Annotated in this window: 50 protein-coding genes and 2 pseudogenes (1 of these 52 only partly in view); 26 read left to right on the top strand and 26 right to left on the bottom strand. The window is 66.1% G+C overall.

All coding sequences use genetic code 11. The annotated features are described in order from the left end of the window. Both AC1DQQ_RS00260 and AC1DQQ_RS00255 read left to right on the top strand, forming a co-directional pair. Positions 1-1,916 carry the 3' portion of a sensor histidine kinase gene (locus AC1DQQ_RS00260; protein ID WP_478043929.1) on the top strand. Its footprint begins 1,198 nt before the window's first position, so the window shows 1,916 of its 3,114 coding nt (coding positions 1,199-3,114); its start codon lies off the left edge, out of view; its stop codon occupies positions 1,914-1,916. Continuing rightward, positions 1,906-2,544, top strand: coding sequence for a response regulator transcription factor (locus AC1DQQ_RS00255; protein ID WP_478027572.1), 639 nt, complete (start codon positions 1,906-1,908; stop codon positions 2,542-2,544). Before AC1DQQ_RS00260 ends, AC1DQQ_RS00255 begins: the two co-directional genes overlap by 11 nt. Positions 2,545-2,590: 46 nt before the next feature. Here the strand turns inward: AC1DQQ_RS00255 and AC1DQQ_RS00250 are convergent, their stop codons facing one another. Next, the gene (locus tag AC1DQQ_RS00250; protein ID WP_478043928.1) at positions 2,591-3,340 is read right to left on the bottom strand and encodes an SDR family NAD(P)-dependent oxidoreductase; all 750 of its coding nucleotides are present in this window, start codon (positions 3,338-3,340) and stop codon (positions 2,591-2,593) included. A gap of 312 nt (positions 3,341-3,652) precedes the next feature. Here AC1DQQ_RS00250 and AC1DQQ_RS00245 point away from each other — a divergent pair, with 312 nt between their 5' ends. The 3 genes from AC1DQQ_RS00245 (at position 3,653) to AC1DQQ_RS00235 (ending at position 5,736) form a co-directional block, all read left to right on the top strand. Beyond that, positions 3,653-4,618 (top strand): hypothetical protein, encoded by a 966-nt coding sequence (locus AC1DQQ_RS00245; RefSeq protein ID WP_478043927.1) that lies wholly within the window; start codon positions 3,653-3,655, stop codon positions 4,616-4,618. Positions 4,619-4,629: 11 nt separating this feature from the next. Continuing rightward, the gene (locus AC1DQQ_RS00240; protein ID WP_478039722.1) at positions 4,630-5,013 is read left to right on the top strand and encodes a VOC family protein; all 384 of its coding nucleotides are present in this window, start codon (positions 4,630-4,632) and stop codon (positions 5,011-5,013) included. Between the two features lie 177 nt (positions 5,014-5,190). Then, positions 5,191-5,736, top strand: a complete 546-nt coding sequence (locus AC1DQQ_RS00235; protein ID WP_478032702.1) for a hypothetical protein — start codon at positions 5,191-5,193, stop codon at positions 5,734-5,736. Here the strand turns inward: AC1DQQ_RS00235 and AC1DQQ_RS00230 are convergent. The 4 genes from AC1DQQ_RS00230 to AC1DQQ_RS00215 form a co-directional block, all read right to left on the bottom strand. Then, positions 5,635-6,579 (bottom strand): aldo/keto reductase, encoded by a 945-nt coding sequence (locus AC1DQQ_RS00230; RefSeq protein WP_478043925.1) that lies wholly within the window; start codon positions 6,577-6,579, stop codon positions 5,635-5,637. The two genes, AC1DQQ_RS00235 and AC1DQQ_RS00230, sit on opposite strands and share 102 nt — an antisense overlap. An 89-nt stretch (positions 6,580-6,668) precedes the next feature. Further along, on the bottom strand, positions 6,669-7,820 hold the full coding sequence (locus AC1DQQ_RS00225) for a glycoside hydrolase family 88 protein (RefSeq protein ID WP_478032706.1): 1,152 nt from the start codon (positions 7,818-7,820) through the stop codon (positions 6,669-6,671). Between the two features lie 11 nt (positions 7,821-7,831). After that, entirely contained in the window at positions 7,832-9,094 is a 1,263-nt protein-coding gene (locus AC1DQQ_RS00220) for an oligosaccharide MFS transporter (protein WP_478032707.1), read from the bottom strand. A gap of 115 nt (positions 9,095-9,209) precedes the next feature. Continuing rightward, complete coding sequence (locus tag AC1DQQ_RS00215; RefSeq protein WP_478032709.1) at positions 9,210-10,295, bottom strand: LacI family DNA-binding transcriptional regulator; 1,086 nt, start codon at positions 10,293-10,295, stop codon at positions 9,210-9,212. A gap of 76 nt (positions 10,296-10,371) precedes the next feature. Between AC1DQQ_RS00215 and AC1DQQ_RS00210 the strand changes: the two genes are divergently transcribed. Continuing rightward, positions 10,372-10,611 carry a hypothetical protein gene (locus AC1DQQ_RS00210; protein WP_478043924.1) on the top strand — a complete coding sequence of 80 codons (240 nt, stop codon included), beginning with the start codon at positions 10,372-10,374 and terminating at the stop codon, positions 10,609-10,611. A gap of 141 nt (positions 10,612-10,752) precedes the next feature. Here the strand turns inward: AC1DQQ_RS00210 and AC1DQQ_RS00205 are convergent, their stop codons facing one another. After that, complete coding sequence (locus AC1DQQ_RS00205) at positions 10,753-13,668, bottom strand: TonB-dependent receptor (protein ID WP_478032712.1); 2,916 nt, start codon at positions 13,666-13,668, stop codon at positions 10,753-10,755. A gap of 534 nt (positions 13,669-14,202) precedes the next feature. Between AC1DQQ_RS00205 and AC1DQQ_RS00200 the strand changes: the two genes are divergently transcribed. Then, positions 14,203-15,288, top strand: coding sequence for a LacI family DNA-binding transcriptional regulator (locus tag AC1DQQ_RS00200; RefSeq protein WP_478032714.1), 1,086 nt, complete (start codon positions 14,203-14,205; stop codon positions 15,286-15,288). 3 nt (positions 15,289-15,291) lie between these two features. On the opposite strand, the gene AC1DQQ_RS00195 is transcribed toward AC1DQQ_RS00200, so the two are convergent. Further along, positions 15,292-17,259 carry a glycoside hydrolase family 97 protein gene (locus AC1DQQ_RS00195; protein WP_478032715.1) on the bottom strand — a complete coding sequence of 656 codons (1,968 nt, stop codon included), beginning with the start codon at positions 17,257-17,259 and terminating at the stop codon, positions 15,292-15,294. 276 nt (positions 17,260-17,535) lie between these two features. Here AC1DQQ_RS00195 and AC1DQQ_RS00190 point away from each other — a divergent pair, with 276 nt between their 5' ends. Further along, the gene (locus tag AC1DQQ_RS00190; protein WP_478032717.1) at positions 17,536-17,679 is read left to right on the top strand and encodes a hypothetical protein; all 144 of its coding nucleotides are present in this window, start codon (positions 17,536-17,538) and stop codon (positions 17,677-17,679) included. Between the two features lie 55 nt (positions 17,680-17,734). On the opposite strand, the gene AC1DQQ_RS00185 is transcribed toward AC1DQQ_RS00190, so the two are convergent. Further along, on the bottom strand, positions 17,735-19,414 hold the full coding sequence (locus AC1DQQ_RS00185) for a glycoside hydrolase family 43 protein (protein ID WP_478032719.1): 1,680 nt from the start codon (positions 19,412-19,414) through the stop codon (positions 17,735-17,737). Next, complete coding sequence (locus AC1DQQ_RS00180; RefSeq protein WP_478043923.1) at positions 19,411-20,814, bottom strand: glycosyl hydrolase family 28 protein; 1,404 nt, start codon at positions 20,812-20,814, stop codon at positions 19,411-19,413. Before AC1DQQ_RS00180 ends, AC1DQQ_RS00185 begins: the two co-directional genes overlap by 4 nt. Positions 20,815-20,932: 118 nt before the next feature. On the opposite strand from AC1DQQ_RS00180, the pseudogene AC1DQQ_RS00175 reads away from it, so the two are divergent. Both AC1DQQ_RS00175 and AC1DQQ_RS00170 read left to right on the top strand, forming a co-directional pair. Beyond that, a pseudogene (locus AC1DQQ_RS00175) lies at positions 20,933-21,176 on the top strand (DDE-type integrase/transposase/recombinase); the annotation flags it as partial. Between the two features lie 362 nt (positions 21,177-21,538). Continuing rightward, positions 21,539-22,645 carry a nucleotidyltransferase family protein gene (locus AC1DQQ_RS00170; protein WP_478043922.1) on the top strand — a complete coding sequence of 369 codons (1,107 nt, stop codon included), beginning with the start codon at positions 21,539-21,541 and terminating at the stop codon, positions 22,643-22,645. On the opposite strand, the gene AC1DQQ_RS00165 is transcribed toward AC1DQQ_RS00170, so the two are convergent. From AC1DQQ_RS00165 to AC1DQQ_RS00150, 4 genes are read right to left on the bottom strand one after another with little or no spacing between them, the layout of a single operon-like run. Further along, complete coding sequence (locus AC1DQQ_RS00165) at positions 22,619-24,148, bottom strand: B12-binding domain-containing radical SAM protein (RefSeq protein ID WP_478043920.1); 1,530 nt, start codon at positions 24,146-24,148, stop codon at positions 22,619-22,621. The two genes, AC1DQQ_RS00170 and AC1DQQ_RS00165, sit on opposite strands and share 27 nt — an antisense overlap. Then, positions 24,145-24,936: a class I SAM-dependent methyltransferase gene (locus AC1DQQ_RS00160; RefSeq protein WP_478039705.1), complete on the bottom strand. Its 792-nt coding sequence runs from the start codon at positions 24,934-24,936 to the stop codon at positions 24,145-24,147. The genes AC1DQQ_RS00165 and AC1DQQ_RS00160 overlap by 4 nt, the downstream gene beginning before the upstream one ends. Then, on the bottom strand, positions 24,933-25,733 hold the full coding sequence (locus tag AC1DQQ_RS00155; RefSeq protein WP_478032726.1) for a class I SAM-dependent methyltransferase: 801 nt from the start codon (positions 25,731-25,733) through the stop codon (positions 24,933-24,935). Before AC1DQQ_RS00155 ends, AC1DQQ_RS00160 begins: the two co-directional genes overlap by 4 nt. Positions 25,734-25,736: 3 nt before the next feature. Beyond that, complete coding sequence (locus AC1DQQ_RS00150) at positions 25,737-27,125, bottom strand: B12-binding domain-containing radical SAM protein (protein ID WP_478032728.1); 1,389 nt, start codon at positions 27,123-27,125, stop codon at positions 25,737-25,739. 54 nt (positions 27,126-27,179) lie between these two features. On the opposite strand from AC1DQQ_RS00150, the gene AC1DQQ_RS00145 reads away from it, so the two are divergent. From AC1DQQ_RS00145 to AC1DQQ_RS00130, 4 genes are all read left to right on the top strand, one after another. Further along, positions 27,180-28,067: a hypothetical protein gene (locus AC1DQQ_RS00145; protein WP_478032730.1), complete on the top strand. Its 888-nt coding sequence runs from the start codon at positions 27,180-27,182 to the stop codon at positions 28,065-28,067. Further along, positions 28,064-29,176 (top strand): glycosyltransferase family 4 protein, encoded by a 1,113-nt coding sequence (locus AC1DQQ_RS00140; RefSeq protein ID WP_478032732.1) that lies wholly within the window; start codon positions 28,064-28,066, stop codon positions 29,174-29,176. The genes AC1DQQ_RS00145 and AC1DQQ_RS00140 overlap by 4 nt, the downstream gene beginning before the upstream one ends. Continuing rightward, positions 29,173-30,276: a glycosyltransferase family 4 protein gene (locus AC1DQQ_RS00135; RefSeq protein WP_478032734.1), complete on the top strand. Its 1,104-nt coding sequence runs from the start codon at positions 29,173-29,175 to the stop codon at positions 30,274-30,276. Before AC1DQQ_RS00140 ends, AC1DQQ_RS00135 begins: the two co-directional genes overlap by 4 nt. A gap of 80 nt (positions 30,277-30,356) precedes the next feature. Next, the gene (locus AC1DQQ_RS00130) at positions 30,357-30,674 is read left to right on the top strand and encodes a hypothetical protein (protein WP_478043918.1); all 318 of its coding nucleotides are present in this window, start codon (positions 30,357-30,359) and stop codon (positions 30,672-30,674) included. A gap of 61 nt (positions 30,675-30,735) precedes the next feature. On the opposite strand, the gene AC1DQQ_RS00125 is transcribed toward AC1DQQ_RS00130, so the two are convergent. After that, positions 30,736-32,679: a polysaccharide biosynthesis protein gene (locus tag AC1DQQ_RS00125; RefSeq protein WP_478043916.1), complete on the bottom strand. Its 1,944-nt coding sequence runs from the start codon at positions 32,677-32,679 to the stop codon at positions 30,736-30,738. Between the two features lie 180 nt (positions 32,680-32,859). Here AC1DQQ_RS00125 and AC1DQQ_RS00120 point away from each other — a divergent pair, with 180 nt between their 5' ends. Genes AC1DQQ_RS00120 through AC1DQQ_RS00105 form a run of 4 tightly spaced genes read left to right on the top strand, consistent with a single transcriptional unit; the run spans position 32,860 to position 37,329 of the window. Next, positions 32,860-33,897, top strand: coding sequence for a polysaccharide biosynthesis protein (locus AC1DQQ_RS00120; RefSeq protein WP_478043914.1), 1,038 nt, complete (start codon positions 32,860-32,862; stop codon positions 33,895-33,897). Next, on the top strand, positions 33,887-34,999 hold the full coding sequence (locus tag AC1DQQ_RS00115) for a polysaccharide biosynthesis C-terminal domain-containing protein (protein ID WP_478043912.1): 1,113 nt from the start codon (positions 33,887-33,889) through the stop codon (positions 34,997-34,999). Before AC1DQQ_RS00120 ends, AC1DQQ_RS00115 begins: the two co-directional genes overlap by 11 nt. Beyond that, positions 34,996-36,117 carry a non-hydrolyzing UDP-N-acetylglucosamine 2-epimerase gene (gene wecB / locus AC1DQQ_RS00110; RefSeq protein WP_478043910.1) on the top strand — a complete coding sequence of 374 codons (1,122 nt, stop codon included), beginning with the start codon at positions 34,996-34,998 and terminating at the stop codon, positions 36,115-36,117. Before AC1DQQ_RS00115 ends, wecB begins: the two co-directional genes overlap by 4 nt. A 9-nt stretch (positions 36,118-36,126) precedes the next feature. Beyond that, complete coding sequence (locus AC1DQQ_RS00105; RefSeq protein WP_478043909.1) at positions 36,127-37,329, top strand: glycosyltransferase family 4 protein; 1,203 nt, start codon at positions 36,127-36,129, stop codon at positions 37,327-37,329. On the opposite strand, the gene AC1DQQ_RS00100 is transcribed toward AC1DQQ_RS00105, so the two are convergent. The 3 genes from AC1DQQ_RS00100 to AC1DQQ_RS00090 are packed head-to-tail and all read right to left on the bottom strand — an operon-like array spanning position 37,304 to position 41,228. Beyond that, positions 37,304-38,554, bottom strand: a complete 1,251-nt coding sequence (locus tag AC1DQQ_RS00100) for an oligosaccharide flippase family protein (protein ID WP_478039682.1) — start codon at positions 38,552-38,554, stop codon at positions 37,304-37,306. The two genes, AC1DQQ_RS00105 and AC1DQQ_RS00100, sit on opposite strands and share 26 nt — an antisense overlap. 17 nt (positions 38,555-38,571) lie before the next feature. After that, complete coding sequence (locus AC1DQQ_RS00095) at positions 38,572-39,999, bottom strand: hypothetical protein (RefSeq protein ID WP_478043907.1); 1,428 nt, start codon at positions 39,997-39,999, stop codon at positions 38,572-38,574. Next, positions 39,996-41,228, bottom strand: a complete 1,233-nt coding sequence (locus AC1DQQ_RS00090) for a glycosyltransferase family 4 protein (protein WP_478043905.1) — start codon at positions 41,226-41,228, stop codon at positions 39,996-39,998. Before AC1DQQ_RS00090 ends, AC1DQQ_RS00095 begins: the two co-directional genes overlap by 4 nt. Before the next feature lie 109 nt (positions 41,229-41,337). On the opposite strand from AC1DQQ_RS00090, the gene AC1DQQ_RS00085 reads away from it, so the two are divergent. From AC1DQQ_RS00085 to AC1DQQ_RS00065, 5 genes are read left to right on the top strand one after another with little or no spacing between them, the layout of a single operon-like run. After that, entirely contained in the window at positions 41,338-42,468 is a 1,131-nt protein-coding gene (locus AC1DQQ_RS00085) for a DegT/DnrJ/EryC1/StrS family aminotransferase (RefSeq protein ID WP_478043903.1), read from the top strand. Continuing rightward, on the top strand, positions 42,465-43,304 hold the full coding sequence (locus AC1DQQ_RS00080) for a transketolase (protein WP_478043901.1): 840 nt from the start codon (positions 42,465-42,467) through the stop codon (positions 43,302-43,304). The genes AC1DQQ_RS00085 and AC1DQQ_RS00080 overlap by 4 nt, the downstream gene beginning before the upstream one ends. After that, positions 43,297-44,205, top strand: a complete 909-nt coding sequence (locus AC1DQQ_RS00075; RefSeq protein WP_478043899.1) for a transketolase family protein — start codon at positions 43,297-43,299, stop codon at positions 44,203-44,205. Before AC1DQQ_RS00080 ends, AC1DQQ_RS00075 begins: the two co-directional genes overlap by 8 nt. After that, a complete protein-coding gene (locus AC1DQQ_RS00070) occupies positions 44,205-44,921 on the top strand; it encodes a sugar transferase (RefSeq protein WP_478043897.1) in 717 nt (238 codons plus the stop codon). The genes AC1DQQ_RS00075 and AC1DQQ_RS00070 overlap by 1 nt, the downstream gene beginning before the upstream one ends. Further along, positions 44,921-45,448 (top strand): GNAT family N-acetyltransferase, encoded by a 528-nt coding sequence (locus tag AC1DQQ_RS00065; protein ID WP_478044500.1) that lies wholly within the window; start codon positions 44,921-44,923, stop codon positions 45,446-45,448. Before AC1DQQ_RS00070 ends, AC1DQQ_RS00065 begins: the two co-directional genes overlap by 1 nt. Here the strand turns inward: AC1DQQ_RS00065 and AC1DQQ_RS00060 are convergent. Genes AC1DQQ_RS00060 through AC1DQQ_RS00035 form a run of 6 tightly spaced genes read right to left on the bottom strand, consistent with a single transcriptional unit; the run spans position 45,435 to position 52,750 of the window. Next, entirely contained in the window at positions 45,435-46,619 is a 1,185-nt protein-coding gene (locus AC1DQQ_RS00060; RefSeq protein ID WP_478043896.1) for a hypothetical protein, read from the bottom strand. The genes AC1DQQ_RS00065 and AC1DQQ_RS00060 overlap by 14 nt on opposite strands. A 12-nt stretch (positions 46,620-46,631) precedes the next feature. Next, positions 46,632-48,833: a GumC family protein gene (locus tag AC1DQQ_RS00055; protein ID WP_478040598.1), complete on the bottom strand. Its 2,202-nt coding sequence runs from the start codon at positions 48,831-48,833 to the stop codon at positions 46,632-46,634. Beyond that, positions 48,833-49,558 (bottom strand): polysaccharide biosynthesis/export family protein, encoded by a 726-nt coding sequence (locus AC1DQQ_RS00050; RefSeq protein ID WP_478043895.1) that lies wholly within the window; start codon positions 49,556-49,558, stop codon positions 48,833-48,835. The genes AC1DQQ_RS00055 and AC1DQQ_RS00050 overlap by 1 nt, the downstream gene beginning before the upstream one ends. Next, on the bottom strand, positions 49,555-51,015 hold the full coding sequence (locus tag AC1DQQ_RS00045; protein WP_478043893.1) for a hypothetical protein: 1,461 nt from the start codon (positions 51,013-51,015) through the stop codon (positions 49,555-49,557). Before AC1DQQ_RS00045 ends, AC1DQQ_RS00050 begins: the two co-directional genes overlap by 4 nt. Continuing rightward, a complete protein-coding gene (locus tag AC1DQQ_RS00040) occupies positions 51,015-52,070 on the bottom strand; it encodes an amidohydrolase family protein (RefSeq protein WP_478039667.1) in 1,056 nt (351 codons plus the stop codon). Before AC1DQQ_RS00040 ends, AC1DQQ_RS00045 begins: the two co-directional genes overlap by 1 nt. Before the next feature lie 2 nt (positions 52,071-52,072). Next, on the bottom strand, positions 52,073-52,750 hold the full coding sequence (locus AC1DQQ_RS00035) for a class I SAM-dependent methyltransferase (protein WP_478039665.1): 678 nt from the start codon (positions 52,748-52,750) through the stop codon (positions 52,073-52,075). 197 nt (positions 52,751-52,947) lie between these two features. Here AC1DQQ_RS00035 and AC1DQQ_RS00030 point away from each other — a divergent pair, with 197 nt between their 5' ends. The 3 genes from AC1DQQ_RS00030 to AC1DQQ_RS00020 all read left to right on the top strand — a co-directional run bounded on the left by AC1DQQ_RS00030 (position 52,948) and on the right by AC1DQQ_RS00020 (position 55,329). Then, positions 52,948-53,205 carry a hypothetical protein gene (locus AC1DQQ_RS00030; protein ID WP_478039663.1) on the top strand — a complete coding sequence of 86 codons (258 nt, stop codon included), beginning with the start codon at positions 52,948-52,950 and terminating at the stop codon, positions 53,203-53,205. A gap of 67 nt (positions 53,206-53,272) precedes the next feature. Further along, a complete protein-coding gene (locus AC1DQQ_RS00025; RefSeq protein ID WP_478043891.1) occupies positions 53,273-54,634 on the top strand; it encodes an O-antigen ligase family protein in 1,362 nt (453 codons plus the stop codon). Continuing rightward, complete coding sequence (locus AC1DQQ_RS00020; protein WP_478039660.1) at positions 54,631-55,329, top strand: TylF/MycF/NovP-related O-methyltransferase; 699 nt, start codon at positions 54,631-54,633, stop codon at positions 55,327-55,329. Before AC1DQQ_RS00025 ends, AC1DQQ_RS00020 begins: the two co-directional genes overlap by 4 nt. Here the strand turns inward: AC1DQQ_RS00020 and AC1DQQ_RS00015 are convergent, their stop codons facing one another. The 3 genes and pseudogenes from AC1DQQ_RS00015 to AC1DQQ_RS00005 all read right to left on the bottom strand — a co-directional run. Beyond that, on the bottom strand, positions 55,330-55,680 hold the full coding sequence (locus AC1DQQ_RS00015; protein WP_478039658.1) for a cupredoxin domain-containing protein: 351 nt from the start codon (positions 55,678-55,680) through the stop codon (positions 55,330-55,332). It lies immediately after the preceding gene. 71 nt (positions 55,681-55,751) lie between these two features. Then, the gene (locus AC1DQQ_RS00010) at positions 55,752-56,504 is read right to left on the bottom strand and encodes a TorF family putative porin (RefSeq protein WP_478039656.1); all 753 of its coding nucleotides are present in this window, start codon (positions 56,502-56,504) and stop codon (positions 55,752-55,754) included. After that, positions 56,458-56,718: pseudogene (locus AC1DQQ_RS00005) on the bottom strand (S8 family peptidase); the annotation flags it as partial. The gene AC1DQQ_RS00010 and the pseudogene AC1DQQ_RS00005, both read right to left, overlap by 47 nt.

Genomic DNA, 56,718 nt, shown 5'->3' with positions numbered 1-56,718 from the left:
CGTTGTGCGAGGCGCCCGACGGCGCAATCTGGATCGGTCTGAACAACGCAAACGCGCCCGGCCCGAACCCGGGCAAGCCGATCATGATCTGGCGGAACGGCAATATCCGCGCCGGTCCGCGCATTCCGCTCGGATATGTCGTCTATGATTGCGCCTTCGACGGGCGGGGCGACTTCTGGGTGACCGCGTGGCACGGGGGTATGGCACGCCTGCATCAGGGACGTTGGCAGCAGATCGCCGGCACGCCCGGTCTGCCCTTTGCGCCACGTTCGATGTTAACCGACGATCGGGGCCGGATCGTCGTGCATTGGAGCGATCGCGTGTTGAGCCGGCTCGATGGGCTCGCTCGGCAATCCTTTCGGCTTCCGTTCGGCGGATATGCGCCCAACGATATCTCGCTCAACCGCGATATCCCCGGCGCCCTTCTCGTCGCGGGGGAGTTCGGTCTCTCCCGCTTCGATGGCACGGGGTTTCGCACCGTCACTGCACGGCGATTGCCGCTATTCAGCGGGGTCAACGGCACGGTTCGCGCCCCTACCGGCGACACCTGGCTCGCCAGCCCGACAGGCATTTTACGCTTGCGTTCGGCCGACCTCGACCGCGCCCTTGCCGAACCGGCCTGGACACCGCCTATGCAAGTGTTCGACGCGGCCGACGGCCTCAGGAGCCGCCCACATTCGCACAGTCGCAACGCGATCGTGCAGGGCGGCGACGGGCGCCTCTGGATCGCCACGCAGACCGGCACCCTGTGGCTCGACCCCAAGGACGTGAAGCGCAGCACGACCCCGCCCAAGGTCGCAGTCGGCGCACTCGTCGCCGACCGGGTCTATCGCGACCCGACCAACGTGACGCTCCCCGCGGGCCGCTCCAATATCGAGATCGACTTTGCGGTGCTGAGCTTTTCCAACCCGCGCGCCACCCGGGTCCGCTACCGGATCGAGGGTCAGGACACCGATTGGGTGGAAGCCGGCACGCGGCGCCAGGCATTCTACACCAACCTCGCTCCTGGCACCTATCGCTTCCGGCTGATCGCGGCGAACGACAATGGCGTATGGAACGAGACCGGCGCCACGGTCGAGTTCACCATTCCGCCCACCTTCATCCAGTCCAGATACTTCCTCGCTTTGTGCGTCACGATCGTATTGGCGCTGCTATGGCTGGCCTATCGGCTGCGCATGGCGACGGTCGCGGGCCGGATCCGGGCGCGGCTGGAGGAACGGATGGGCGAACGCGAGCGCATCGCCCGCGAACTGCACGATACGCTGCTGCAAAGCGTGCAAGGCCTGGTGCTCCGCTTCCAATCGATCGCCAACAAGATGCCGCCGGAAGGGCCGGCGCGCGGCCAGCTCGAATCCGCACTCGCTCGCGCCGACGACATCATCGCCGAGGGCCGCGACCGCGTGCAGGACTTGCGCGGCGCCAGCGACAAGGGCGACCTGCCCGAGCTGCTCAAGGAGCGTGCCGTGGCGGCCGGCTTCGATCCCGCGATCGGGGTGCGCATCGTGGTCGAAGGCCGGCAGCGCCCGGTCGATCCGCTCGTCGCGGTCGAACTCGGGCGGATCGTCGATGAGGCGCTGTTCAACGTCTGTCGCCATGCCAATGCCAGCGCGGTCGAGATCGTCATCCGCTTCGGCAATCGCCAGCTCGGCGTGGAGATCCGTGACGATGGGGTGGGCATGCCGCCCGAGGTGGTCGCACAGGGTCACAAGCCCGGCCATTTCGGCCTTGTCGGGATGCGCGAGCGCGCCGAGCGGATCGGGTGCAGCCTCTCGATCGACAGCCGCGCGGGCATGGGCTGCGCAATCACCATGACGCTGCCTGCCCGCCTCGCCTTTGCCGACCACGCGCCCGGCCGGCGCTGGCGGTTTTTGTCCTGGCTTCTCCGCAAGAAGAAGGAACCGAGCCATGCCGCCTGACAAGGGCGCCTCGCCCGTCCGCATCCTGATCGTCGACGATCACCCGATCCTGCGCGAAGGCGTCATCTCGATCCTCGAGGACCGCACCGACATGATCGTGATCGGCGAGGCGCGTGACGGCGCCGAGGCAGTCGCGCGCTACCGCGAGTTGCGGCCCGATGTGACGCTGATGGATCTGCAGATGCCGGTCATGAACGGCGTCGACGCGATCACCGCGATCCGTACCGATTTCCCCGATGCGCGCATCCTGGTTCTCACCACCTATGCCGGCGATGTGCAGGCCGTGCGCGCGCTCAAGGCCGGGGCGACGGGCTATCTGCTCAAGAGCAGCCTCAGGACCGAGATGCTCGATGCGATCCACAATGTGCATCGCGGCCGCCGCCACGTGCATGGCGATGTCGCCGCCGAGATCGCCATGCACGTGGCCGATGACGATCTGAGCGGGCGCGAAGTCGCGGTGCTGCGCCTTGTCGCCGAAGGCAAGGCGAACAAGGAGATCGGGCATGCCATGTCGCTCTCGGAAGAGACGGTGAAGGCGCATCTCAAGAACATATTCGCCAAACTGGACGTCAGCGACCGCACCCATGCGGTGACGGTCGCCGCGCGGCGCGGGATCATCGAGCTCTAGAGTTTGTTTCAGCAAGGCTGAAACGGTGGCGAAGCTGAAAACGAGTCTAAAGCAGCGCCATCCCACCATCGACGCGCAGGGTCACGCCGGTGATGAAGCTGCTCATGTTGGACGCGAGGAACAGTGCCGCACTGGCCAACTCCTCCGGGCGCCCCAACCGCCCGAGCGGGATCGCCGCCGCCATCTGCGCCTCGAAGGCCGGGCGCTGTTCAGGTGTGACGCCAAGCTTGCCCAGGATTTCGGTATCGGTCGGCCCCGGGCTCAATACATTGACGCGGATGCCGCGGTCCTTGAGCTCAAGCGCCCAGCTGCGCGCGAAGGCACCGATCGCCGCCTTGGAACCCGCATAGACGGCATGACCGTCGAGCACCTTCTCGCTGGCCAGCGAGCCGGTGATCACGATCGCACCCTGATCGCGCAGGATCGGCGCGATCTTCTGCACGCCGATGAACACGCCGCGCGTATTGGTCGCGAACTGTGCATCATACTCCGCCTCGGGCACCTGGCCGGAATGACGGATCGTGTTGATCCCGGCATTGGCGACATAGATGTCGAGCCCGCCGAACCGCTTGGCGATCTCGTCGGCCGCCCTGGCGTGGAATGCAGGATCGGCGACATCGCCCAGGATGTATGCGGCCCCGGGCCCGATCTGCCGGGCCGCTTCCTTCGCCGCGTCTTCGCGACGCCCGGAGACGATCACCTGCGCGCCCTCGGATGCGAACAACCTGGCCATCGCGAAACCGATGCCGTTGGTGCCGCCCGTGATCATCGCCGTCTTGCCGGTGAGCAATGCCATATGTTCCTCCTGAACTGCCTTCATCCGGAGATGGGCGCGAGGGCTCCTACGCGTCACCTGTCCCTTGGTTCAGCCCCCTACCCCCCAAGGTCTTGGCCGCGCCCCTCCCCTGGCCAGATGCGGCAGCCGCGCAAACGCGCGACAAAGCGAGCCGAGGCTCCGGTCGAAACATTGGAGCAGCTTGGGGAGCCGTGTTAATCGGACGCGACAGGGATGATGAACGCAGGGGTTTTTCCGATTTCACCCTGCGGCCGACGAAATGGCAGTCGAGCGTCCCACCTGTCCGGCTCTTCCAATGCCCAGGAGGAATGAATGTTGTCGCCGATCCGTATCCTGCTCCAGACGACGATCCCGGGAACCGCGGACGACTGGAATATCGGCCGCTTCTCGATGCTGCGCGACTATCTCGCCGGGTTGACCGATGAGGATGGGGCACTGCTCTGCGACGTGACGGCCCGGGATCGCACCGCGCCGGGCAGCCCCGATCCGATACTCTCGACAATCGACCGCTCGGATTTCGACGAGCTCTGGCTGTTCGCAGTCGACACCGGCGACGGGCTCGATCCCGAAGACTGCGCGGCGATCGGCCGGTTCCGTGAAGCCGGGCGCGGCCTGCTGGTAACGCGCGACCATATGGACTTGGGCTGCTCGGTCTGCACGCTGGGCGGCGTCGGTGCCGCGCATTTCTTCCACAGCAGCCATCTCGACCCCGATCCCAGCCGCCGGGTGATCGACGATCGCGAGACCGGCTACATCCTCTGGCCCAATTACCACTCAGGCGCGAATGGCGACTTCCAGCAGGTCAGCGTGGTCGATCCGCCCCACCCAGTGCTGCAGGACCGGGGGGCGCCGGACGGGCTGATCCGCTATTTCCCCGCACATCCGCACGAAGGGGCGGTCGACGCGCCCGCCGAAGATCCTGCCGCGCGCGTCATCGCCACGGGCGTGAGCAAGGTGAGCGGTAGACAGTTCAACCTTGTGGTGGCCTTCGAGCCGACGCCGAACGGTGGGCCCGCGATTGCCCAGTCCACTTTTCACCATTTCGCCGATTACAATTGGGATCCGAACAAGGGTTGTCCGAGCTTTGTCAGCGAGCTGCCGGGCGACGGGCTCGCCCACTCGCCGGAAGCGCAGGCTTCGATCCGAACCTATGTGCGCAACCTGGCGCTATGGTTGGCCGGGCGGCCGACCGACGACCGGCAAATGCGCCTCGAGCATGAGCTCGATGAAGCGCTCGAGGAAAGCTTTCCGGCCAGTGATCCACCCGCGATCGGCTAACAGGATACGACATGCTCAAAAACTACGCTTCGTCGGCGATCGTGCCGTGTACCGATCTCGCTCGGGCCAAGGCCTTCTACGGCGAGATACTCGGCCTGCCGCTGATCGCCGATCACGGCAACGGCTTCGTTTTCGCGACCGGTGAGACCAAGCTCAATATCTATCGCAGCGATTTTGCCGGGACCAACCGGGCAGATGCCGTGATCTGGGCGGTCGGCGACGAAATCGAATTAGTCGCCGCCGCCTTGCGCGCTAAGGGGGTGACGCTCGACGAATATCCCGAGGGTTTCGACAAGGTGGTCGAGGGAGTCCATGTCAGGGGGGCGCTAAGCGTGATCTGGTTCAGGGATCCGGACGGCAACATTCTGCACATCACCAGCGGCCACGCGAATTAGTGTCGCCGGAGCCGGTAACGGCGGCTCGATGGCTAAAACCCGGGCGGCAGCCGTACGTTACGAGCGCCAAGGCGATGGCCGAAACATGCCGATGCTCGCGAATGGCCGCTTTTTGAGCCTTCGGTCGAAGCCAACTTCCAGAGACGAGTTCGCTTTGGACCGACGGCTCCTCTCTCGGTGCCCTTGGACAACGGCAAAATCTACGCGGTCTGGGGATATCGCAACCTGAAGCTGGCCGAGTTGAAACCGGACCTGAGCGGAATCGTGCCGGGCAATGAGCGTGAGCTCTTTCCGAAGGACTCGCAGATGGGCGAGGGATCGCACCGCTATAAAATCGGCGACCAATATTTCATCCTGAGCGCCTGGTCGGACGGGCGAATGCGGATGCCCGCGGCGCGGGCGAAGAACATTCTCGGGCCGTGGGAGGTGAACCCCGCGATCAGCGCCGACGAGGACTTCGGCCTGGCGCCCGGAAACCGGCTGGTGAACGATCGGTCCAAGACGGACTTCACGCTCAAGCCGCACGATCCGGCACAGATTGGACGGATGTCGATGCATCAGCCGCCGGGGGCCCGGACAACATCCACACGCCGGGACAATGAAATATGCCCGCCCGGCGCGTCAGACGGCGCCATCCGCCGATGGCACGGGAGCCGCGACCGACAGCAGGCCTGCGGCGCGGAGGTCTTCCCAGAATTCAGGCGGTATCGGCCTGCGCAATAGCGCGATCGTCTCGGCACAGCGCGCCGCACTGCCGATGCCCGGAAGGACCGAGGCGACAGCGGGGTGACCCAGGGGAAACTGCAGCGCTGCGGCCGCGATCAGCACACCGTGACGGTCGCAGACCTCTTCGATCCGCGTCACCCGATCGATGATATGCGTGGGCGCTGCGCCGTAATCGTAACGCAGAGCGCCTGCCCGGCGGGTGCCGCCGGCGAGAAGGCCCGTGTTGTAAGGCCCGCCCGCGATGATCGAGGTGCTCGCTTCCCAGCACCGGTCAAGCAAGTCGAGACTGTCCTGTTCCAGCAGCGTGTAGCGGCTCGCGAGGAGGATGCTGTCTAGCTCGGTTTCGTCCAACACTTGATGGCAGATCGCGGTCTCGTTCACGCCAAGACCAAATGCGTCGATGCGGCCCGCGGCCTTGAGTTCGCGAAGCGCAATCAGGCCGCCGTCCAGGAATTCCGCCAACCTTCGTCCGTGATCGGAACCATGTGCGAATTCGCCGATGTCGTGGACCAGAAGGATGTCGATACGCGCCAGACCGAGCCGCTGGAGGCTTGCGTCGTGCGAACGCATCACACCATCGTAGCTGTAGTCGAATTCGGGTCGGAAGGGCATGGCGCTGTGAAAGCCGCTGCGCGGCCGGGATGTGTCGAGGTCCGCATCGGGCACCAGCAGGCGGCCCACCTTCGTCGAAAGGAGGGCCCGGGAGCGGTCGGCCCGCCTCAGCGTATCGCCGAGGCGGCGTTCGGCCTGACCGAAACCGTAATAGGGGGCGACGTCGAAATACGTCGCGCCCTCGTCCAATGCCACGCCCACCAATGCGTCGGCATCCCACTGCGTCATTCTTTGGCCTCGGTCGCCGAGACTGCTGCAGCCCACGCCTAGGAGCGGCAGCTCGATACCCGTTCGGCCGAGTTGACGGGATTCGATCCTCATGCCCAGTAGGGCCGCCAAGGGTCGCGCAGCCGCATGAGCGCCTCGAGGTAGAAATAGTCGCCCCAGATGCAGCATTCGTCCACGCCGACGCCGTTCGGCCAGTGATACACCCCATGGGCGAGAATTCCGTTCGAGCCCTCAAGCGGCGCGAGGTATCCGCGGTCGAGTTCCGCCACCATGCGAACTGCGGCATCGGCGTATCGCCCACGTGCCGCATCAGAGACCGGAAGCGAGCCGGCAATCTCGAGGAGACCGCACGCGGCGATCGCCGCAGCGGAGCTGTCGCGCATGTCCTCATCGGCGGTGAAGACCAGATCCCAGCAGCAGATGCCGTCGCTCGGCATCCGTTCGAGCAAGTAGTCCGCGAGGCGGCAGGCGAGGTCGAGATAGGCCGGGTCGCCGGTGTGGCGGAAGGCGAGCGCGAATCCGTAGATGCCCCAGGCCTGTCCGCGCGCCCAGCAGCTGTCGTCGGAGAAGCCCTGGTGGGTAGACCCGAAGCGCGGCTTCCCCGTCTGGGTGTCCATATAGAACGTGTGATAGGTCGAGTGATCCGGGCGCACGAGATAGCGGGCTGCCTGGGCGACGTGAGCGTCCGCCGCCCGTCGATACCGATCGTCACCCGTCTCGGCCGCCGCCCACCAGAGCAGCGGCAGGTTGAGGTTGCAGTCGATGATCATGCGCCCGCGCTGATCGGGATCCGCCATGTCTCCCCACGCCTGGATGACCCGCGCCACCGGATCGTATCGCGCGAGCAGGAGGGCAGCCGCGTCCAGCGCCGCCCGCCGCGCGGTCTCATCGCCGGACAGGCGCCAGCCCGCCGTGCACGACAGCGTGTAGAGGAAGCCAAGATCGTGGTGGTCGACCGCCGTGCGAGTGTCGACCCGGCGCGCGAAGCTCGCGATCTGGTCCGTCGCCGCGTCCAGGTGGAGAGCCTGGCCCCGCAGCTGCCACGCGAGCCACAGCATGCCCGTCCAGAATCCGTTGGTCCACTCGACGTTGGCGATCGGCGGATAGAGGCCGCCGACGCTTGAGGGAGCGGGCCATGCGGTGCGGAAGTCGGGCATAGCCCGGTCGAGCCGGGCGAGGGCGCGGTCGATGATGGCGTCGACGTGCGACGGGTTGGAAAGGAAATCAGGCAAGGTGGACATCTGGGCTCCGGTCAGATCGTTTCCGTGCCACCAGCGGTCTGGGGCAGCGGCTCGCGTCCTGCGTGGCGCGCTTTCGCCGTCTCGGGCGGCGTGGGCGACAGCGTGAGGAATGAAAGCAGCCAGAACACCAGGGCGAACGCGGCGATAGCGAAGTAGGTTGGTTGGAAACCGATATGGTCGTAGAGCACCCCGGCGACCGGCGAGAGGACAGCAAGTCCGAGCGAGTGCCCAAAGCTAAATCCCACGAGATACACGGTCGACGCCACCCGCGCCTCGAAATGGTGCGCGATGTAGCGGAACACCGAGACGAGCAGGATAGGCAGCTCGATCGAGTGCAGCATCTTGCACATCGAGATGGTGACGGGGCCGACGGCCAGCCCCGACGCCGCGATACGGAGGATCATGATGCCGCTCGCGATCAGCAGGCCGCGCGTGGCGCCCGTCCGCCGCACGATGATCGGAGCCACGAACATCATCCCCGCCTCGACGAAGATCTGCGCGGAGTTGAGGTAGCCGAACATGGCGTTGCCCATCAGCCGGGTCGGGAACAGTGACGAGAAGTAGAAAGGGAACTGCTGGTCGTAGACCAGGTAAAGGTCGGTGACGCCCAGGATGAGCACCATGAACCCCCAGAACCGGGGCATACGGAGCACGGCAAGCGAATCACCCAGACGCAGAGAGGCACGAGGCGCATCGGACGAGACGCCATCCTGCGTTCTCGCGGCGAAAATGAGCGGAAGGAGCAGCAGTCCGGCGGCGGACGCCATGAAGAAGTTGATTCGCGGATCGAGGTTGTACAGGCGACCCGAGAACAGGGCGGCCGAGGCGAAGCCGAGCGACCCCCAGAGGCGCGCCCGGCTGTATTCGAAGCCGTCCCTGCGGCTGACCCGATCCACGTAGGATTCGACCGCGTAGCTGCCGGCAACGAAGGTGACGCCGATATAGGCACCGCCGACGACGGCGCCCGCCAGGACGTCGGTCCTGAGGAGCGGGCCGTAGACGAAGGTGAAGAAGACGCCAGCAAACACGACGAGGATCGCGATCGCGGCCGGCACGATGCGTCGGAATCCCATACGGTCCGAGATGTAGCCGTAAACGGGCTGACTGATCATTGCCGCGACGAAGTTCGCCGAGAACACGGTGCCCACCTGGACGCCGCTCAGGTGCAGTGTCTGCGTCAGCCAGATCGAAAGCAGCGAAATCGACGCCGCCTGCGCAAAGAAGAAGCAGAAAACGAACGCGCTTAGCAGAATGTAATTGCGGCGGCCCGCCAAGCTTCCCATCCGTCCCCTCGCGCCGCCCGCTGGCGGCTTTTTTGTGATCGATACCAGATCATGCGCCAGGCGGGCGGGCGACGCAAGGGAAGCCTGTCTTCAGAAAGCGTCGTTGCTACGAGCGCTTGGCCTTCACCTTGGGCGCGACACCGATCGATGCTCGCTCGACCAGTTCCAGGTCCGCGTGACGATGCATGATCGAGGCCGCCTCGCCCTCGCGACGTCGGCGGAGGCCTTCCAATGCGAGCAGGATTGCCTGCGCCGCCATGTCCGCGATCGGCTGGTGGATGGTGGCGAGTTCGGGCCAGACTGCAGTGGCGACCGGGGTGTCGTCGAAGCCGGCCACGCTCACGTCGCCCGGGATGGCGAGCCCCAGCCCGTGCGCGACCGCGAGTATGGCGGTCGCCATGTCGTCGTTGCTCGCGAACACCGCGCTCGGCCGCACCTTCGCGTCGAGCAGCCTGCGGCCGGCTTCGAGCCCGCCGCGATAGGTGAAGTCGCCGTCGACGATCCACTCGGGCCGTACCTCGATCTCGGCGTCGGCCATGGCCGCACGGAAGCCTTCCTCTCGCCGCACAGCGGTTGAATGCTTCATGTCGCCCCTAACGAAGGCGATATCGCGGTGGCCGAGGGCGATGAGCCGCTCGGTCATCATCGCAGCACCCTTGTAGTCGTCGATCAGTACCGCCGACGTGTCGGATCGCGGCTTGGCAGTCGTGAAAGCGACCGCCGTGACGCCGCGCTTGCGCAGCATCCTAAGTATCTCCTCGTCGTCGCACAGCGGCGGGGGCAGTATGAGGGCCTCCACCCTGTGCTCGACGAGCTTGCGGACGGCTGCGATATGGGTCGGATGCGTCGCCGTCGGCTCGACGAGAAGCTGGTAGCCAAGCTTTCCAGCCTGCAGGAACGCCCCCATCAGGAAGGCGCTTAGGTTGGACGAGTTCGGGTTCGAATATAGAAGACCGATCTGCAGGTTTCCGCTTCGTGCGGCCCTGGCGGCGAGATTGGGCTTGTAGCCGAGCGCGCGCACCGATGCCATTACGCGCTCGCGCATCTCTCCGCTCACGTGATGACGCTGGTTCACGACCCGCGAGGCGGTCATCGAAGAGACGCCCGCGTGTTTCGCCACGTCATGGATCGTGACCGCCTGGTTCCGGCCTGTTCCCGGCTCGTTGGTCCGCTTCTTCTTGTCGCCCTTCATCGCACCCCCGGTCCTTGCGGCCTGACGTTAGCCGACCTCGGTGCCTAGGACGAGTCGTCGTGGATACCAAAGGATCTTGGCCATCCGCGCGTTGCATAGATCGCCGGACATGCTATTTCCAGGTATCGATATCAGATCCATAGCGAAACGCCACCTGTCCGGTGCGGCAGCCTCGAGGATAAAGAGCGCGGCGCTGAAGCAGAACGAGCTGCCGCAGGTCAGCCCGCCCAATATCTACTCCGGCGCGTCGCACGGCGTGCACACCATGCATGCCGACGAGCTCAACGCAGACGTCCTCGCATTCATCCGGAGTTAGCCGGAACTTCGAAGTTCGGGCGGCGTCACGATGGTCTCAACGCCCGGGGTGGCCAGCGGATGTCTGAGGTTGCGACCTCAACAACCCGGCCAAAAAATAGGGGCGCCCGAAGGCGCCCCATCGGAAAGAGACCTGTCGGCGTCAGCCGCCAAAGGTATAGCGCAGCGTGGCGCCAAAGTTGCGTCCGTTCACAAAATGCTGGCGCAGGATGCGCGTCGCCAGGGCCGGCTCGCCGACATAGCGGTCGGCCGCATTGTTCGTGATGTTCGCCACGCTGAGCGCCAGCGACAGCCCCACCGGGAGCTTCACCGTCACCGATGCGTCCAGAAGGCCATACGCCTTGATATAGCGACCATCGATCGGGTTGGCCGAGATGCCGAACAGCACCGAAGGCGAGCGCCAGGTGTAGACGACACGCGCCGAGATGGTGCCGTTGTCGAAGAAACCCTGAAGAGAGTAATTGTACTTCGAGGTCAGCGGCTGCGGCGTGATCGTGCGGATGCCGTTCAGGACCAGCGGATTCTTGGTATCCGCATAGGTGAACGTCCCGCTGGCGCCGAACTGGTGCAGGAAGTCCGGCACGAAGGGATAGTCGAAGAAGGTCTGAACCGTCGCCTCCACACCCTTGGCCGAGCCCCGCTGCGCATTGATCGTCTGGGTCACGAAATACTGCCCACCGGTGCAGCTATTCGGCACGATCTGCGTATAGGCGGGTGCCGTTGGCACCGTCTGACACGTCGAGATGCCACTGAAGAAGCCATCGATCCGTTTGTAGAAGAAGTCGACCGCCGCATAGTTCACCGGCGACTGATAGTATTCGAACGAGACGTCGTAGCTGTCGGCACGCTGGGGCTTCAGGTTGGGATTGCCGACGCTGCCCGTGCCGTTCGTCGGGTTGACGATGATTGTCGGGTTTAGCGAACTGAGGTCAGGGCGCGTGAGACCCTTGCCGTAGCCCAAGCGGATGATCGCCCGATCCGTGATCTGCGCCTTGAGGTTCACCGTCGGAAGCACGTCCGTATAGGACGAGTTCGTCGAGTTCGGACGGATCACCGGGGTCGGCCCTGTGAGGTCGGTGACCTCGGCCCGGACGAAAGTATCGGTCTTGACGACGCGCACGCCGGCATTGCCCGTGATGAAGTCGTCAAAAAAGCCGAAGTCGGCGACCGCATAGCCGGCATAGGTCTTCTCGCTGAAATAGCGGCGGTTTAACAGATTTTCCGGGATGGCGTCATTTGCCGGAATGCCCGCCGCCGTAAAGCGGTCGCGAACCTGATTTCCGGTAAGACCGTCCGGGCTGTAAACGAGGTAGCCCCCCGAATAGCCGGCCTGGCCGTTCTGGAAATTGTCAGGCGAGAATTCGACGACATCCGGCGCGCTGGTGACCGGAATCGCGTTCGACTGGTTGGCGGTCAGCGCAAGGCCGTTGGTGGTCAGGTATTTTCCACCGTAGGAATAGTTCTTGTAGTGATCGCGCTGCGTGGCGAAACGTCCGCCGAACTTGATGTCCTTCAAGAAACTGTCATCGAAGCGATACTTGAGGTCAAGAGCAACGGAAACGCCGTTATCATTGAAGACCTGATTGGTGCTGTTGGAATACTGCCCATAAACCCACGTCGCGGGACTGGTAAGGTCCGGACCCGCGATAGACAGCTGAGGCACCTTGGTCGTGAGGTCGCGGGTGATGCTCCACGTCTCGCCGGCCTTCGGGAGAAGTGTGACCGACCGGTTGTCCTGGATCTGCCGCGCTTTGATGTAGGAGAAGTCGAAGTTCGCATCGAGATGATCGGTCGGCTTCCATTTGAACCCCGTCGCAACGATGCCGGTTTGGTAGCGATGGTGTTCCTCGCCACCCGTGGTGGATAGGCCCGAATTGAGGAACGTGCCGCCCCCCAGTCGCGCGTTGGCCAGCACGTCGTTGCTGCCGCCGTTCGAGTTCCGGTTCGCCAAGGCTTCGTCGATCGTGAACGGAATGGTCACGAGGTTCTGCACGTAGGCGCTGTCGGCCGTGTTCAGGAAGCGGTAGCGCTGGTGGTACAGGTAATCGTTGTAGGTCCCGTTGACGTAGAATTCGAGTTGCGGACTTGGCTTCCATTGAAAGGCGGCGCTGACACCCATGCGGGTGCGCATATAGTCTTCCTCGTTGTTGTTGTTCGTCTCTGCGACCGCCGAAATGACGTTTGCCCGCTGTGCTGCGGTGAGTGTGCTCGGATCGGCGACGGGAACCAGGACCGACACATCCGACCGTCCGGCATAGGCTTGGTTGTAGGCGGCATTGCCGACATATTCAGCGCTGTTCGCTGCGATCGCGCGCCGCAAGTTCAGGCCGCCGTTGGCAGGATCGTTGTCACCGCGGTTGAACGATTTCGAATAGTTGCCGGAGATCAGGAAACCCATCTCGCCATCGCCCGCCTTCCAGCGCGACGAGCCCAGAAGGAACACGTCGGGCGTGAGCTTCTTGCCAAGATCGTTGTAGTGGCCGCCGAGCGCGACCGTCACGGTCGTGCCCTTGAAGTCCAGTGGCTGGCGGGTGCGGATGTCGACGAGACCGCCGATCGCGCCCTCTATATGGTCGGCCGTCGGGTTCTTGTAGACGTCGATGCCAGCAACGGTGCCGGGCGAGGCGCCCTCGACGTTGAACTCGCGCTGGCCAGCGGTGAAGTAGGCGCGACCGTCGACGCGTGACGCCGTCTGCCCGGTGAGGCCGCGGATGGTGAGGCCACTGCCCTGACCGACGGGCGATGCCGCCTCGCCACCGAAGCGGTAGGCCTGGACACCCGGAACGCGGGTCAGCGTCTCGGCGACGTTGAGATCGGGCAGCTTGCCGATGTCGTCGGACGAGATGGAGTCGACCACCTCGGGCGCGTTGCGCTTGACGGCGGTGGAAGTCTTAAGGCTCTGGCGGACGCCAGTCACCACGATCTCGGCGGCCTGGTCCGCGGTGGGTTGGCTCTGGCTCGCCGCGGCGGCTACGGGCGCATCAGCCTTCTGAGCGAATGCGGGCGTAACGGCGGTCGTGCACAGCAGCACCGCGATCGTCGAAATCTTCGTATTCATCCTATCCCCTCCTCTGTTCTGGTCTTTTGCCAGTGCGGCGAAGCCGAAGCCAACCGAGGAGACGTGGGGCAGCCGCAATCAGCGACGCCCGGTTTCAACACCCTCTCGGCGGTTTCCGCTCTTCCACCGACCTAGATCGGTATTCGAATCTGGTAACGATAACTGACAATCCATGCAATAGGAAATTGTCTGACTTAATTTGAGGTCAATTGCGATGATCGCGTCGAGGCCGCTGAAAAGTCGCCCACCTTGGCGTTTGCAGAAGGTTCTCTGGGGAAAAAGCTGCTCTGACGAGCTTCTACTAGCCGCCAGCGTGACAGATTTGCCATGATCGCGTGCATACGTAAGTCCGCTTGCCATATGCGAAACGGTTGGTATCGTTATCTGATAATTGATATCGACGACGCGCGACGACATGTCGCGCGACCGCGAGAGGAAGCTAATAAGGCGGAAGCGGCGTGCGCCGACCTGCCTCGACTGTAGAACGCCATCCGCACCCGCGGACTGGCGCCGATGGGGAGCGGCAGTGGACTGATGGCGCGCAAGCAGGACGAAGCGACGACGGCCGGAGGCGAGGGGTCTGATGTGACCCGTCGGCACGGGGCGACCGTGCACGACGTCGCCCGGCACGCAGGCGTCTCCTCCATGACGGTCTCGCGCGTCGTCAACGGCGCCAAGGGTGTCCGCGCCAACCTGCGCGAGAGGGTGGAGGCCGCGATTCGCGACTTGAGCTACGTGCCCAACTTGGCCGCCCGCGCCGCGCGGTCGGGCACGGTCAAGCTCGGCGTGCTCTTCAGCAATCCTCGGTCCTCCAACCTCGGCGAATTCCTGATGGGCGCCTTCACCGAGAGCGCTCGTCTCGGCTGCCAGTTGGTCATCGAACCGACGGCCGGTCATCCGCGAGGCGTCGATGCGGTCCGCAAGATCGTCGAACTCGGCGTGGACGGTCTGGTCCTGCCTCCACCGCTCTGCGACGACATGGAGGCGATGGAGGTCCTGTGGAACGCGCAAATCCCCGCCCTCAGCTTCGCATCGGCCGACCCGCGCTCGTATTCCTCCTCGGTGTCGATCGACGACTTCGAGGGGGCACGGAGCTTGGCTCGCCATCTGCTCACGCTTGGCCATCGCGAGATCGCCTTCGTGCGCGGCGACCCGCTGCACTCCACGGCCAGGGCGCGAGAGGAGGGATTCCGCGCCGCGATGGCGGAGGCGGGGGTTCCGCCGAAGGACGACTTCATGGCCAACGGCGACTTCACCTACCGGTCGGGCCTCTCCGTCGGACGCGAGCTGCTCGAGCGCAAGGCGCGAGCCCGCCCTACGGCCGTGTTCGCAAGCAACGACGACATGGCGGCAGCCATCCTGGCGGTCGCGCACGGTCTCGGCATCCGGGTGCCGGGGGAGCTCAGCGTGGCCGGCTTCGACGACACGCCAATAGCCTCCACCGTGTGGCCGCAGCTCACCACCATCCATCAGCCGCTGGCCCAGATGGCATCGGCGGCTGTCGAGATCCTATTCGAGATGGCGCGTCAGCGCCGAACCGGCGAGCGGGTCGAGACGCATCACCGACGTTGCGACTTCACCCTTCAAGTCCGCGGATCGACCGCCAGACTGGACGCATAGGCCTCAGGCGGGCGTCAGGATTATTGCGGCGCCTCCGGAAGCGGCGAGCGTCAGCTCGAGCACATCGTTCGAATCGACCCGGCGTTCCGAGATCATGACCGGCGTTCTCCACGGCTGTTCCGCGGGTTCGCCATCAGAGAATATTCTTGCCGTCCAATGGCCGGCCTTCACGAAAGCGAGCGGGAGACGAAGTTTTCGCCCATCCTCGTTCGTCATGGCTCCGACGAACCAGCGGCTTCCGCTGCGGCGCGCGATCGCGACGTGCTCGCCGATAGCTCCGGACAGCGCGCGGGTTTCGTCCCACGTAGTCGGGCACGCGTCGAACCACTCGAGCGCGTCCCAATTGCCGGTCGCGAACTTGTCGGGTTCGTCATACCAATAGAGCAGCGTAAGCGGACTGTAATAGACCACCGCGGCCGCGAGTTGGTGCGCGTTTGTGGTTTGGTTTCGGTCGAGAGCGTAGCAAATCGTGTAGTCTATCGGGCCCGCGATGCAGCGGGTGAACGGGAGCGTCACGTTGTGACGCGCGGTTGGGAAGTGCTCGTTCCCTCTGACGCCTTCCAACGACAGGTAGTTTGGCCAGGTACGTTCGAGGCCTGCTGGGCGCAAATCGTCATGAAGGCTGACGACGAAGCCAGCGCGACCACACTTCTCCACGAGGCGGTCGACGAACCGCACGTCGCTCTGACGGCCTTCCCACATGAAGCCGAACTTCATGCCGGCAGCGCCCCATCGGCGGTAGGTCGACAGAAGCTGCGGCAACTGGCGCATCGCGGGGACGCGGTCAACGTAGAGCAGGGTTCCGACACCGGCTGCCCTTGCCTCGCGGATCACCCTTTCGATGTCGAGACCTACAACCGGGACGGACGCATCGCTGGGATCGGTGCCGTCACCATACCAGTGCGCGTCGAAGAGGACGTAGGAGAGCTTGCGACGTCTGGCGAATTCGACGCACGCGAGCGCCCGGGCAGTCGTATAGGGTACGCGCACTCGGACCGCCTTGCCGGGCCGGATCCAATCAGTGTTCCCGAGGCGGTTCGGCGCAGCGAACAATGCCGGCAGACCGGCCCTATCGATGAGTTCGACCTGACTGCGCGCAACGGCCACGACCCGCCATGGAGTCGAGAAGGGCACAGCGACATCGAACGACATCTCCGGCGGTGTGTCGCCAGGGCCCGACCAGCCCGTCGCACGACCGGGAAAACGCATCAGATGGGACAGGATGCAGTCTGCCGCCGGACCAGGACGAAACGCAAGGCGGGGATAGTCAAACCGGTCCGCCTCTGCGAGCGAAAGCGCGAGCCCATCGGGCGTCAGGACCGTCAGCGGAAGGTCCGCCATAGGGCCGGCGTCGGAACTGCGTGTGAGCGGGGGATCCGGGACCGGGTCCATGCGCAGCGCCGAGGACTTCAGATACTCCCCCTCGTCTCTGCTGCTCCATACCTTCGATCCCTGCGGCAATGCGAACTCGGTCTCTTCCGCGGATAGGCGGATCACCGCCTTTGCAGCCGTTTCGATCCTGTACCGGAGCGCGAAACCATGATCGTGCACCCGGATGATCACAGCAAAGCTGACCTGACGACGCGCGTCCCGAAAGAGCGCGGTCAACTCCTCGTAGCTTTCGTCGTATCTCGCGGCCGTTCCATAGGGTGGGGTCCAGACGCCACGGTGGCTTGCCCGCGACTGTCCGGTCAGGCTTGCATTCGGGCCCAGCAGCGAGCCGTCCTGAAGACGCAACGCCAAGCTTCCTTCGCGAAGCACCGAGCGCCCTTCGAAGGAAGCACTCCAGCGCGGCGGCAATTCCGGACGGGCCAGGTGCAGTTCGAGACGAATGCGTCCGTCTGGGGACCGGACCACCAAGCCGTGGGACACTTTCCCTTGGGCTGGGATCGCCAAAGCCGATCCGATCGCGGCCGTACCCAGACCGGCAAGAATGTCGCGCCGTCCGACTACCAGGTTCGTGTCGCCCATCTTTAGCCCTCCTCACCGGTCGATATGTCCGCCTGGCTTCCTTCGATCGTGCTGATATCGATATCCGTCAGGATCGCAACCGACCGCGCCTGTCGAACGGAAGGACGTGGCCCATGTGGCGCACCCCTCTCTCCGTCGGCGACGTTCTGGCGGATGACAATCCGAAGATCCATTGATATCGATAACTTATACCTGCACGATCTGCAGGGTTGGACGATGCGGCGAGTCCCGACGGTCGGCGCAACCCAACGATGAGAGAATGGAGAGGGGCACGTCTTGGCCGGCAGCATCGACCGCTCGTCCAACCCGTCGGGTTCCAACGTCATCATGTTCGTGCGCATCGCGGGGACCCGCTTGACCGGGCCTTCTCCCGACCTGCTCGCCATCGGACCGAACGTCTCGGGGATTTCCTATCGATGAGCGACAACGCCGGCCACCCTAGCGTCCGTGACAGGAGATGCCGGTCGGTCCCACCTCAGTTACCGATCCTGAACCAGTCGAAATCGGCATGGCCGGCCTTCGTCGCGACCGCTGCTGGCGTTCCATAGGGCGCCGTTGCGAAAAGCCCGATCTGCGCGCCGACCCACTTGCCCGCGGTCCCGATGAACGCACCGCCCAGATCGATGAAATGCTCTCCATCGAGACTATAGCTGAACCGCACCTTCGGCTCGACCGCCCGACGCATCGCCGGCTGATCGAATTCCGGATCCTTTGGCGGCTCCAACGCCTCCTCGACGGGCTCGACCCGCATCTTCAGCCATACCTGGCCGGTCGGCACCAAGGGTCCCCAAGCCTTCGTTTCCCCAGCCGCGCCCGACGAGGCCTCGACGACGCGGGTTCCGTCGGCGGTTCTTTCAAGACCTATGAAGGCATAGGTCTGGCCTGCGAGAGCAAGTCCGGTGCGCTCACCGACATGCTCAGCCGAGAAGACGACCTTCGCAGTCGCGGAAAACCGGACAGCGGGCAGCTTCTGCGACAGCAGGTTCCCGGCTTCATAGAGATCGGCCGGCGCCGTGACCGACTTGAGACGCAACGATCCATCGGCAATCGTCCACCAGTCGCTGGCGGGATTGCTGTTCCACTGCCATCCAAGGTGCGGCCTCGCCTCAAACTCATCGCTCGCTTGCGGCGTGCGGATCGGCTGAAGTGGGACGCGCGGCTTTGCGTGCGTCGTCACGGGTTCGCCCCGACCGTCGCCATCGGGATCGGCTCCGATCACCGGCCAGCCGTCGCGCCACGCCATTGGCTCCAGGTGGACCACCCGCCCATAGCCGTCGCGATCCTGGAAATGGATGAACCAGTCCTCGCCCTGTGACGTAGTCACCCATGCGCCCTGGTGAGGACCGTTAACGTCGGTCGTTCCCTGATCCATGACGTTGCGCGCTTCGTAGGGACCCTCGATGTTCCTGGATCGGAAGACTCCCTGCCACCCCTGCTTCACCCCGCCGGCAGGCGCGAAAACGTAGAACCACCCACCGCGCGCGTAGAGCTTGGGGCCCTCGATCACGCTCCAACGGCGAGCGCCATCACGGGTCTCGACGGGAGCGAGGTCCTTGCCATCGATGATGACTCGCCCCTCCCCGACCACATGGCTGCCGTCGGCACTTAGCCGGTTGAGCGTGATGACGTTGTTGAAACCCGCGCGGCTTCCGGCCCACGCGTTCACCAGCCAGCCGCGTCCCCGATCGTCCCAGAACGGTGCGGGATCGATCGCCCCCTTGGCATCCCACACCAGCGTTGGTGAAGACCAGGGCCCGCGCGGATCCTTGGCCGTGACGCGGAAGATGCCGTGATCGGGATCAGGATAGTAGATCACGAACAGGCCGTCGCGATGGCGGATCGTGGGGGCCCAGACGCCACCGCCCCTGCGCGGCGTCGAGAATTGGGCGGCCGGTTCGAGATTGTCGAGGGCGTGGCCAACGATCGTCCAGTTTACGAGATCGCGCGAATGCAGAATGGGCAGCCCGGGAACGTTCGTGAACGAGGACGAGACCAGGTAGAAGTCCTGTCCCACCCGCACGACGTCGGGATCCGAATAGTCGCCGGCGAGGATCGGGTTACGATAGGTGCCGTCACCGAGGTCCGGCTGCCACGGCGCCGCGCCGGCCGGCGCGGATACAGCGAGCACCGCTGCCAGGGCGCGCGCGAGCGTCACCGCGACCGCACGTTCGTCGCGAATGGCCCGACCTTCACGGCCTCGGGATCCCGTAGATCTATCCGGCGGCCCGCGATCGTTACGTTGTCGAGCAGCACATCGTCGACGCCGCGCTTGGCATCGTAGCCGCCGATCACCGATGCACTCGGCATGCCGATGCCGGAGTAGGAGACGTTGCGCAGGACGACGTGCTGTATGCCGCGGCCCGGGCTGGTGTTGTACTTGCCGTTGAAGCCGACGCGGAAGTTGAAGAGCTTGCCTTCCTCGATCCGGTCGACCCGGATGTTGCTGAACGTCACGTCGCGGACCAGGTTGGCGTCGCCGGCTAGGATCGCCATCACGCCTTCGAACTCGGGATCGTCCTCGTCGAGGTCGACCACGTCGATGTTGTCGAATGTCACCCGTTCGATCGTCTCGGGATCGATCGAGTTGCCATGAATGCCGATGAACATGGCGTGCGCGATGTCGGCCCAGAGCGTCGAGTTGGTGACGCGGATGTCACGCGAGTCGCCGTAGATTTCTCCACGATGCGCATAAACCGTCACGCAGTCGTCGGACGTGCGCAGAAACAGGCGGTCGAGCGTGACCCGCTCCGAACTGTAGATGTTGATGCCGTCGGTCCACTGGCCACCGGCGATGCCCTTCACGTCGGCGATGCGGACGTCCTTCGACATGACCGACCGACCGACCCCAGCGTCGGCCTGAGTCACGATCGGCCCTTCGACGGTCACGTTCTGCGACTTCTCGATCAGGAACTGTGCACCCTTGCCGCCGGTCGGCGGAAGGATAAGGCCATGCCCGAGGATCTTCACGTCGTGCGCGTCGCCCACGTGGAAGGTGCCGAGCATGACCGCACCACCGTCCATGTACACCGTCTCGCCGGAACGCACCTCGAACGTCCCGCCGCCGCCTTCGGGAACATGGAGGCCGGGGCCGAAGCGCCTGACCGAGGGCCCTTCCGGCACCGGCACGGGAGCGCCGGCGAAGACGTGGAGGTTGTGCAGGTGGTCGTCATCGAAGAAGACGGCGAAATTCTGGGGATGGTCCAGCGTAAGGTAGACCTTGCCATCACGGACTACCGGCTTCGGGGCGCCTGCACGCGGGCCGATCGCCACCTTCGAGAACGTCCCGTTGTTCTTCTGTATGAGCACCTCCACCGCTCCGGTGAAGTCGAAGTAGACCATCGAAGCGTCCTGACGCTGATCGAGATCGACCATGACCTTCCATTCGTAGAGGTCCTTCCACTCGCCGCCGGGCGTGCGGGCCTGTACCGTGAAGTCGTCGTTGTGGTCCGCGTATAGAAGGGCTGGTGGGACCTGATAGGTGAAGAGGTCGCCCGCGGACGCAGCCGTGGCATGTCCGAGTACGAGCATCGCCAATCCAAGAAAGCTGTGCCGCATTTGGCCTCCCCGTTTATCTTTTGAATCCCGCTCTGATATCGATACCTGAGCAGAATCACAAGGCGATTGGATTGCAAAGGACTACCAGCGGGCGCCCGTGATGCCGGCGAAGTGAGCCCGAGACAACGAGGCGGCGCTGCGCGTCATGAAGAAGGGGCTGAAGCGCCATGGCTCTCCGGATGCTATCACCCCCCGACGGTCTACGATCCTACCGGGCCGCACTGAACGAGCTCGGGAACACCGAGAAGCAAGAGGTCGGATGTTGGACCAACAACAGGGTGGAAAACTGCCACCTCTGGTTCCAACGGCGCGAACGAGCGATGCTCAGATTTCAACGGATGAAGTCGCTGCAGAAGTTCGCCCTTGAGCAGATCATCATCCCGCTCCGGCAGTTCGACGCGGTGGTCGTCAGCCAGCAGGTGCGGGCGATCACTTTTCCGCCTCTATGAGCGGACGTGCACACAATCCCATGCAAGTCGCGGCCCCGCGTTGAACTAAGTGTCCGATTACAACCACCAACGAGCGGATGGCCGCAGATAGAGAGATTATCGCCGGCCCAATGCCGGAGACGGAACCGTGCTATGGAGCCGCCGACGGTGGTTTGTCCCGCGCTATGCCCATCATCACGACGGAGGAGATCGGATCGCGGCTGCGGCGCGCGGGTGCGCGCGGCAATCCGATATGGCTGTGGCCCGAGGTGGATCGAGCGCGGCGCCAAGCGGCAATGGAACAGCTCGCAACCGCGACGCATCAAGTCCTGGCTGGGGATGCGGCCGAACTGACCAGCGACGCCGCAGCAATCGGGCTTGCCGGCTATGTGTCGGGCATGGGGCCATTACTCGGCTGGTGGGTCGACCGCGGGCTGATTTCCGCTCCAGATGCGATTGCCGCGACTCTACGTGAGCATCTGCGCCACAATCGCGACCGCGCGGGGCGGTTGCGCCTGGCCTGTACCGCGATCACCGCCGCACTCGATTCGGCCGGAATCAAATCAATAGTGCTCAAGGGACTTCATACCGAAAGCGCGTATTTTCCCGCTCCCGGAACCCGCCCCGCATCGGATATCGATCTCCTGGTCGAGCGCAGCAAACGGGCCGCGGCCGAGCGGGTCCTATCGTCCCGCGGTCTTGTGCCGGCATCGCGCGGCACGTTCGAAAGCAGCTGGCGAGAGAGAGCTGCCGCGACTCAGCCAGCGTCACTCTATCTGGTCCATCGCGACGATCCCTGGACCGTCGACCTCCACCACTCCCTCGACATCGCTCCAGCGCCTGGCGCTCCGATCGCACGGCTAGATCTCGGTCAGCCGATGCAGAGCGGGCGCCGCTGGGCCGGCAGGGAAGCTGGCTACACGCTCGACCAGCCGCTGCTCGCCTTGCACCTCGCGGTCCATGCCGGGCACGGGCTGCACAATCTGACCTTGTTGCGGTTGGTCGAACTGGTGCTGGTCATTCGCAATGATACGGCGTCGGGTCGCCTGTCGTGGCCCGACTTCGCAGCGCTCGCTACCGCCGCCGACACCTTCGGCTACGCTTATCCCGCGTTGGCCTTTGCTGAACAGCTGGCCCCCGGGACGATACCTCGCCATATCCTGTCGGAAAGTGCGCGTGCGGCGTCGCGCCGCGCGGTGGGGATCGTCCGGCGCCTCACCCCGGCGACTGCCCAACGCATCGGGCGGCCGTCCCTGGCCATGCATTTCATGTGGACGCGCGGGATGGAGGGCTGGGCTCGGCAGATCGCCGCCGATCTCGTCCCGCACGCATCGCTCCGACGCAGCCTTGAAATCTATCGCGCGCGCGCCTGGCAGTTACTCGGCAGCTTCGGTCGCGACTGACTCCGCGGAGGGCCGCAAATGCCCGTAGAGCTGATCGTCGTCCGGCACGATCCGCGCGAGTTTACGGATGCGGCGCAGGAAATGCGGCTCGGCATAATCCTCGCGCGCCCAACGCCGCCGCGCCGCGATCTGCCCCAGCGCCTTGCCCCAGCCGCGCGTGCGGCGATCGTGGACCGAGGGGAAGCGGCTCTTGAGCACCAGTTCGAAATCGTCGACCCGCGTCTTCAGCCGTTGCTCGAGCCACGGCGTGTGCGGGTTTTCGTGCGTCATCCATGTCACCCATTCGGGCTCGATCCATTCCTCGAGCGCCTCGGGCGTGCCCGCCAGCGGATCGATATCGCCATAAGTGTCGCGGCGCTGCGGCGTCGGCGTGTAGAAATAGCTGATCAACTCCATCGCCGGGTTGATGACCTTCAGCTTGCGGATGAAGGTCAGCGTATTCTCGATCTCGCGCTCGGGCTCGTCGGGATCGCCGAACACGAACGAGAATTCGGGGATGATGCCATGTTCGCGACACTTGGCGGCGGTCTGCACGATCTGATCGGTGGTCGTGCCCTTGTTCATCTTCTTGAGGATTTCGTCCGACCCGGATTCGGCGCCGCAGAACACCATCGTCAATCCGGCTGCCTTCAGCTTGCGCCAGGTGTCGTCGGAAAAGCGCGTCAACGTGTCGACCCGCGCTTCGCACCACCAGCGCAGCCCGAGCGGCGCGAAGGCGTCCGCGATCTCGCGCGCGTGCGGTTCGTTGAGGAAGAAATTGTTGTCGTAGAAATGGACCGAATCCATCCCGTAGTCGCGCGACAGGAAACGGAGGTGCTCGGCCGTGCGGGCGGGTGACTGGACCTTCTCGCGCCGCCCGAACACCGAGATCACGCCGCAGAAATTGCACCCGAACGGGCAGCCGATCGACGCCTGATAGACTCCCGATTTGCGGCCGAGAAAGGTCGGGTGGAGATACTGGGCGACGTCGATCTTGTGATAGGGCGGCTCGGGCAGATCGTCGGGACCGAGCCAGATCCGCTCGGGCGCCTTGAAATGGGTCCCGTCGGGCTCGCGGAAAGCGATACCGGCGATCGTGCGCGGATCGCGCTTGCCCTCGATCGCGTCGAGCAATTCGGCGAAAGCGTTCTCCCCCTGCCCGCGGATCGCCCAATCGACATAAGGCGCGTTGAGCACCGGCTCGGGATAGAGGCTGCCGAAATTGCCGCCCCAGATGATGGGGATGGCGGGGAAGCGTTGCTTGAGCGCGCGCGACAGCGGCACCGCGCTGACCAATTGCGGGCCCGGCATCACCGTCAGCGCGATCGCGGTGACCGGATCATTGCCGCCAGCGCGCGTCTCGACCCAGTCGCAGATCGCCGCAAACAGGTCGATATGCGGCAGATTGCCGTCGACGATCTCCCAACTGCGATGTGCCGGCAGTCCCGCACCGACCGCCATCACCGATAGTGGGAAACGGCGGTTGCCTGGGCGCGTGGCGCGTGGATTGACCAAGAGGATCATGGCCGTTCGGCGACCCAGAGGTCGAACCGCGATGGCACGCGTGCCCGCCGCAACGCAGCCTTGATTGGGCGCAGTTCATAGCTGATTGGATACAATATCCAATGTCGCCGCCAATCGAGCTCAGGCGCCGCGGCCAACCGATCGCGGGTGAGGAATTCGATGAATGGCAGCCCAAGCAGGCTATCGGCGCGCGCGCCGAAATGCTGCGCCGCCTGCGCGCGTTTCTCGGCGACCATCGCCAGCCCGTCGCGCTCGCGGGTGTAGAAGGGAGAATCGAGGATGATGATCCGGCCGCCCGGCCGCGTCACGCGCACCGCCTCCGTCAGCGTCGCCGACAGGTCGGTCGCATAGTGTAACGCGGCGTTGAACACCGTCAGATCGGCGCTCGCCGCATCGAGCGGGATGGCGTCGAACGAGGCGGTGATGCGGTCGATCCCGCCTGGTGCCCGCGCGACGAAAGGTGACCCGGCCCCCAACCCATCAACCGCGTCGTCGCGGATGTCGATCGCGATGGCATGATGCCCTTCGAGCGCGACACGATAGCTCAGCCAGCAATTGCCCGCGCCGAGATCGAGCATGGTGAGCGCGCCTCGCGTCGCTGCAAGCGGTCGCACGATCCGCGCCATCAATGCCTCGAAACTCCGCGCGCGCACCGCCCATTGCGCGGCAAACGGGCCGTCTTTCAGATAGGGCAGGCTGAGCAGCGCGTCCCCGGCATAGCCCCTGCCCTCCGCGGCACGATGCTCGGCATAATCGGCCGCGAATTGGGCAAGCGCCGCCTCGGTCACGCCGCCGCCTCCGTCCGCACGAAGCGATAGAGGATATGGTCGCCGAATATCGCCAATGGCCGCCCCAGCGCGTCGTCGAGCGCATCGAGCCCGGCCAGCAGATGCGGGTGGCGCGAGATCCACGGCTCGGCTGCGCTCGGCGGGACGAACACGCCGATGCCCTGGCGCCCGGCGGGCTCGAACCAGGGCGACAGCGCAGCGGCGAGATCGCGACGGCGATGATAGACCACGGTGAAATCATGCCCGTTGAGCCGTGCCGGCACTGGCCCGCGCACGCGGCGGCGGAACATGTTGCGCGGGCGCCCGCGCAGCGCCTCGACCAGCATCTCGCCCGGGCAGCACGTCCCGAACACCACCAGCAGCGCCGACGCCCCCGGGCGCAGCAAGCGCGCCAGTCCTTGCCCGACCGACGCGAGATCGGCGACGCAATTGAGCCCGGCAAAGGTCGACCAGGCGCCGTCGAACATACCCTCGATGCCGGAGAGATTCTCGGCCGGCGCGACCTCCGCGGCGAGCATTGGGCGCCCGGCGAACTTGGCCGAGGCGACACCGACCATCGCGGGCGATGGATCGGTCATCAGCACCTGATAGCCGCGCCCGGCCATCCACAAAGCATCGTCCCCGGTGCCGCCGCCGAGCTCGATCAACCGCGACCGCGGCGCGAAGGTCGCCGCCAGCGTCTCGCGCACCGCGCGGCGCTGGGCGGCGACGCTGAGCCATGGGGTGAACCGCGCGTCGAACCCCTCGGCGATCGAATCGAAGGCCAGAGCGGCGGGCGACAGGTCGCGCACGGACATGCGTCAGGACCCGACGGCGAGGCGGAACGGGCTCGGCGACCGATGATCGTGCGTCAGTTCCTCGAGCCGCACCCAGGCCGCATCGTCGCGCACGCCTTGTTCGACCTCATGGTGCAGGAGGTCACGGATCTTGCGGTAGAAGGTGGTGTCGTAGGTGCCCTGGAACAGCATCGCCAGGTCGCCGGTATCCTTCCAGTTACGCTGCCGGCCAAGTTGCGCGCGGACCTGCTCGTAGAAATCGGTGCCGGGCAAAGGATAGGAAACCGACACCCCGATCTCATCGGGCGCCTCGTCGCGGATCAGGTCGCGGGTCGCGATCAGATCCTCCCACCCTTCCGACGGATAGCCGAGCTGGATGAACCAGCAAGCCTTGATGCCATGCGCCTGGAGCGTCCGCGTCGCACTGCGCGCGGCCTCGACATTGCTACCCTTGTCCATCGCGTCGAGAATCTTCTGTGACCCCGATTCCACGCCCAGCCACACCTCTCGCGCGCCCGCTTCGGCCAACGCCGCCACGCTGTGTTCGGTCATCAGGTTGACGCGCGATTGCATGGTGAAGGGGATCGCCGCGTCGGCGCGGCGAACCTCGTCGGCGAACGCGCAGGTCCAGTCGATATCGAGGCCCAATATGTCGTCGGTGAACCACAAATGATCCGGCGCGACGTCCCGCTTCAGCCGCGCCATCTCACGCACCACGTCTTCAGGCGATCGCACCGTGTAGCGGCGGCCGAAGGTCGGTTTCGCGCACCAATTGCAGGCATAGGGACAGCCACGCGACGTCGCGATGTTCCACGAAAACTCACCATGCGCGCCAGTCCAGGCGGCGCGATAGGCGGCGATATCGAGCAGATCCCAGGCCGGGTGCGGCAAGGTATCGAGATCCTGCTGCGCACGCCGCGGCCGGGTCGCGCCGGGATCGGGCAGGATCAACCCGGCAATATCGCCAATCTCACCGATGCCGCGTTCCCAATGGTCGACCAGTTCGAGCACCGCGCTCTCGCCCTCGCCCAGCACTACGGCGTCGGCGCCCGCGCCCAGATACATGGCCGGATTGTCGCTGACGTCGGGCCCGTTGGCAGCGACGCGGCAGCCCCGCGCGGCGGCCGCGCGGATCATCGCCAGCGCGGTGTCGCGGCGCACCGTGGTGCACATCTTGGTCAGGAAATTGAAATTGTCCTCCATGACGACGACCGCCTTGGGACGGACCGTGTCGAGCATCGCCTCGAAGCGCTCGATGCCGGGTTCGAAGGTCGCGTCGAACAAGGCGACCGCATGCCCTTCGCGCCGCACCAGGGCGGCGGCGATCAGCGTCGAGAGCGGAGAATAAGGCCGCATTCTCGATTGTTGCTTGGCGTCATGAACCATGAAGTTCGAATGGGAGAACAAAATCACGCGGCGTGCGCCTTTCGGACGCCGCCGACGGGCTCGCGAACAGGGGACGGATTGGTGCAAGACGAGGCCGGATACTGCCACCTGACGCTGTTTGGCATTGCGACCCTGATCATCGCCGACGATCCCCGTTTGCTCGCGACCGCTCGGGCGGCCCTTGTCGACTGGCTCATCGAAGCGCCGATGCCCGAACCGGAAATCACTCTCCGGCTCGCGCGCGACGACGGGCCTGCCGATTGGGTAAGTCCGGCGATCCGCGTCGAAGGTTCACGCCTGACGATCGAAGGCGAAGGAATCCGCGGAGAGGCAGATGCGACGACCGGCGCGGCGCGATGTCGAGTGCCGGCGCGGTTGATCGATGCGTCCGGTATGTTGGCCGATCAGATCCTCGACCCGCTGCTGCTGTTCCTGGCGACGCGGCGCGGGCGGACGCCGGTTCATGCGTCGGGCGTGATGATCGGCGATACGGTGATGGTGCTCGCGGGCGCCAGTGGGTCGGGCAAGAGCACGCTCGCGCTCGCCGCGATGGCGCGCGGCCTGGCGGTGCTGTCGGACGACACGTTGTATGTCGAGCACGGCGCGCGCCTGCGCGTCTGGGGAGTGCCGCGACCGATCCACGTCTTTCCGCGTGACGCGCCGCCCGGGGATCAAGAAACCCGCTTGCGCGGTGGCAAGGTGAAGCAGGCTGTCCAGCTCCCGGCGGGCCCGCGATATGCCGATCACTTGACGCTGGTCGTGCTCGCGCGCGGCGACACGCCGGCACTCGACGCGATCGCGCCCGAGGAAGCGACGCGGCATTTGGCTGAACTCGAACCCGGCTTCGATTTGTTGCGCGAGGAATCGGCAGCAGCCGTCGCTGCGCTCGCGTCGCGCGGCGCGTGGCGGCTCCGGCTCACCCAAGATCCCGACGCCGCGATCGCGCTGCTGCAGGAAGCGTTCGGGTGATCCGCGTCACCCAGATCGGCATCGTTCGCCCGCGCGAGAAGATCGACCCCGATCGCCTGCTCGCCGACTGGCCGACGCTCGCCGACATCGCCACCGCGACGCAGCGTGCCGGCGCCGAGGTGACCGTAATCCAGTCGTTCCATCGCGATGCCGAGATCGTTCGCGACGGAGTGCGCTATCGCTTCGTCGCCGAACCCGCGCTGCCCGGCCGCGCGACCGGGCTAATGCCCGGTCGGCTGGCGCGCGCGGTTCGGGCGGCCGCGCCGGACGTGCTGCACGTGAACGGACTCGATTTCCCTCGCCACATGCGCGCGCTGCACCGGCTCGGCATGCCGATCCTGGTGCAGGACCATGCCAGCCGCGCGGGCGCTGGTGGAAACAAGCGGCGCCGTGCGCTGGAGCATATCGCCGGCATCGCCTTCACCACGGCCGAACAGGCTCGGCCGTTCGTCGATGCCGGCGAGCTGTCGCCAAACGTCCCGGTCTTCGCCGTGCCCGAAAGCTCGACGCGGTTCTCCCCGGGCAGTCAGGCGACCGCGCGCGCCCGGACCGGGATAGAGGGCGATCCGGCGGTCCTGTGGGTGGGTCGGCTCGACGACAACAAGGACCCGTTGACGGTCCTGGCGGCGATCGAGATCGCGGCGCACGACCTTCCCCACCTGAAACTGTGGTGCTGCTTCCACGAACAACCCTTGCTGGCCGAGGTCGAGGCGCGGATCGCCGCGTCGCCCGCATTGGCCGGGCGCGTCCACCTGCTGGGCCGCGTGCCGCATGCGCGGATCGAGACATTGCTCAACGCCAGCGATTTCTTCCTGCTCGGCAGCCATCGCGAAGGATCGGGCTATGCCTTGATCGAAGCGCTGGCATGCGGCGTCACGCCGATCGTCAGCGACATCGCACCGTTCCGAGCGATCGCCGGATCGATCGGCGCGCTCGTTCCGGTCGGCGACGCGGCGGGATTCGCCCGCTCGCTGGTCGCGCTGGCACGGCAGGATCGCCTGGCGTTGCGACGTCGAGCCGTCGAGCATTTCGAGGCGCATTTGTCGTTCGACCGGGTCGGCGCACAGCTCTGCGCGATCTATGCCAAACTGATCGAGCGCGAGCGATGAAGATCGCGATCGTCGTTCCTGGCGGCGTCGACCGGTCGGGCACGCGCCGGGTAATTCCCGCCCTGCTCTGGCTGATAGAACGCCTGGCGGTGGAGGACGAGGTCCATGTCTTCGCCCTCCAGCAGGAGAAGCTCCCCGCGCGATGGCCACTGCTCGGTGCCCAGGTCCATAATGCCGGCGCGCGGCCGCGCCGCCTGCGGACGCTCGGCCAGATGCTGGGCGAACATCGCCGCGGCGGGTTCGACGTCGTCCATGCTTTCTGGGCGGGCGGGCCCGGCGTCGCCGCGGCCCTGTTCTCCCGGCTCACTGGCGTGCCGGTGTTGCTGACGCTCCCGGGAGGCGACCTCAGCGCGATGCCCGACATCGGCTATGGCGCACGGCTGACCCGGCGCGGGCGCTTCTGGGTCGACCTGGCGCTTCGACAGGCGACGCGCGTGATCGTGCCAAGCGAGTGGATGCGCTCGCAAGCCGCCGCTTTGGGAATCAACGCAACCTGCATCCGCTACGGCGTTTCGCTTGACCAATGGCCGACACGCATGCCGATCCGTCGCGTGCCGGGCACACCACTTCGCATCGTCCAAGTCGCCAATCTCAATCGGGTGAAGGACCAGGAGACGTTGCTCGGCGCCATGCACATACTGGCTACGCGCGGCGTGGCGTTCGAGGTCGACGTAATCGGGCTCGATACGCTGGATGGCGCGGTGCAGCGGCGTTGCCGCGAACTAGGACTCGCCGATCGCGTGCGCTTCCACGGTTTCGTCGAACACGCTGCGGTGCGCCCGTTCATCGAGCACGCCGACCTGGTGGTGGTGAGCTCGCGGCACGAAGGCGTGCCGATCGCCACGCTCGAGGCCGCGGTCGCGGGTGTGCCGACGGTCGGGACGTCGGTCGGCCAGATCGCCGATTGGGCGCCGGATGCGGCGATCGCTGTCCCGATCGGCGACGCCGAGGCGCTAGCCGATGCGATCGAGCGGCTGGCGGGCGACGAGGATGAGCGCCTGCGCCTCGCCGCCAACGCCCAGGCTTTTGCGGTAGAGCATGATGGCGACGCCTTCGTCGCCGCGATGCGTATCCTTTATCGCGCGTTCGCGCGGGAATAGCCCCAGGCTAGGCTCATCAAATGCGGCCAGTCCGGAAGCGACCCAATTGCGGACGTGCCAAGAACCTATAAGATACAGGAATGTATGATCGGACATTTGGCTGGCGGGACGAACTCAAAGCTATCGTCATCTTCAGCCTTCTTGCCCTCGGTCTTGCTGGGGCATTTGTCTGGATAAGGTCGGCACCGCAGACCTACGAAACAGCGAAAGTAGTCCGGTTCGGGACTTATGCCGACAATCTGGGGAATCATCCGACCCTGGTCGTGGCTACTAGCGACGGAACCGAGCGCCAGATTGAGACGACGCCAGAGCTGTTGAGGGACTGCAAGGCCGGCAGCAACATCAAGTTGATCGTGTCGCCGCGTCACTCCGAAGTCGCGCCAGCGGGCTGCCAATAGCCGGTTCTCGCGACGACCGCTTTCCACCCATTTTCAGACGCCCTCGTTTTTGGCTCACCACCTAAGCCACGGTGGCGACCGGCATCGTCGGTAGCGTCCCGGCTTCGCGATAGACCCAATCGGCCACCCCGCCCTCGCAGCGGAATTCGGGCACCAGCTCGGTCAGCGCCGCGATCAGCTGCCCGCGGCTGGCGGCATCGAGTACGTTTTCGAGCCGATCGAGCCGGGCATGGAGCGCGTCGATCGGCAGGAAGCCCTCATCGGCCTTGAGGATGCGCGGGTGATCGGTCGGTGCGGGATCGTTGCCGATCAGCAATTCCTCATAGAGCTTTTCGCCTGGCCGCAGCCCGATCTCGGCAATGTCGATGTCGCCGCCCGGATTGTCGATGTTGCGCACCGCCAGCCCAGCCAGTTCGATCATGTTGCGCGCCAGGTCGAGAATCCGGACCGGCTGTCCCATGTCGAGCACGAAGACGTCGCCGCCGCGCGCCATCGCGCCGGCCTGGAGCACCAACTCGGCCGCTTCAGGCACCGTCATGAAATAGCGCGTCATGCGGCGGTCGGTCAGCGTCACCGGGCCGCCCGCCGCGATCTGTTGCCGGAACAACGGCACGACCGATCCGCTGCTCCCCAGCACATTGCCGAACCGCACCATCGAGAAATTGGTCCCCGGCGACACCTGATTGAGCGCCTGGAGCACGAGTTCGGCGGCGCGCTTGGTCGCCCCCATCACGTTGGTCGGCCGCACGGCCTTGTCGGTGCTGATCAGCACGAAATCGCGAATGCGCCAGCGCGCCGCCGCGCGCGCCAGTGTCCAGGTACCGAATACGTTGGTCCTGATGCCCTCGGCCGGATTGTGCTCGACGAGCGGCACGTGCTTGTAAGCAGCGGCGTGATAGAGCGTATCGGGCCGCCACGCGCCGATGATTTCGTCCATCCGCGCGCCGTCGCAAACCGACCCGAGCAAAGGGACGACCTTGAGCGATGGATAGCGCGCGGCGAGCTCGCGGTGGATCTCGTACAGTCCGAACTCGCTGATCTCGACCAGCAGCAGCGCCGCGAGGTCGCGCCTGGCGAGTTGGCGGCATAATTCGCTGCCGATCGATCCTCCCGCCCCGGTGACCATCACGACCTTGCCGTGAATGTGACCGTGCATCAGCGCGACGTCCGGTTCGACCGAGGCGCGGCCGAGCAGATCCTCGATCTCGACGTCGCGCAACTGTGTGACTTCGACCCGACCGTGCGCGATGTCCATCAACCCGGGTAGCGTCCGGATCCGGGCGTTGGCGCTGAGCGCGTCGGCGATGATCTGATTGCGCCGCGCGCGTGAGGCGGACGGCACCGCGAGCAGGATTTCGTCGGCGCCGAGCCGCTCGACCACCTCGGCGATCCGCGCCGGATGATGGATCCGGCGCCCGTCGAGTACGCTGCCGATCAAGGCGGGGCTGTCGTCGAAATAGCCGACCACCGCCATCTCACTGCTTTGCGCGATCGCGGCCGAGAGCTGGCGCCCGGCCGACCCCGCGCCATAGATCAGCACGCGTCGGTGCGGCGCGCGGCCGGCACCCGCCACGTCGAACAGCCAATAGCGCGCGAGCACGCGCGATCCGGCGATGCCCACGAACAGCAGGATCGGCTGTATCAGCACGATCGTGCGCGGGATGCCGAACACGCTGATCACGGTGAACACGGTCGCGAACGGCAAGGTATAGATCGCACAGGCGCGGGCGATGTTGACGATCGCGCGGATGCCCGCCTGGCTGAAGATCTCGCGATACAGGCCCAATGCCCAGAACAGCGGAAGAGCGATCGCGATCGACACCGCGACCAGCAAGCCGAACGGCGTGTCGCGTTCGGGCCAGAAACCCAGCCGTAGGATAACCGCGGCATAGCAAGTGATCGCGCACAGGCAGCCGTCGACCAGCATCGCAATCCAGCGCTTGGTCGGACGCGGCCGCGACACGGCAAAATGGCGCAGCGCCATGAGCGGCCGCGCCAGAGTCACGACAGACTCCGTTGCGGCAACCGGGGAAGTGCGATCGTGTCCAAACGCCCTGTCACATCGGCTTAGTGGCCATGTGCGCGCCGCCAAGTTCAACCGGGGTGAACGCTTCGCCGCGCGCCGGGCACCAAGGATGGAGGGATCGACCAACCGGGACAGACGGAAAGGACGCCGGCGCTCGGCATGGGGGATTTCACGGACAGGACATTGATGATCACCGGCGGGACCGGGTCGTTCGGCACGACCATTCTGCGCCATCTGCTGGCGCAGCCGATCGCCGAGATCCGCATCGTCAGCCGCGACGAGAAAAAGCAGGAGGACCAACGCCTGCGGTTCAACGACGCGCGGATCAAATACCATATCGCCGACGTCCGCGACGCGCGCGCGATGGAAATGATCAGCCGCGGCGTCGACTTCATCTATCACGCCGCCGCCTTGAAACAGGTGCCGTCATGCGAATTCCATCCGCTGGAAGCGGTGGCGACGAACATCACCGGCACCGCCAATGTGCTCGACGCGGCGATCAGGAACGGCGTCAAGCGCGTCGTCTGTCTGTCGACCGACAAGGCAGTCTATCCGGTCAACGCGATGGGCATGTCCAAGGCGCTGATGGAAAAGGTCGCGATCGCCCGGGCGAGGATGGCGGAAGGCAGCGGCACAGCGATCTCCGCGACGCGCTATGGCAATGTGCTCGCCTCGCGCGGCTCGGTCGTGCCCTTGTTCATGCGCCAGGTGCTGCGCGGCCAGCCGATCACCATCACCGATCCCGAGATGACGCGCTTCGTCATGACGCTCGACGAAGCGGTCGACTTGTGCCTCTACGCCTTTGACCATGGCAGTAACGGCGATCTATTCGTCCAGAAGGCGCCGGCGATTTCGATCGAGAAGCTCGCGCATGCCGTGCTCGCGGTGATGGGCCGGCCCGACCATCCGATCCGGGTGATCGGCACGCGCCATGGCGAGAAGCAGCACGAAACCTTGTTGAGCCGCGAGGAGATGGCGGTGGCCGAGGATCGCGGCGCCTATTTCCGTGTCGCGCCCGACAATCGCGATCTCAATTACGACGCCTATTTCAGCGACGGGCGGGAGCAGGTGTCGCGCGCGGACGATTTCAATTCGCACAATACGCGCCAGCTAGAGGTCGCGGAACTGGCGGACATGCTTGGCCGACTGCCCTATGTTCGAGGCGTGCTGGCGGGAGAAAAGGTCGATGAAAGCTGAGCGGCCGACGGTCGCGATCACCGGGGCGAACGGCTTCATCGGGCGTAACCTCGCGGTGCGGCTGGACGAGCTCGATTACCCAGTGCTGCCGATCACCCGCGATACCCAAACCGACGATGCGTATCGGGCGCTGGGCGCGAGCGACGTGGTCTTCCACCTTGCCGGCGTCAACCGGCCCGACGATCCCGGCGACTTCCTGCGCGGCAATCGCGATTATACCGCTTCGGTGGCCGATGCGATCGCGGCCGGCGGCCGGCATCCGCTGGTGATCATGGCCTCGTCGCAAAAGGCGACCGAGGACACGCCCTACGGCGCCAGCAAGCTGGCAGGCGAACAGGTCGCGCTGGGCCTGGGTGATGCGGCGGAGGTGTCGGTCTGGCGGCTGCCCAATGTCTTCGGCAAATGGGCACGGCCCAATTACAATTCGGTGGTCGCGACCTTCTGCCACAATATCGCGCGCGGGCTGCCGATCGATATCCACGACCGCGCCACGCGGTTGCGGCTACTGCATGTCGACGATCTGATCGACCAGTGGCTCGCGTTGATCGCCACGCCGCCGACAGCCAGCGGGGTGGTCGCCCCGGAAATGGTCTATTCGAGCAGTGTCGGAGAGATCGCCGACCTTATCGCCGGTTTCGCTGCGCGCCGGTCGAGCGGCGAAATCGGCGACGTCGGCACCGGCTTGTCGCGCACGCTCTACGCGACCTTCATTTCCTATTTGCCCGAAGCCGCGTTCAGCTACCGCCTTGTCGCGCACCGCGATCCGCGCGGCAGCTTCACCGAGATGCTCAAGACGCCTACCGCCGGGCAGACATCCTATTTCACCGCGCATCCCGGCGTGACGCGCGGCGGGCATTACCATCACACCAAGGTCGAGAAATTCCTCGTTGTCCACGGCGAGGCGCGGTTCCGATTTCGCCATATCCTGAGCGGTGACGAACATGAGATCGTCACCTCGGCAGCCGAGCCGGTGGTGGTCGAAACGATCCCCGGCTGGACCCATGACGTCACCAATATCGGCGATGGCGAGCTGGTGGCGATCGTCTGGGCCAACGAGGTGTTCGACCGCGACCGCCCCGATACCGTGGCGCTGCCGCTATGACCAAGAAGCTGAAAGTGATGACGATCCTGGGCACCCGCCCCGAGATCATCCGCCTGTCGCGCGTCATCGCCGCGCTCGATCGCCATACCGATCATCTGCTCGTCCATACCGGGCAGAATTACGACCATGAGCTCAACCAGGTCTTCTTCGACGACCTGGCCTTGCGCGCCCCCGACCATTTCCTCGACGCCGCGGGCAGCACCCCAGTCGAGACGATGGGCCAGGTGATCATCGCCGCCGACAAGGTGCTCGCCGCCGAGGCGCCCGAGGCGCTGCTGGTACTGGGCGACACCAACAGCTGCCTGGCGGTGATCGCCGCCAAGCGCCGCCGCATTCCCGTGTTTCACATGGAGGCAGGCAATCGCTGTTTCGACCAGCGCGTGCCCGAGGAGATCAACCGCCGGATCGTCGACCACACCGCCGACATCAACCTGCCCTATTCGACCATCGCGCGCGACTATCTGCTCGCCGAGGGATTTCCCGCCGACCGCGTGATCAAGACCGGCAGCCCGATGTTCGAGGTGCTGAACCATTACCGCCCGGGCATCGACGCGTCGGACGTCCACCGCCGGCTGGGCGTCGAGCGCGGGCGCTACGTCGTGGTGAGTTGCCACCGCGAGGAGAATGTCGATGCCGACGATCGCCTCCGCCAGCTCGCGGAGACGCTTGGCGCAGTCGCCGGGCTTCACGACGAGCCGATCCTGTTCAGCGCGCATCCGCGGACGCGCAAGCGGATCGAGGCGCTCGGGATCGCCTTCGACTCCCGCGTGCAAGTGATGAAGCCGCTCGGTTTCCTCGATTATAACGCGCTCCAGCTTCATGCCCGCGCGGTGCTGTCGGACAGCGGCACGATCAGCGAGGAGTCCGCCATCCTGGGCTTTCCCGCGCTCAACATCCGCGACGCGCACGAGCGGCCCGAGGCGATGGAGGAAGCGGGCGTGATGCTGACCGGCCTCGGCCGCGAACGCGTGCTGCAGGGCCTGGCGATGCTGGCGGCGCGCACCGACCGACCGCGCCTGCCGGCGGACTATGCCATACCCGACGTGGCGGAAAAGGTCGTGCGGCTGATCCTGAGCTACACCGATTACGTCCGCCGCACGGTGTGGAAGGAGTATTGAGCCCCGGCCATGCGCTTGCTGATGGTCGCGATGCAATTCCCGGTCGAGCCGGGGCAATCGTACCTCACGACCGAGCTGGCCGATGCGCTGGTCGCAGCGGGCCACGAGGTCGAGGTGCTCCATCTCGACTGGAGCGCGGCGCCCGGCGGCCCGACCCGGACCTTCTTCACCGATAGCGGCGTCCGCGTGGTCCGCTGCGCGCCACGGGCGCTGGGCGGCCCCGGCCTGCTGTACCATGCCAGCAAGTTTGTGCTGAGCGGCCGCCGCGCCGCCCGCGTCGCCTGGCGTCATTTCGATCTGGAGAGTTTCGACGCGCTGATCGCCTGGATGCCGGCGATGGCGATCGCGCCGTTGCTGCCGCTGATCCGTCGTGCGCGCGTCAGGCATCGCCTGTTGTTCATCTGGGACTTCTTCCCCGACCATCATCGCGAGATCGGGCGGATGCCGGGCGGCCTGCCCTTTCGTATCGCGCGGTGGTGGGAACAGCGGGAGATGAACCGGTTCACCGCGATCGTCTGCACGTTGCCGGGAAACGAAGCCTATCTGCGCGCGCATTACCGCGTACGGCCCGATCAGCGTGTGCTGGTGACACCCGTCTGGGCCGATACAAAGCCGCTGCCTCCGGTCGATAGCGCTGCGATTCGGCGACAGTACGACCTGCAGAGCGATGCCCCGATCGCGGTGTTCGGCGGACAATTGGTCGAGGGCCGCGGGTTCGATCAGATGCTGAGCGCGGCAGAGGCCGGGCACGCCGCGGGATCGCCGCTTCGCTATCTGTTCGTCGGCGACGGTCGGCTAGCGCCGATGATCCGCGATCGGGCGGCCAGGGCCACGAATGTCCTGTATCGTCCGCCGGTGCCGCGCGCCGACTATCTGAAGCTGCTCGGCGCCTGCGATGTCGGGATGGTCGCGACGGTGCCCGGCGTCACCTCGTTCAGCATCCCGTCCAAGACGATCGACTATCTTCGGGCGGGCCTGCCGGTGGTTGCCACGGTCGAACATGGCAGCGACTTTCCCGCGATCCTAGATGGATATCGCGTCGGGCGGACCGTCTCGTTCAATGACCCCGGCGGATTCCATCGCACGGCCGAATTGCTGGCGACCGACCCGACAATCCGCGACGAGGTTCGAACCAACGCACCGCGCTGCCTCGACGAGGTGTTCGATGTCCGCCACGCGGTGGCGACTATCGAAGCGGCGACGCGGCCCTGATCGCGTTTCCAGCGCCGCCAGGACGGCGTCGCATCAGGAACAACAGCACCGCAATGCCCGCCGACAGCGCATAAGCGCTCGCATAGCCGATCTGCGGTGCGCGCGGATCGCCCATACCGATCAGCGTCAGGGTGATCGCCGCCATCATCGCCAGCGTCGCGATCTCGATCGCTGCGTAGCGCCCCGGCCGCCCTCGCGCGAACGCCGAGAACATCGCCAGCGACACCAGCACGCGCATCGTGTCGCCGATCATATAGGTGCGGATCACCGGGATCGCGGGCAGATAGGTATCCGCCAGAAACAGATGGACAAGCAGTGGCGCGCCGAGCGTGAAGACGAGCAATGCGCCCGCCATCACTGCCGTTCCCGCCGCGGCGCATTGCACGACCAACCGCCGCCGCTGGGCATCCTCGGTCAAGGTCGCGACGTGCGGCACGAAGAATTGCACCATGAACAGCCCGAGGAACTGCGTCGACAGGTCCGAAATGCGATTGGCCGCCATCCAATAGCCGAGCGTCGTCACGCCGAAATGATCGCGATAGATCGAGCGCAGGCCGAACAGCATGATCGCCGAAAATCCCGTCGTCGCGGCAATCGACGCCGAATAGCCGAGCAGCCGCCGCACCTCGGTCCTGACCACGCCGGCAGGCGCCAGCGCCAGATGGAGCGGTCGCGCGAAGACGAACGCGAGCGCCATGGTCAGCAGCGGACCGGCGGCGAACGCCAGCGCGGCGAACTCGGCTTGATGCCGCGATATCAGCCACGCCGCCGTCACCGTCGCGGCCAGCAGCCCGGCAGCCTGCGCCGCGAGACTGAAGCTGGCGCGGCCGCGCCCCGACAGGATGCTGCACCAGATCTGCCCGGGGCCCGCCGCCAGCCCGAGCGCGGCCTGGCTTGCGATCAGCGGCCAGCGATGCGGGGCGTCGATCAGCAAATCGGCGATCGCCGGTGCGCCGATCAGCACGCCCAGCCCGATCACCGGTGCCGCGATCGCCCAGATCGCCAGCGCCGCGCCGTGTACCGCGCCAAGTGCCGCGTGATCTTCCGCCGCCGCAGCCTCGCGGATCACGCCATTCTGCGTGCCGCCGACCGCGATCAGGTTGAGCAAGGCGGCGAACGCCATCAATTGCGCGAACACGGTGAAGCCGTGCACCGGCAGATGCGTCGCCGAGAGCTTCAGCAGGACGAGCGCCGACGCGATGCGCACGCCGAAGAAGATCGGCACCGAGGCCAGGCGACGAACTATGACGGCGCACCCATTGCCGCCGGCAAGGTCGCCGGGAGCGCTGCGGGCAGTGCCGCGGAAAGGGCCTGGCGCGACCGATGCCACAGCCAGATCGCGATCCACGCCCCGAACGTCGTATAGCCGTCATAGCTCGCCAGCACCTGGTTGTTGGCGGGCAGGTAGAAGATCATCGTCGTCGTCAGCGCAAACAGCACCGCGGCGGGGTCGTTCATCCCTGCCGCCGCTTCGCGCCACCAGCGCCCCCAGAAGAAGCCGATCAGTGCGAGGACGGGGATGGCGCCGACAAAGCCGACATCGTTCGCGATCCAGGTGATCAGCGTCGACCAATAATTCTCTTCGGGCCAATGATCGGCGCCGTTGCGCCAGGTATAGGTGTTGAGATGCGGCCCGCGATCGTCGGTCGCGGCTTCGTAGACCGAGAGCGCGGCGGGCGAATGGCCGACGCCCCAGGCCGGCTCGAACGGTTTCTCCATCGCGAGGTCGAGTCCGTAATAGCCCGAACAGGTCGACAGGATGAAGATCGTCAGCCCGAAGCGCTGGCGGAGCGGCAGCCAGCTGATCGCCGGATTGTCGAGATCGGCACAGATCCGGCTGTCGTTGATGCAGACCGCGGTGCGGCTGACATAGCTGCCCAGCCGCCCTTCCTTGCGATCGGTGAACAGCCCTTGCGCGACATAGAGAAAGACGAGTGCGATCAGGACCGGCCGCCAGTAACGGCGCAGCAATTCGCCCGGCGCCTCCCCCATTGCGCGGGCGCGGCCGACCGACACGAACGCGGCGGCCGTCCCGATCACGAACAGATCGGCGATCTCCTTGTCGGTGCCGCGCAGGATCGAGAAGATGACCGATGTTGCGACCGCGACACCCAGCGAGACACGCCCGATCCAGCCGATCCGCTGCCAGTGGATGATGCCGAGCGGCAGGATCGCATAGACGAACGGTGCGGTGAGCGCGCGCACCATGACGATCATGTTGCGTTGACCACCGGTTGCGAGGAGCTGTTGCTGGAACCGGCGATAGGCCGCGCCCTGATCGGCCAATGCATCGAGCACTTCCCACGGTGCCTTGCCGGTATAAGCGAAGCTCGATGGGATCAGCAGCAGCACCGCGACGAGCGCGGCCAGCGGCAAGAAGAACGCCAGTCCGGGCAACGGCGCCGTCACGCGCGTCGGCCCCGCAGACCCGGTGAACGTCGCGACCCACAGCACGGTGAGGCACAAGGCGATATAGAAGAACAGTCGCACCCAGTCGGCGGTATAATAGATCGGCCAGTTCACCGGCCAGGCGAGGAACAGCAGGAACGTACCGACGACATAGCCGAACACCAGCATCAGCGGCACGCGCGTGATTCCCGCCGGGCTGACCACCGGCACGACGCCGGTGGCGCCCGCGCCGGGCAACGGCAAGGCGCTCGTCAGGCTCAAATCGTCCGGGCCGGTGAATTGGTCATCGCTGTCGGGTTAGTGCCCGCAATCACGCCGAGGGTTCGCGTCATCCCGCGATCGAACGCCAGATTCTCGGCATAAAAGCGTCGGCCCGCCGCCCCCATCGCGTCACGCCGGTCGCGCGGCAGTCCTGCGATCTCGACCAGGATGCGGGCCAGCGCCGCGGCATCCCCTGGCGGCGCGACCAACGCCGCGCCCGATCGCCGTAACAGGTCGGCGGCTTCGCCCGCCACGCCAGCGACGATCGGCCGGCCCATCGCGAGATAGAATTGCGTCTTGGACGGGATGGTGATCGCAAACAGCGGATCGTCGCGCAAGTGAAGCAACAACGCGTCGGCAGCAGCGAAGACGGCGATGATCCGCTCTGGCGGCACGCGTCCGGCGAACCGCACCGCGGCGTTGCCCGCGGCGCGATCGCGCAGTGCGGCGGCATCGACCCCGTCGCCGTAAAGCACGAGCTCGATTTCGGGCCGGTAGCGAGCTGCGATCGCAACCGCGTCGATCGCCGTCTCGAGTGCCTGGGCGCGGCCGAGATTGCCGCCATAGACAATCGTGAAGCGGCCGAGATCCGTTGTCTCCGCGACACCTCGTTCGGCGAATTCGGCGTCGGCCCAGTTGCGGATCACGGTCAGCTTGGCGTCGGGAACGCCGCGCTCGACCAGGGCGCGCCGCATCCCTTCGGACTGGACGACGATCGCCCGCGCACGGGCATAAACGAAGCGGCACAGCGCGCCGATCGGCCCTACCATCCGCGCGGCGCCCGCCATGCCGGTCGCCGCCAGCGTGTCTGGCCACAGATCCTGGATATCGAGCACGAAGGGCAACCCGCGCAATCCGCCGCCGATTGCCGCCGCCAGCCCGACCGTGATCGGCGGATGATAGACATAGGCCATGTCGTACCGCCCGCCGCGGATCAGGCAGTAGAGCATCGCCGAGACGAAAAACGATAGAAAGTTAAGCGACCGCCGCAGCGACGACGCGTCGTGGCTGGGATAAAGCGGCAGGCGGACGACGCGCACGCCCTCGATCGTTTCGTACTGGACCAGCCGGAGCCGATAGCCGGGATAGATCTTCCCGGTCGGATAATTGGGAAAGCCGGTAACGACCGTCACCTGATGCCCCGCCGCCTCGAGCGCGCGGACGAAGTGAATCCCCTTGATGATATTGGGCTCGGGTTCGAACCATTGCGTCAGATAGAGAATCCGCATTCCGCCCCCGCCGATCCGGCCCGCGTTGAACCGCGACCGGGTAACCAGGCACCAATTCCGTAGTCGGCGGGCCATGCCCCGTTAGTGCGCGGTAAGGGGTTGCGAGTTCATGTCATTGCGGGAGCTTCCAGTCCCGTTCTTCGACTGGAAGGCACTCTATGCCGAGCGTGCCGAAGAATATCGCCGGATCGTTGACGAGACCGCATCGGCGGGCGGATTCATCCTGCAAGCGGCGGTCGACGCGTTCGAGGCGGCGCTCGCGGCCTATCTGGGCGTACGCCACGCGATCGGCCTGTCGGACTGCACTAATGCGATGCTGCTGGGCCTGCGCGCGTCGGGTCTCAAGCCGGGCGACGAAGTGATCATGCCCGGCCATGGCTTCATCGCGGCGGCGCAATCGATCCATTTCGCCGGCGGGACGGTGGTGCCCGTGGAACTGAAGGACCACGACTGGCTAATCGATCCCGACGCAATCCGCGCCGCGATCACGCCCTATACCCGCGCGATCATGGCAGTGCACGTCAACGGGCGGGTCTGCGACATGGCAGCGATCCGGGCGATTGCCGACGATCGCGGCCTGCTGGTGGTTGAGGACGCGGCGCAGGCGCTCGGCGCGACGATCGACGGCGTGCCGGCCGGCAGGTTCGGCCAATGGGGAGCGTTCAGTTTCTATCCGTCCAAGACTTTGGGCTGTTTCGGCGATGCCGGCGCGCTGGTCACCGACGACGATGCCATCGCCGAGCGCGTCCGGGCGATGCGCAACCATGGCGCCGGGCCCGACAAGATCATCCCGGCGGACTGCGCGATCTGGGGGACCAATGCCCGCATCGACAATCTCCACGCCGCGATCCTGACCTACAAGCTCGGCTGGTACGATCAGGCGATCGCCCGGCGACGCGCGATCGCCGCACGTTATCACGATGCGTTCAACGGGATTGCCGAGCTCGATTTGCCACCCTCGCCCGACGCCGATCCCACGCGGTTCGATGTCTTTCAGAATTACGAGATGTGCTGCGACCGCCGCGACAAGCTGCGCGTCCATCTGACCAATCTCGGGATCGGCACGATCGTGCAATGGGGCGGGACGGGTATCCACCAATTCCGCAACCTGGGGCTCGAACGGCTGCTGCCGCGCACCGACCGCTTCTTCGCACGATCGCTGCTGATCCCGATGAACCATTTGCTGACCGATGCGCAGGTCGGCCGCGTGATCGACGGCGTGCGGGGGTTCTTCGCATGAAGGTCGAGCCAATCGCGCCGCCCGACACGGTCGACCTCGCGCTCCGATTGCGCCGCCACGTGGTGCGTATGTGCAGTCGCGGCGGCAGCTCGCATGTCGGGTCGTGCCTGTCGATGGCCGACATCATCGCGGTGCTGTACGGCGATACGCTGCGCGTCGATCCGACCGATCCGCGCTGGGCCGGCCGCGATCGCTTCATCCTGTCCAAGGGCCATGCCGGGGCATGCGTCTATGCGGCCCTTGCCGAGCGCGGCTTCTTCGCGCTCGCCGATCTCGACCACCATTATGCCAACGGCTCCAGCCTGTCGGGCCATGTCAGCCACAAGGGCGTCGCCGGGGTCGAACTCTCGACCGGTTCGCTCGGCCATGGCCTGGGCATCGGCGCGGGTATGGCATTCCAGCTGCGCCGGATGGGCGGCGACCAGCGCGTCTATGTCGTACTGAGCGACGGCGAATGCGACGAGGGGTCGAATTGGGAAGCGATCCTGTTCGCCGCGCACCATCGCCTGGGCAATTTGTGCGCGGTCGTCGACTACAACAAATTGCAGAGTATCGCGCCCGTCGCCGAGACGATCGCGCTCGAACCCTTTGCCGACAAATGGCGCGCATTCGGCTGGGCGGTCGAGCGGATCGACGGGCACGACCATCAGGCGCTCAAGGTAGCCCTCGCGCGCTCCGGACAAGCCGACCGACCCACCTGCATCATCGCCGACACGATCAAGGGCCGCGGCGTCTCGTTCATGGAGAACCAGGTGCTGTGGCATTATCGCTCGCCGCAGGGCGAGGAATTCGCCGCGGCGATGCGCGAACTGGGCATGGAGGCGCGCGATGCGTGACGCGTTCGTCCGCGCGCTGACCGAGCTCGCCGGCGAGGATCCGCGCGTGCTGCTGGTCAATGGCGATCTGGGCTTCGGCGTCCTGACCGACTTTATCGAGCGCTTCCCCGGCAATTACGTCAATGCCGGGGTCGCCGAGCAGAACATGACCGCGATCGCGTGCGGCGCGGCGCTGACCGGCGCGCGCAGTTATACCTATTCGATCGGCAATTTCCCGACGCTGCGGTGCCTCGAACAATTGCGCAACGACGTCTGCTACCATCATGCCGACGTCACCGTGGTCGCGGTCGGCGGCGGCTTTTCCTACGGCCAGCTCGGCATGTCGCATTTCGCGACCGAGGACCTCGCGATCCTGCGCGCGCTGCCCGATATGACCGTCGTCGCACCCTCGGATCCGTGGCAGGCCTATGCACTGGCCCGCCAGCTCCATGCGCGCGGCGGGCCCGCCTATCTCAGGATCGACAAGAGCCGCGCCGGATTGCCCGAAGGCCACGTCATCCTGGGCGAGGCTCGGCAGGTGCGCGATGGCGATGACGCGGTGATCTTCGCGACCGGCGGCATCCTGGGTGAAGCGGTCGCCGCCGCCGATACGCTTGCCGCGGAGGGCGCGGCGGTGCGCGTGATCGACGTCCACACGATCAAGCCGCTCGACGCCGCCGCCATTTGCGATGCCGCGCGCATTTGCAGCCATGTCGTCACGCTCGAGGAGCACAATATCGTCGGCGGGCTCGGCGCGGCGGTCGCCGAGGCCTGTCTCGATGGCGGTGTCGCGTTGCGCAGCTTCCAGCGCCTCGGCCTGGCCGACTGCTTCCCCGACATCGTCGGCGACCAGGCCTGGCTGCGCGCGCGCTACGGCATGGATCGCGCCGCGGTGCTCGCCGCACTCCGGGCGGTTCTGTGATGGCCAAGCGCGCGTTCGACGTCGTCGTTTCAGTCGTCTTGCTCGCCCTGGCGTCGCCGGTCCTCGCGGTCGCGATGCTCGCGATATGGCTGCAGGACGGCCAGTCGCCGCTCCATCGCGGGGTTCGCGTCGGCCGCGGCAATCGCGACTTTAGGATGATCAAGCTCCGATCGATGGCGGTGAATGCCGAAGCGCTCGGCGGCACGTCGACCGCGCGCGGCGATCCGCGCGTCACCCCGCTAGGCCGCAAGCTGCGTTGCTGGAAGATCGACGAGCTGCCGCAATTCTGGAACGTGCTGATCGGCGAGATGAGCCTGGTCGGTCCGCGCCCCAACACGCGCCGGGGCGGCGTCGATCGCTACACGTCGGCCGAATTGAAACTGCTCGAAATCCGCCCCGGCATTACCGATTTGTCCTCGATCGTTTTCGCTGACGAAGGCGATATCATCGACAGCGCGGCCGATCCCGATTCCGCTTATGACATCTTGATCAGGCCGTGGAAGAGCCGGTTGGGCCTGCTCTACATCGAGCGTGGCGACATCTCCACCGACCTGCACTTGCTCTGGCTGACCGCGCTGGCGATCGTCGCGCGGCCTGCCGCGTTGCGCGGGGTCGATGGGATTCTGGCGCGATGGGGCGCCGATCCCGAATTGCGCCGCGTGTGCGCACGATCGGCGCCACTACCGGTCGCTCAGCCGCCGGAGCCGGCGACGTGATGATATTCTTCAGCCACGGGCCGAGCGATCCGCCGCCGCCGCTCCTGCGCCTGCCGCCCGGCATGACCTTGCGCCGCTGGCAAGCGGGCAAGCCCGGTCTACCCCCGCGCGGATCGCGCACCCCGGTGAATTTCGTCTGGTGGCTGCTCAACCGGCTGGGCTTCTTCGCAACCGATGAGTTCACCGAGCTCACGGTCTGGCACGGCGGAACCCTGGTCCATCGCCTGCTGGTAACGCCACGTTGGCACCGCTTGCCGTTCATGGCGCCCGACGATCTCGAAGTCGGCAATATCTGGACCAGACCCGATGCGCGCGGCCAGAAACTGGCGCCAGCGGTCATCGGCGAAGCGCATCGCCTGTTCGGCGATCGCGAGCGGCGGTGGTGGTGGTTGACCGACGACGACAATGCGGCGTCGATCGCGAGTGCGACGCGCTGCAATTACCGCCGGCTCGGGACAGGCTACAAGACGCGCCCGCTCGGCATCACCCTGTGGGGTCAGTACCGGTTCAAGCCTATCGCCGAGTGATCGCCACTGATGCGATAGCGCCTGCCCGCTCGCCCGAGGTGCCGCCGGGACGCAGCGTCAATGTCAGCCATTGCCCTTCACATCCCACCGGGACGGCGACGTCCACGACTGCCGCGGCGCTCGATGCTGACGGCACGTCCAGCCGAGCGAGTGTCGCACCACCCTGCTCGCCGCAGGTCAACGACCAATAAGGCGCGTCGTTCGGTGTCGCCGACGCCGCCATCGTGGCCAGCCGATAATTGCCCGGGGGAAGCAGCAGCAATTGCGCCGCGACCTGCCCTCCCCGACCCGGCTCCGACCGCCAGCCAAGCGCAGGGCGGCCATCGGCGATGCTGCGCTCAGCCCCGATGTCGCCGCGTTCGGTGAAGCTCCAGCCGAAAGGATAGCTCCCGGTCGCGTCAGCAAAGCCACCGTCGACGACCAGGCGCGGCTGTTCTTTCCCGCTCGAGAAGGCAGCGCGCACCCGGCCCGCCAACGCGAAGCGGCGCTCGTCCACCAACCGCGCGATCAAGGCGCGATCGACGCCATTGCCGGTAACCAGACCGCGATCGCGCATGTGCAGGAGCACGGCCGCCGCTCCGTCGCTATCGCCATTGGCGACGGCATAATTCAGGAACATCAGCCGCCAGTCGCTCGGCCGGTCGAGCATCCGCGCGATCGGCGCGACCAGGCCGGGGTCGCTCGTCGCGCCGGCCAGCACCGGGAACAAAGTTGGCGCCGCTGCCGCCGTGGTCCGGAGCGCCACGTCGAAGTCGCGCAGCGCATGGCCGACATCGCCGCGATCGACCGAGCGCTGGATCAGCCACAATCGGGTCGGCAGGCTGCGCCGGCTGATCGCGTCGGACAGGTCGAACAATTGCGCCGCACGCGCTGGGTTGCGCGCCGCCTCGACGTCGACCGCGCGAAACTCGATCGCGGCATTCTGGGTAAGATCGCGCGCCAGCGTCGCCTGGGTCAGCGCGCGGATCGACGGATCGGTCGCGCCGCGGCCGTCCTCGACCAGCTTGCGCGCGGCCGCCATCGCGATCCGCGCATCGTAGGGGGCCACGCGTGCGGCAGCGACCGGATCGCTCCGCACCAACCACTGCGCGGTTCCGGCTTGGACGATTCCCGCCGCCGCCACCAGGGCGCCGGCGACGATCGCACCACGCCAGACCATCGGCGACGGCATCAGGCGCTCGACCTAGCGGCCATAGCCATATTCATAGCCGTATCCGTAGCCGTAGCCGAGATGCGCGCGCTTCGCCTCAAACTTGGTGAGGACGGCGCCGAGCACATTGGCGTGCGCGGTTGCCAGGCGGTTGAGCGCGTTGCGCACCACGCCCGCCTGGGTCGAACGCGCCTCGACGACGAAAATCACCGCTTCCACCGCCGAGGCGACCAGCGGCGCATCGGCCAGGCCGATCACCGGCGGCGAGTCGACGATGACATGGTCGAACCGCTCCTGCAGCCGTTCGATGAGCACCCGCAGCCGCTCGCCGGTCAGCAGATCGGCGGCGTTGGGCGGCGGCGGCCCCGCCGGCATCACGCTCAACCCTTCGTGGCTGGTGGCGTGAATCGAGGCGTCGAGAGTGTCGCTGCCGGCCAGGAAGTTGCTGACCCCAGCCTCGTTTGCGACCCCGAACGCGGAGTGGACTGACGGTGAGCGCAGATCGGCATCAACCAGCACGACTTTGCGATGCGCGCGCGCCAGCGACTGGGCGAGTGCGGTCGCGGTGGTCGATTTGCCTTCGCGCGGCCGCGTGCTGGTGACCGCAAGCGACCGTGGCATGCCGCGCGCCGTCGACAGTTCGAGATTGGCCTGGACCGCCAGATAGGCTTCGACCAACGGCGAGCGCGGGTCCTCGAGCGCGTCCAGCGGTCCCCCGCTCTTCACCTTGGGCAAGGTGCCGAGCAATGGCAGGCCGAGCTTTTCCTGCGCTTCGCCCGGATCGCCGATCCCTTCGTCGATCTGTTCGAGTGCGGCGGCGAGCGCAACGCCGGCCAGCCCACCCGCGAAGATCGACAGCAACAGATTGATCATCAGGCTGGGCCGCGACGGCCGGTCGGGCAATTTGGCGGCGTCGACCACCGCGATATTGTTATTCTCGATCCCGCCGGCGACGCCGATCTCCTTATAGCGCTGCAGCAGCGCGCTATAGAGTTCGCGGTTGGTGTCGGCATCGCGCTGATAGATATTGTACTGGATGCTGCGCTGGCGGAGATCGGTGAGGTTGCCCTTGAGCGCTTCGACCCGCGCTTGCAGCGCGCGTTCGCGGCCCAATGCCGAGGCATAGGATTGTTGCAGCGATGTGCGCACGCGCCCCTCTTCGGCCGCGATCGCGGTATCGAGCACCTGGACTTGCGATTCGAGTGCTTTGGCCGGCGGGTATTTGGGTTCGAACTGCGACAGCAATTTGGCATATTCGGACGCGGCCTCGGCGCGTTTCTGGCGAAGGTCGCCGATCGCCTGGCTCCCTAGCGCCTCGCTGCTCGATCCCGGCTGGCGCGCCGCGGCGAGCCGGGCCTGCGCCTCGATCCGCTCGGCGGTTGCGGTGGCGAGCGCCGCATTGAGCGTGGTGATGTCGTCGGTCAGCAACGAGCGATCGCCGCCGACCGCGCTTCCGGCGCCGTCCTTGCCCGAACTCACCGCCGGCAGGTTGATGATCCCCTGGTTGGCGGCATAGCCGACCGCCTGGCGTTCCGATTCCTCGAGTTTCTGGCGCAATTGCTCGAGCCGCGTTTCGAGGAACTGCCGGGCATAATCCGACGCCGCGAACCGGCGTTCGAGATTGCCGTCGATGAAATCCTTGCTCCACGTCTGCGCGATCCGCTGCGACCAGAAGGGGTCGGGCGTCTCCGCGGTGACGTCGACCAGCCGCGATCCGCGCACCGGCGCGATGCCGACATGGTCGAGCAGGATCCGGCCCGCCAATTCCACGCGCTTGCCGCGCCGCGCCTGGCTGTTCACGTCCGCGGCATTGCCGTCGAACAGATCATTGCGGCCGAACAGCTTGAAGAAATCGCGATTGTCGACCGCGCCGAGATCGCGCGCGACGCGCTCGGACAGCTCCTTGGTCTGGAGCAGACCATATTGGGTCTGGTAGAATTCCTGGTCGCCGATGCTGACGTCGCGTTCGACGCTGTCGATATTGGTGACGCGCGCGGTGTCGCGCGAAATCTCCAGCCGCGCGGTCGAGCTGTACTGGCGCGTCATCACCGACGTGACCAGCAGCCCGGCGAGCGCGCCTGCCCCGACGCCACCCAGCAGCACCCAGCGCCAGCGCGTTACCGCGCGGATCAGTCGGCGCAACGGCGGCGTGCGTTGCGCGGCGGGCGGGCCGCCATCCCCTGCGCCGGTCAGTAGCTGGACCTGGCCCAGCATTCGGGGCGAAATCGAATCCATCACCTTATGCGCTCCAGCCCGAGGATCAGCGGCGTCGTCAGCAACGGCGCCACCTGGAGGAACTTCTGGAACATCCGCCGCGCGTTCGAATCGCCCACGATGATCACGTCGTTGGCGTAGATCTTGGGATCGGGGTACAGCCCGCGCCGGATCGCGCCGAGATTGTAGAGCGCGGCGAGCGGCTTGCCCTCGACCGTGCGGAACACGACGACGTCGTCCATCCGGGCGAATTCGCCGACCCCCTTGGCGGTCGCGACTGCGCGCATCAGCGTGATGTTGCCGATCGCCGGATAGCTGCCTGGTTGGGTGACCTGGCCATCGACGGTGAAGACCTGGCTGGTGGTCTCCTCCAGGTTCACCGTGATCTGCGGGTCGCGGACATAGATGCCGCGCAGCCGCTTATCGATCGCGAGCGCGAGCTCTTTGGGGGTCTGGCCGGAAGCGTCGATCTCACCGACCAGCGGCATCGACAGATGCCCAGCGGCATCGGTCTGGAACGTGCCACTGAGCTCGGGCACGCCGAACACCGCGATGTTGAGCTTGTCGAGCGGGCCGACGCGATACGGCGTCGTCCCGGCGACAAGATCGGCACCGCCCGGCGGGGGCAGGTCCTTGAGCGCGGTCACCGCCATCGGCTCGGACGTCTCGCCGAGCCGTGGGCCGTTGGAGCATCCCGCCAGCGCCAACGCGCCCGCGACGAGCGCCAGGATCGCGCGCGCGGTCACAGATGGATCCTCAACGCGAGCTGGAACACGGTCTGCGCCTGGAACGGGTTGATCCCGAGATCGGTGGCACGGACGCCGCGCTTGCTGCGGACGTTGAGCGCCTCGGCCAAGACCGTCACCCGGCTGGTCAGATTGTAGCGCGCGGCGACGGTGGTGGACCAGCCGTCCTCATTGTCGAGCGGCGACATCTCGCTGCCATGTTCGCGCGTGTTGAACGCCTCGACCCGCGCGCTGATCGCGAGCTTGTCGCCGATCCGCCGCGTCACCATCGCATAGGCCGAATTGAAATAGGTGTGGACCCAGGGAACGCCGTTCTCCTCGAACCCCATGATCGTCGAGCCGCTCATGCCCTGGATCAGCAGCTTGGTGTTGGCGCCGAGATCGGCATTGATCCCCAGGTTCCAGAAGCGCGTGCGCCAGCCCCATTGCCCGGTCGGCTTGAACGCCTCCGGATTGCCGCGATTGTCATAATAGAACAGCGCCACGCCGAACGGCCAGGGCGGCCGCCAGTCGAGCCGCGCGTAGAAGCCGGGGCGGTTGTCGAGCTCGATCGTCGAGCGGGTCCGGTCTTCCTGCAACAGCTTGATGAACGAATTGAGCGGCGGCAGCGGGAAATGGCCGAGGCCGGTCGCTTTCTCGTCGTGCAGCGCCCAGCCGCGGAACGACAGCAAGGTGCCCGACGTGTCGTTGCCCGCGAACACGCCGCCGGTGAACGACAATTCGTGCTGGCCCAGGCTGGCGCGCAAGGTGCCCTCGACGCCCAGGACCTTCACTTCCTCGCCGACCCAGGAATTGATCGTCGAGGGCGTGATCGTGTTGACCACGCTCCACGCACCGCCGGTCGAGTGTTCGAGCGAGATTTCGGGCCACATCAATCCGGCGCGCGCCTGGAAGCCGATTTTGCCCGATTGCTGGGGCAGAAAGTTCACGAACGCCTCGATCAGGTCGAACTTGTTTTCCTGATCGCGCTGCCACGCACCCGAAACGTTGGCGCTGAGCGAAGGCGTGAAGCGCGGCAGCCAGATCAGATCGGCTTCGACCGGCACGGCATAAGCGCGATAGTCGCCATTCTGCGTCCCCTGGAACCGCGTCTTGCCCAGGCCGCCGTTCGTGAACGACTTCTCGCCATTGGCGACCGCGAGCCGCGCGTCGAGCAGGATCGAGATGGTGTTCTTCGACAGGATATCGGTGCGCGGCATCGACGGCGCGGCATCGGGCGGCAGTGCCGCCGCATCGGTCGCCGTGACCGGTTGGGTGCCGTCCGCGGGCGCATTAGTCGCGCTGTCGGTGGGCACATCCTGCGGCGTCGGGACAGGAGTTGCCGACGGCGCGGGCGTCGCGTTCGGTGCCGGCGCGGCGTTAGGATCGGGTGCGGTCTGCGCGGCGGCGGGGACCGCTGTCATCGCCGCCAGGACAAACGCGCCGGCCGAGCCAAGGCGGAACGCAACAAACTTCATCAATACCTCCCGGATGCCGGTTCTGGGGTGCGTGCGTTGGTCCAGCGCACCACCGTGCCGATGGTCATTTCGATGCCGTGGTCGGCGTGGATGCCGAGACTTGGCGCAAGGTCGGGGCACGCCACCCGCACTGCCCCGTTGGCGACGACAAGCAGCACATCCGCCGCACGCGCCTCGACCAGCGGACGGCGCAGCAGGATCAAATCGGCGCGGTTGCCCGGATCGAGCGCGGGCGGATCGAGGCCGAGCCGCGTGGCCGCGACCGCGCCCACCGCGCCTTCGAGCCGCGCGTCGCTCAACCCGCCGATCGCACGCGCACAAGCCAGTTCGTCGAGCAGGTCGCCCGCCCCGGTCAGCAGCGAATCGCTGCCGAGCAGCACGTCGATCCCGTCGTCGAGTAATGCTGCCGGCGCGGTGCGGCCGAACAGGAAAAGGTTGGAACTCGGGCACCAGACAAGCGCCGCGCCCGACGCCCGGAACCGGGCCACGCCATCGGAATCCATGCCGACGCCGTGCACCGCGATCAGATCGCGTGTGAGCAGCCCCTTCGCCGCGATTGCTCGGACTTCATCGGCAGCGGCCTCATCGACGCCTTCGGCCAGGTGCAGGCCGAACCGCTCGCCCTTCTCCACGCCGTCCAGGTCGGGAGTCATGCCGAGCGAATCCGCGCTGGCGAGCGGCACCACGCGGATCGGAAAATCGCGGTCGAAAGCGTCTTCCCACGCGTCGTGATGGACGACCGAGGTGACGCCGGCGAACAGATTCTTCCACGCGCCCGCCAGCAACGCCTCTCGCCGTGGCCGCGCGCGGCCGTGCGCGATGCGGCGGCGATAGCGCGTCTGGATGTCGCGGGCCCATTGATAGGCGTTGCCATAGCCGGGCCGCCCCAGCCGCCCGTAATGGTTGCGATGGAGATGATCGTGCGCGTTGATCAGGCCCGGCCGCACCTCCGCATCGGGGCAATCAAGGACGATGTCGAACCGCCCTTCCGCCGCGACGATGCGCTCGCCCTCGATCGCGACGGCGCAGTTGCGGGCATTGACAAGCATCCGCATCCTCAGCCCTCCCGCCGAAAAGCGAGCGCGAGCACGACCGGGAGGTCGAGATGCTCGCTATACAGCGCGCCGCGCCCGGCGGCTTCGTAGAGCGGCCGGACGGCGGGACCGATCACCGCCTCGCGCGTCGCCACCGGGACAAGCCCGACGGCACGCGCCGCGCCGGCATGTGCCGACAGATCGTGGACGTGATGCTCGACCTCGTGCACGCCTTCATCATCGCGGAAAGTGCGGCGGTGCCCGGCGGCATGCGCCTCGGCATGGAAATCGCTGACCAGGATCATCCCGCCCGGCGCGGTGACGCGCGCCAGCTCGGCATAAGCGCGGTCGATCGCCGGCAAATGCCCCAGCACCAGCCGGCACCAGACCACGTCGAAATAGCGATCCGGAAAGGGCAAATGGCGGACGTCTCCGACCAGCGTCCTGACGCCCGGCATGACCGCGCCGCGTCCGATCCCGGCATCGAGCATTTCGGGACTAAGGTCGATCCCGACCGCCTCGGCCGCGCCGCAATCGATCAGGCGACGGCCGACCCCGCAGCCGACGTCGAGCAGTCGCTTGTCGGCAAGCGGCGGACTGATCGGGGCGACGAGCTGATCCTCGAGCAGGCTGATCGCCGTCTCGCGCGCATACATCGGCGCCCATCGCCGATATCCGTCGCGTGCGCTCAACGCCGGCATGCGGGCCGCCTCAGAAAAGACCGGTTGCTGATGAGACGCACCCTTTTCACCCCAATTGCTGCCCCATCTGTTCCCGGCGCGACGGACGGGGTTCAACGCGCGGATTTTTGCACGGCGGCGTTGAACCCTGCCCACCCCCGACGGCACTGATGATTGGTTCGCGTTGGGCGAGCCGCGCAGAAAAGGGGTGTGCATCAATGCGCCTGAGCAACGTCATCGCCGCCACCGCGGCCCTTTCGCTGATCGCCGTTCCGACCATCGCCGCGGCATCGCCCGCCAATCCGGCGGCCAAGCTGTCGCTCGCCAACAAGGACGTCCGCGCGGGCGCCAAGGTTAAGGGCAACAAAGCGAGCGGCGGTGGGTCGGGTTTCCTTTATGCCGGCCTCGCCATCGCGGTGGTCGTGGTCGCCGCGGTTGCGCTGGGGCACAACGGCAGCAAGCCCGCCAGCTCGTAAACGATCTCCAGCGGGTGGTCGGGAATAGCGGCCGTCGCGCCGCTATTCCCATCGCGAGGGGCAGGCATTGGCCACACAGAGAGCCGCTAGCCGATACGGGCAGCGCTATCGCCTGATCGTCGCCATCGCGCTGCTGGTGGCGCTCGCCGCGCTGGGGGGCGCGTCGCGATACGATGAGGACCAGCAGATGCTGGCTCGCCTCGCCGCTATCGCCGCGATCGTCGCCAGCTTGTGGCCGCTCGAGATCGAGACGTTGCGACGGCGTAAACGGCTGCTGGCGATGATCGCCGCGGCTTATGGCCTGGTCCTGCTCCAGCTGATCCCGTTGCCGCCGTCGCTCTGGGCAATGCTGCCCGGGCACGACATCTATGCGCGGATCGCCGTGGCGAGCGGGGCGGTGCGCTGGCGGCCGCTCAGCCTGACTCCCGACCTCACAATCAACACGCTCGGTGCGCTATTGCCGGCGACCGCGGCAACGCTCGTCGCTCTGTATTGCGACAGCCGCTCGCGAATTTGGCTCGCCTGGGCTGTGGTCACGATCGCGTTGGTCAGCGCACTCGCCGGGCTGATCCAGCTTGCGCCCGGTGGCGGCGCGCTGCGTTTCTATCGCGAAAGCAGCGAGAATGCCCCGATCGGGCTGTTGGCCAACCGCAATCACCAGGCCGCGTTGATGGCCTGCGCGCTGCCGTTTGTCGCCGCATTGGCGGGCCTGTGGTTGCGGCGGGGCGGCCGGCCGCGCGTGGTGGCTGGTGCCACATTGATCGCGGTCGCCCTGTTGCTGTTCGGCGGCATCGCCACGGGATCGAGGATGGGGCTACTGCTCGTCGCGATTGGGCTCGGCGCCGGCCTGTGGGCCTATGCCGCGACAGGCCAGCGGCTGGTGCCGGTTCGTCGCCTGCACTGGGCGGGCGTCGCCGCAGTGCTGATCGGAGCGACCGCAACCACTGCCGCCGCCGCCATGCACAGTGGCGCGGTCGATCGGCTGATGCATACCGACCCTGCCAGCGAAAGCCGCGCCGCGATAGTCGGGCCGTTGTTGCGCACCGCGCGCGCGTTCCTGCCCTGGGGCGCCGGTTTCGGGTCGTTCAGCGACGTCTATCGCCGCTTCGAGCCCGATGCCTTGCTGTCGACCATCTATATGAACCAGGCGCATAACGAGCCGCTGCAGCTCGCGATCGAGTGCGGCGTACCCGCGCTGATGCTGCTCGGCCTGTTCGTCTGGTGGTGGGCGCGTACCGCGGTCGCCATCGTGCGGACGCGCGAGTCGGTGACACGCCGGACGCTAGGCATTGCCGCGATCGGCATGACGGTCATCCTGATGGCGTCGAGCCTGGTCGACTATCCGCTGCGGACGCCCCTGCTCGGCGCGCTGTTCGCGATCGCCGCGATGATGATGCTACGCGCGGCGCCGGCCCCGGTCCGGCCATGACGCCTCGGCAAGGCTGGCGTGGCCTGCCGGGGCGGGCGCTACGCACGCTCGTCGCCTCGCGCGGCGCGATCATGGCGCCGCTTGGCGCGGGCTGGGAAGCCGAACTGCCGCTGATCCGCGCGACGCGGCGGCTGGTGCCGATGCTGTTGAGCGACGCGGCGGCATTGCAGATCCTGATCGCGGTGCGCGCCGCGCGACGGCTCGACGGCGCGATGGCCGAGGCCGGCGTGTTCCACGGCGGCAGCGCGCGGCTGATCTGCCATGCCAAGGGCGATACGTCCCTCCATCTGTTCGACGTGTTCGAGACGCTGCAAGCTGCCGATGCCGCCATGACGAGCGGCGACGCAGCGACGGTGCGCGACCATTTCAGGACGACGCATGGCCAACGATCAGCGGTCGAAGCGCTGCTCGCTCCTTATCCTGCCGTGCACGTCCACGCCGGCGTTTTCCCGGAAACCGCCGATGCGGTTGCCGACGAGCGCTTCGCATTCGTCCATCTCGACCTCGACCTGCCTGGCGCCACGCGCGACGCGCTCGACTTCTTCCATCCGCGGCTGATGCCCGGTGGGATCCTGATCGGCGACGATTATGCCGATCGCGAGGTGCGCGAGATGTTCGGGACGTTCTTCGCCGACCGCCCCGACACCCTGATCGAATTGCCTTGGGGTCAGGTGATGGTGGTCAGGCAGGGCTGATCATTTGGCCGCGACCTTGAGCGTACCGCGCATCATCGAATGGAAGATGCAATAGAATGGGATGGTGCCGGCTTTCTGCAGCGTCATCCGCCCGCTCTGCCCCGGCGCGATGCGCAGGTCGAAGCTGTGGTCGCGTGCGGTCACCGTATGCGGGACGGAGTCGCGATTGACCCAGACGATCGTGTCGCCCACCTTGGCGCCGCCGGGCAGCGCCCCGTAATTCATGTTCGCCATGACCACCGTATATTGCTTCGCCGCCGTCTGTGAGGTGGCGGCAACCGTCACCGACAGCGCGCCGAGCGCAGCGCCGACCCGCGCCATCCTGAACATCATCGTCGTGCGAACACCCATGGGGCCCGATCCTTCCAGCTGGTTTCTGGAAGGTTGATGCCGCCCGGGCCACTAAAGGTTTAAGCCGCGTGTCAGAAACTCCAGCTCGCACCAGCGGTCAGGGCGAGTTTGCTGTGGAGCTCGCCGGAATAATATTCCTTTCCCGGGCCCCCGCCCGACAGCGCGGCATGGAGGTCGAAATTCCCGAGTTCGCGCGACACGCCCGCGCGCCAGTCATACCGTGCCTCGCGGCCAGGAATATATCGCGCCGGCGTCGTGAGATAGACGAGCGACCCCAGATGGCCAGTGAGTCGCCAGTGCTCTGCCGGCCTGATCGTGGCTTCGACCTCTCCGTAAAGCGTCGAAACACCGGACTGATAATAATCGGGTGAATAATAAAGGCGCGCCGAAAACGGATCGGAGGCTAGGCCGAGATAGATTTCGGTATAATCGTGCGCGCGACTTTTGCGATCGGGAGCGCGATATTGGCTACGCGTCACGCCGGCGTCGATCGACAGCTTCTGGTTCAACCGTCGGACATAGCCGATATTGCCCTGAACCCCGAGGAACAGCGGATCGTCATGGCCGATCTCGCCCGTGGCGGACAGGTTGAGATAGACCCCGCTGTCGTCGTCATAGCCGATCTGCGCGGTCGCCACCGGCCGCCCGGCGCTGAGCGAATAGCCGCGCAGGCGATAATCGCTCTCGATGTCGACGCTGCCGCTGACCTGGGCGAATGCGGGGGTTGCGGCGAAGGAAGAAAGCGACAGGGCGGCCAGCGCACCAAGGCGTCTGGCGCTAGCGCCGTCCCGCGAGCCGGTGGTCGATCGCGCACGAGCAATCACAGGCCGGCGATGTCCCGACCAGGGTCGCGCAGGCGTCGATCGCGCCGCCCGCCATGCGGTTCAGCGCGATCCGTGTCGCGCGACCGCTGGACTGGCGCACCAGCGCGATCAGCCCGCTGACATGCGCGACCGCATAGGAACTGCCATTGACGAGGTACCATTTACCCCCCGGTTGTGTCGTCGGCACGTCGCGGCCGGGCGCAATGTACACGCG

The sequence above is a fragment of the Sphingomonas sp. P4_G3 genome, from assembly GCF_056401105.1.
This window is presented reverse-complemented; position numbering and strand designations above follow the sequence as displayed.

What these genes read in the sequence shown, in the direction of transcription:
- AC1DQQ_RS00255 (WP_478027572.1), top strand. Translation starts at nt 1,906, where the DNA reads ATGCCGCCTGACAAGGGCGCCTCGCCCGTCCGCATCCTGATCGTCGAC.
- AC1DQQ_RS00250 (WP_478043928.1), bottom strand. Translation starts at nt 3,340, where the DNA reads ATGGCATTGCTCACCGGCAAGACGGCGATGATCACGGGCGGCACCAAC.
- AC1DQQ_RS00245 (WP_478043927.1), top strand. Translation starts at nt 3,653, where the DNA reads ATGTTGTCGCCGATCCGTATCCTGCTCCAGACGACGATCCCGGGAACC.
- AC1DQQ_RS00240 (WP_478039722.1), top strand. Translation starts at nt 4,630, where the DNA reads ATGCTCAAAAACTACGCTTCGTCGGCGATCGTGCCGTGTACCGATCTC.
- AC1DQQ_RS00230 (WP_478043925.1), bottom strand. Translation starts at nt 6,579, where the DNA reads ATGACGCAGTGGGATGCCGACGCATTGGTGGGCGTGGCATTGGACGAG.
- AC1DQQ_RS00225 (WP_478032706.1), bottom strand. Translation starts at nt 7,820, where the DNA reads ATGTCCACCTTGCCTGATTTCCTTTCCAACCCGTCGCACGTCGACGCC.
- AC1DQQ_RS00215 (WP_478032709.1), bottom strand. Translation starts at nt 10,295, where the DNA reads ATGAAGGGCGACAAGAAGAAGCGGACCAACGAGCCGGGAACAGGCCGG.
- AC1DQQ_RS00205 (WP_478032712.1), bottom strand. Translation starts at nt 13,668, where the DNA reads ATGAATACGAAGATTTCGACGATCGCGGTGCTGCTGTGCACGACCGCC.
- AC1DQQ_RS00200 (WP_478032714.1), top strand. Translation starts at nt 14,203, where the DNA reads ATGGCGCGCAAGCAGGACGAAGCGACGACGGCCGGAGGCGAGGGGTCT.
- AC1DQQ_RS00195 (WP_478032715.1), bottom strand. Translation starts at nt 17,259, where the DNA reads ATGGGCGACACGAACCTGGTAGTCGGACGGCGCGACATTCTTGCCGGT.
- AC1DQQ_RS00180 (WP_478043923.1), bottom strand. Translation starts at nt 20,814, where the DNA reads ATGCGGCACAGCTTTCTTGGATTGGCGATGCTCGTACTCGGACATGCC.
- AC1DQQ_RS00170 (WP_478043922.1), top strand. Translation starts at nt 21,539, where the DNA reads ATGGAACAGCTCGCAACCGCGACGCATCAAGTCCTGGCTGGGGATGCG.
- AC1DQQ_RS00165 (WP_478043920.1), bottom strand. Translation starts at nt 24,148, where the DNA reads ATGATCCTCTTGGTCAATCCACGCGCCACGCGCCCAGGCAACCGCCGT.
- AC1DQQ_RS00155 (WP_478032726.1), bottom strand. Translation starts at nt 25,733, where the DNA reads ATGTCCGTGCGCGACCTGTCGCCCGCCGCTCTGGCCTTCGATTCGATC.
- AC1DQQ_RS00135 (WP_478032734.1), top strand. Translation starts at nt 29,173, where the DNA reads ATGAAGATCGCGATCGTCGTTCCTGGCGGCGTCGACCGGTCGGGCACG.
- AC1DQQ_RS00130 (WP_478043918.1), top strand. Translation starts at nt 30,357, where the DNA reads ATGTATGATCGGACATTTGGCTGGCGGGACGAACTCAAAGCTATCGTC.
- AC1DQQ_RS00120 (WP_478043914.1), top strand. Translation starts at nt 32,860, where the DNA reads ATGGGGGATTTCACGGACAGGACATTGATGATCACCGGCGGGACCGGG.
- AC1DQQ_RS00115 (WP_478043912.1), top strand. Translation starts at nt 33,887, where the DNA reads ATGAAAGCTGAGCGGCCGACGGTCGCGATCACCGGGGCGAACGGCTTC.
- wecB (WP_478043910.1), top strand. Translation starts at nt 34,996, where the DNA reads ATGACCAAGAAGCTGAAAGTGATGACGATCCTGGGCACCCGCCCCGAG.
- AC1DQQ_RS00105 (WP_478043909.1), top strand. Translation starts at nt 36,127, where the DNA reads ATGCGCTTGCTGATGGTCGCGATGCAATTCCCGGTCGAGCCGGGGCAA.
- AC1DQQ_RS00090 (WP_478043905.1), bottom strand. Translation starts at nt 41,228, where the DNA reads ATGCGGATTCTCTATCTGACGCAATGGTTCGAACCCGAGCCCAATATC.
- AC1DQQ_RS00085 (WP_478043903.1), top strand. Translation starts at nt 41,338, where the DNA reads ATGTCATTGCGGGAGCTTCCAGTCCCGTTCTTCGACTGGAAGGCACTC.
- AC1DQQ_RS00080 (WP_478043901.1), top strand. Translation starts at nt 42,465, where the DNA reads ATGAAGGTCGAGCCAATCGCGCCGCCCGACACGGTCGACCTCGCGCTC.
- AC1DQQ_RS00075 (WP_478043899.1), top strand. Translation starts at nt 43,297, where the DNA reads ATGCGTGACGCGTTCGTCCGCGCGCTGACCGAGCTCGCCGGCGAGGAT.
- AC1DQQ_RS00070 (WP_478043897.1), top strand. Translation starts at nt 44,205, where the DNA reads ATGGCCAAGCGCGCGTTCGACGTCGTCGTTTCAGTCGTCTTGCTCGCC.
- AC1DQQ_RS00065 (WP_478044500.1), top strand. Translation starts at nt 44,921, where the DNA reads ATGATATTCTTCAGCCACGGGCCGAGCGATCCGCCGCCGCCGCTCCTG.
- AC1DQQ_RS00060 (WP_478043896.1), bottom strand. Translation starts at nt 46,619, where the DNA reads ATGCCGTCGCCGATGGTCTGGCGTGGTGCGATCGTCGCCGGCGCCCTG.
- AC1DQQ_RS00055 (WP_478040598.1), bottom strand. Translation starts at nt 48,833, where the DNA reads ATGGATTCGATTTCGCCCCGAATGCTGGGCCAGGTCCAGCTACTGACC.
- AC1DQQ_RS00045 (WP_478043893.1), bottom strand. Translation starts at nt 51,015, where the DNA reads ATGAAGTTTGTTGCGTTCCGCCTTGGCTCGGCCGGCGCGTTTGTCCTG.
- AC1DQQ_RS00040 (WP_478039667.1), bottom strand. Translation starts at nt 52,070, where the DNA reads ATGCGGATGCTTGTCAATGCCCGCAACTGCGCCGTCGCGATCGAGGGC.
- AC1DQQ_RS00035 (WP_478039665.1), bottom strand. Translation starts at nt 52,750, where the DNA reads ATGCCGGCGTTGAGCGCACGCGACGGATATCGGCGATGGGCGCCGATG.
- AC1DQQ_RS00030 (WP_478039663.1), top strand. Translation starts at nt 52,948, where the DNA reads ATGCGCCTGAGCAACGTCATCGCCGCCACCGCGGCCCTTTCGCTGATC.
- AC1DQQ_RS00020 (WP_478039660.1), top strand. Translation starts at nt 54,631, where the DNA reads ATGACGCCTCGGCAAGGCTGGCGTGGCCTGCCGGGGCGGGCGCTACGC.
- AC1DQQ_RS00015 (WP_478039658.1), bottom strand. Translation starts at nt 55,680, where the DNA reads ATGGGTGTTCGCACGACGATGATGTTCAGGATGGCGCGGGTCGGCGCT.